The 57,671-nt window shown below is 35.7% G+C and carries 56 protein-coding genes and 1 pseudogene (1 of these 57 cut by a window edge); 16 read left to right on the top strand and 41 right to left on the bottom strand.

Features of this window, described 5'->3' with window-relative positions; genetic code table 11:
* Nucleotides 1–78: 78 nt before the first annotated feature.
* Both yidC and ACIQ4I_RS17455 read right to left on the bottom strand, forming a co-directional pair.
* Nucleotides 79–930, bottom strand: coding sequence for a membrane protein insertase YidC (gene yidC, locus ACIQ4I_RS17460; protein ID WP_403098309.1), 852 nt, complete (start codon nucleotides 928–930; stop codon nucleotides 79–81).
* Between the two features lie 105 nt (nucleotides 931–1,035).
* Nucleotides 1,036–1,821, bottom strand: coding sequence for an AraC family transcriptional regulator (locus ACIQ4I_RS17455; RefSeq protein WP_397536382.1), 786 nt, complete (start codon nucleotides 1,819–1,821; stop codon nucleotides 1,036–1,038).
* Nucleotides 1,822–2,224: 403 nt separating this feature from the next.
* Between ACIQ4I_RS17455 and ACIQ4I_RS17450 the strand changes: the two genes are divergently transcribed.
* Complete coding sequence (locus ACIQ4I_RS17450) at nucleotides 2,225–2,875, top strand: LytTR family DNA-binding domain-containing protein (RefSeq protein WP_397536383.1); 651 nt, start codon at nucleotides 2,225–2,227, stop codon at nucleotides 2,873–2,875.
* Between the two features lie 249 nt (nucleotides 2,876–3,124).
* Nucleotides 3,125–4,633, top strand: coding sequence for a succinyl-CoA:acetate CoA-transferase ScpC (gene scpC / locus ACIQ4I_RS17445; RefSeq protein ID WP_403098306.1), 1,509 nt, complete (start codon nucleotides 3,125–3,127; stop codon nucleotides 4,631–4,633).
* An 82-nt stretch (nucleotides 4,634–4,715) separates the two neighbouring features.
* On the opposite strand, the gene ACIQ4I_RS17440 is transcribed toward scpC, so the two are convergent.
* A complete protein-coding gene (locus ACIQ4I_RS17440; protein WP_397536384.1) occupies nucleotides 4,716–5,051 on the bottom strand; it encodes a hypothetical protein in 336 nt (111 codons plus the stop codon).
* Between the two features lie 84 nt (nucleotides 5,052–5,135).
* Complete coding sequence (locus tag ACIQ4I_RS17435; RefSeq protein WP_403098304.1) at nucleotides 5,136–5,588, bottom strand: GNAT family N-acetyltransferase; 453 nt, start codon at nucleotides 5,586–5,588, stop codon at nucleotides 5,136–5,138.
* Between the two features lie 205 nt (nucleotides 5,589–5,793).
* Between ACIQ4I_RS17435 and ACIQ4I_RS17430 the strand changes: the two genes are divergently transcribed.
* On the top strand, nucleotides 5,794–6,396 hold the full coding sequence (locus ACIQ4I_RS17430) for a TetR/AcrR family transcriptional regulator (protein ID WP_403098302.1): 603 nt from the start codon (nucleotides 5,794–5,796) through the stop codon (nucleotides 6,394–6,396).
* Between the two features lie 289 nt (nucleotides 6,397–6,685).
* Here ACIQ4I_RS17430 and ACIQ4I_RS17425 read toward each other — a convergent pair whose 3' ends face one another.
* The 8 genes from ACIQ4I_RS17425 to ACIQ4I_RS17390 all read right to left on the bottom strand — a co-directional run bounded on the left by ACIQ4I_RS17425 (nucleotide 6,686) and on the right by ACIQ4I_RS17390 (nucleotide 14,023).
* The gene (locus ACIQ4I_RS17425; RefSeq protein WP_403098300.1) at nucleotides 6,686–7,171 is read right to left on the bottom strand and encodes a DUF4064 domain-containing protein; all 486 of its coding nucleotides are present in this window, start codon (nucleotides 7,169–7,171) and stop codon (nucleotides 6,686–6,688) included.
* 179 nt (nucleotides 7,172–7,350) lie between these two features.
* The gene (locus tag ACIQ4I_RS17420) at nucleotides 7,351–7,632 is read right to left on the bottom strand and encodes a GNAT family N-acetyltransferase (RefSeq protein ID WP_403098298.1); all 282 of its coding nucleotides are present in this window, start codon (nucleotides 7,630–7,632) and stop codon (nucleotides 7,351–7,353) included.
* A gap of 225 nt (nucleotides 7,633–7,857) precedes the next feature.
* On the bottom strand, nucleotides 7,858–8,793 hold the full coding sequence (locus ACIQ4I_RS17415; RefSeq protein ID WP_403098296.1) for a DUF1002 domain-containing protein: 936 nt from the start codon (nucleotides 8,791–8,793) through the stop codon (nucleotides 7,858–7,860).
* A 168-nt stretch (nucleotides 8,794–8,961) separates the two neighbouring features.
* On the bottom strand, nucleotides 8,962–9,819 hold the full coding sequence (locus tag ACIQ4I_RS17410) for a CvfB family protein (RefSeq protein WP_403098295.1): 858 nt from the start codon (nucleotides 9,817–9,819) through the stop codon (nucleotides 8,962–8,964).
* A 28-nt stretch (nucleotides 9,820–9,847) separates the two neighbouring features.
* Entirely contained in the window at nucleotides 9,848–10,267 is a 420-nt protein-coding gene (gene mntR / locus ACIQ4I_RS17405; RefSeq protein ID WP_403098293.1) for a transcriptional regulator MntR, read from the bottom strand.
* Between the two features lie 161 nt (nucleotides 10,268–10,428).
* Entirely contained in the window at nucleotides 10,429–11,538 is a 1,110-nt protein-coding gene (locus ACIQ4I_RS17400; protein WP_403098292.1) for a GNAT family N-acetyltransferase, read from the bottom strand.
* Between the two features lie 27 nt (nucleotides 11,539–11,565).
* Complete coding sequence (locus tag ACIQ4I_RS17395) at nucleotides 11,566–13,671, bottom strand: heavy metal translocating P-type ATPase (protein ID WP_403098290.1); 2,106 nt, start codon at nucleotides 13,669–13,671, stop codon at nucleotides 11,566–11,568.
* A complete protein-coding gene (locus tag ACIQ4I_RS17390; protein ID WP_403098288.1) occupies nucleotides 13,658–14,023 on the bottom strand; it encodes an ArsR/SmtB family transcription factor in 366 nt (121 codons plus the stop codon). Before ACIQ4I_RS17390 ends, ACIQ4I_RS17395 begins: the two co-directional genes overlap by 14 nt.
* Before the next feature lie 162 nt (nucleotides 14,024–14,185).
* Here ACIQ4I_RS17390 and ACIQ4I_RS17385 point away from each other — a divergent pair, with 162 nt between their 5' ends.
* Nucleotides 14,186–15,193: a P1 family peptidase gene (locus ACIQ4I_RS17385; RefSeq protein WP_403098286.1), complete on the top strand. Its 1,008-nt coding sequence runs from the start codon at nucleotides 14,186–14,188 to the stop codon at nucleotides 15,191–15,193.
* Between the two features lie 11 nt (nucleotides 15,194–15,204).
* On the opposite strand, the gene ACIQ4I_RS17380 is transcribed toward ACIQ4I_RS17385, so the two are convergent.
* The 6 genes from ACIQ4I_RS17380 to ACIQ4I_RS17355 all read right to left on the bottom strand — a co-directional run bounded on the left by ACIQ4I_RS17380 (nucleotide 15,205) and on the right by ACIQ4I_RS17355 (nucleotide 20,729).
* Complete coding sequence (locus ACIQ4I_RS17380) at nucleotides 15,205–15,552, bottom strand: fluoride efflux transporter FluC (RefSeq protein ID WP_403098284.1); 348 nt, start codon at nucleotides 15,550–15,552, stop codon at nucleotides 15,205–15,207.
* On the bottom strand, nucleotides 15,552–15,923 hold the full coding sequence (locus ACIQ4I_RS17375) for a fluoride efflux transporter FluC (protein ID WP_403098282.1): 372 nt from the start codon (nucleotides 15,921–15,923) through the stop codon (nucleotides 15,552–15,554). The genes ACIQ4I_RS17380 and ACIQ4I_RS17375 overlap by 1 nt, the downstream gene beginning before the upstream one ends.
* A 171-nt stretch (nucleotides 15,924–16,094) precedes the next feature.
* Nucleotides 16,095–18,461, bottom strand: a complete 2,367-nt coding sequence (locus tag ACIQ4I_RS17370; protein WP_403098280.1) for a penicillin acylase family protein — start codon at nucleotides 18,459–18,461, stop codon at nucleotides 16,095–16,097.
* A gap of 112 nt (nucleotides 18,462–18,573) precedes the next feature.
* Nucleotides 18,574–19,326, bottom strand: coding sequence for an exodeoxyribonuclease III (locus ACIQ4I_RS17365; protein WP_403098278.1), 753 nt, complete (start codon nucleotides 19,324–19,326; stop codon nucleotides 18,574–18,576).
* An 88-nt stretch (nucleotides 19,327–19,414) separates the two neighbouring features.
* On the bottom strand, nucleotides 19,415–20,344 hold the full coding sequence (murB, locus tag ACIQ4I_RS17360; protein ID WP_403098370.1) for a UDP-N-acetylmuramate dehydrogenase: 930 nt from the start codon (nucleotides 20,342–20,344) through the stop codon (nucleotides 19,415–19,417).
* 79 nt (nucleotides 20,345–20,423) lie between these two features.
* The gene (locus tag ACIQ4I_RS17355; protein WP_397536400.1) at nucleotides 20,424–20,729 is read right to left on the bottom strand and encodes a winged helix-turn-helix transcriptional regulator; all 306 of its coding nucleotides are present in this window, start codon (nucleotides 20,727–20,729) and stop codon (nucleotides 20,424–20,426) included.
* Between the two features lie 144 nt (nucleotides 20,730–20,873).
* On the opposite strand from ACIQ4I_RS17355, the gene ACIQ4I_RS17350 reads away from it, so the two are divergent.
* Both ACIQ4I_RS17350 and ACIQ4I_RS17345 read left to right on the top strand, forming a co-directional pair.
* The gene (locus tag ACIQ4I_RS17350; RefSeq protein ID WP_403098276.1) at nucleotides 20,874–21,740 is read left to right on the top strand and encodes a VOC family protein; all 867 of its coding nucleotides are present in this window, start codon (nucleotides 20,874–20,876) and stop codon (nucleotides 21,738–21,740) included.
* A 103-nt stretch (nucleotides 21,741–21,843) separates the two neighbouring features.
* Entirely contained in the window at nucleotides 21,844–22,368 is a 525-nt protein-coding gene (locus ACIQ4I_RS17345; RefSeq protein WP_403098274.1) for a YceI family protein, read from the top strand.
* Between the two features lie 262 nt (nucleotides 22,369–22,630).
* Here the strand turns inward: ACIQ4I_RS17345 and ACIQ4I_RS17340 are convergent, their stop codons facing one another.
* Together ACIQ4I_RS17340 and ACIQ4I_RS17335 are read right to left on the bottom strand one after the other, a co-directional pair.
* Nucleotides 22,631–23,278, bottom strand: a complete 648-nt coding sequence (locus ACIQ4I_RS17340; protein WP_403098272.1) for an FMN-dependent NADH-azoreductase — start codon at nucleotides 23,276–23,278, stop codon at nucleotides 22,631–22,633.
* 262 nt (nucleotides 23,279–23,540) lie between these two features.
* Nucleotides 23,541–24,248: a DsbA family oxidoreductase gene (locus ACIQ4I_RS17335; protein ID WP_403098270.1), complete on the bottom strand. Its 708-nt coding sequence runs from the start codon at nucleotides 24,246–24,248 to the stop codon at nucleotides 23,541–23,543.
* A 187-nt stretch (nucleotides 24,249–24,435) separates the two neighbouring features.
* On the opposite strand from ACIQ4I_RS17335, the gene ACIQ4I_RS17330 reads away from it, so the two are divergent.
* A complete protein-coding gene (locus ACIQ4I_RS17330; RefSeq protein WP_403098268.1) occupies nucleotides 24,436–25,812 on the top strand; it encodes an FAD-dependent oxidoreductase in 1,377 nt (458 codons plus the stop codon).
* A gap of 54 nt (nucleotides 25,813–25,866) precedes the next feature.
* On the opposite strand, the gene ACIQ4I_RS17325 is transcribed toward ACIQ4I_RS17330, so the two are convergent.
* Nucleotides 25,867–26,793: a manganese-dependent inorganic pyrophosphatase gene (locus ACIQ4I_RS17325; RefSeq protein WP_403098267.1), complete on the bottom strand. Its 927-nt coding sequence runs from the start codon at nucleotides 26,791–26,793 to the stop codon at nucleotides 25,867–25,869.
* Nucleotides 26,794–27,031: 238 nt separating this feature from the next.
* Here ACIQ4I_RS17325 and ACIQ4I_RS17320 point away from each other — a divergent pair, with 238 nt between their 5' ends.
* A complete protein-coding gene (locus ACIQ4I_RS17320) occupies nucleotides 27,032–27,838 on the top strand; it encodes a GNAT family N-acetyltransferase (RefSeq protein ID WP_403098266.1) in 807 nt (268 codons plus the stop codon).
* A gap of 54 nt (nucleotides 27,839–27,892) precedes the next feature.
* Here the strand turns inward: ACIQ4I_RS17320 and menC are convergent, their stop codons facing one another.
* The gene (gene menC, locus ACIQ4I_RS17315) at nucleotides 27,893–28,999 is read right to left on the bottom strand and encodes an o-succinylbenzoate synthase (protein WP_403098264.1); all 1,107 of its coding nucleotides are present in this window, start codon (nucleotides 28,997–28,999) and stop codon (nucleotides 27,893–27,895) included.
* Between the two features lie 20 nt (nucleotides 29,000–29,019).
* Nucleotides 29,020–30,168: a M20 peptidase aminoacylase family protein gene (locus tag ACIQ4I_RS17310; RefSeq protein WP_403098262.1), complete on the bottom strand. Its 1,149-nt coding sequence runs from the start codon at nucleotides 30,166–30,168 to the stop codon at nucleotides 29,020–29,022.
* 100 nt (nucleotides 30,169–30,268) lie between these two features.
* Here ACIQ4I_RS17310 and ACIQ4I_RS17305 point away from each other — a divergent pair, with 100 nt between their 5' ends.
* Entirely contained in the window at nucleotides 30,269–30,577 is a 309-nt protein-coding gene (locus tag ACIQ4I_RS17305; RefSeq protein WP_403098260.1) for a nucleotide pyrophosphohydrolase, read from the top strand.
* Between the two features lie 80 nt (nucleotides 30,578–30,657).
* Here ACIQ4I_RS17305 and glpK read toward each other — a convergent pair whose 3' ends face one another.
* From glpK to ACIQ4I_RS17275, 6 genes are all read right to left on the bottom strand, one after another.
* On the bottom strand, nucleotides 30,658–32,151 hold the full coding sequence (gene glpK, locus ACIQ4I_RS17300; protein WP_403098258.1) for a glycerol kinase GlpK: 1,494 nt from the start codon (nucleotides 32,149–32,151) through the stop codon (nucleotides 30,658–30,660).
* A 285-nt stretch (nucleotides 32,152–32,436) separates the two neighbouring features.
* The gene (gene tatC / locus ACIQ4I_RS17295; protein WP_403098256.1) at nucleotides 32,437–33,339 is read right to left on the bottom strand and encodes a twin-arginine translocase subunit TatC; all 903 of its coding nucleotides are present in this window, start codon (nucleotides 33,337–33,339) and stop codon (nucleotides 32,437–32,439) included.
* Between the two features lie 15 nt (nucleotides 33,340–33,354).
* Complete coding sequence (gene tatA / locus ACIQ4I_RS17290) at nucleotides 33,355–33,558, bottom strand: twin-arginine translocase TatA/TatE family subunit (protein WP_403098254.1); 204 nt, start codon at nucleotides 33,556–33,558, stop codon at nucleotides 33,355–33,357.
* 48 nt (nucleotides 33,559–33,606) lie between these two features.
* Complete coding sequence (locus ACIQ4I_RS17285; protein WP_403098252.1) at nucleotides 33,607–35,316, bottom strand: GMC family oxidoreductase; 1,710 nt, start codon at nucleotides 35,314–35,316, stop codon at nucleotides 33,607–33,609.
* Between the two features lie 17 nt (nucleotides 35,317–35,333).
* Entirely contained in the window at nucleotides 35,334–36,092 is a 759-nt protein-coding gene (locus ACIQ4I_RS17280) for a gluconate 2-dehydrogenase subunit 3 family protein (RefSeq protein WP_403098250.1), read from the bottom strand.
* Between the two features lie 327 nt (nucleotides 36,093–36,419).
* Nucleotides 36,420–37,631: an MFS transporter gene (locus tag ACIQ4I_RS17275; RefSeq protein WP_403098248.1), complete on the bottom strand. Its 1,212-nt coding sequence runs from the start codon at nucleotides 37,629–37,631 to the stop codon at nucleotides 36,420–36,422.
* A gap of 230 nt (nucleotides 37,632–37,861) precedes the next feature.
* Here ACIQ4I_RS17275 and thrC point away from each other — a divergent pair, with 230 nt between their 5' ends.
* The 4 genes from thrC (at nucleotide 37,862) to ACIQ4I_RS17255 (ending at nucleotide 41,143) form a co-directional block, all read left to right on the top strand.
* The gene (gene thrC, locus ACIQ4I_RS17270) at nucleotides 37,862–38,914 is read left to right on the top strand and encodes a threonine synthase (RefSeq protein WP_403098246.1); all 1,053 of its coding nucleotides are present in this window, start codon (nucleotides 37,862–37,864) and stop codon (nucleotides 38,912–38,914) included.
* A complete protein-coding gene (gene thrB, locus ACIQ4I_RS17265; protein WP_403098244.1) occupies nucleotides 38,911–39,822 on the top strand; it encodes a homoserine kinase in 912 nt (303 codons plus the stop codon). Before thrC ends, thrB begins: the two co-directional genes overlap by 4 nt.
* A gap of 193 nt (nucleotides 39,823–40,015) precedes the next feature.
* Complete coding sequence (locus tag ACIQ4I_RS17260) at nucleotides 40,016–40,429, top strand: Rrf2 family transcriptional regulator (protein ID WP_403098242.1); 414 nt, start codon at nucleotides 40,016–40,018, stop codon at nucleotides 40,427–40,429.
* A 78-nt stretch (nucleotides 40,430–40,507) separates the two neighbouring features.
* A complete protein-coding gene (locus ACIQ4I_RS17255) occupies nucleotides 40,508–41,143 on the top strand; it encodes an NAD(P)-dependent oxidoreductase (protein ID WP_403098240.1) in 636 nt (211 codons plus the stop codon).
* A 63-nt stretch (nucleotides 41,144–41,206) separates the two neighbouring features.
* Here the strand turns inward: ACIQ4I_RS17255 and zupT are convergent, their stop codons facing one another.
* Nucleotides 41,207–42,016, bottom strand: coding sequence for a zinc transporter ZupT (gene zupT, locus ACIQ4I_RS17250; RefSeq protein WP_403098238.1), 810 nt, complete (start codon nucleotides 42,014–42,016; stop codon nucleotides 41,207–41,209).
* Between the two features lie 99 nt (nucleotides 42,017–42,115).
* Complete coding sequence (locus tag ACIQ4I_RS17245; RefSeq protein WP_403098236.1) at nucleotides 42,116–42,997, bottom strand: LysR family transcriptional regulator; 882 nt, start codon at nucleotides 42,995–42,997, stop codon at nucleotides 42,116–42,118.
* Between the two features lie 145 nt (nucleotides 42,998–43,142).
* Between ACIQ4I_RS17245 and ACIQ4I_RS17240 the strand changes: the two genes are divergently transcribed.
* A complete protein-coding gene (locus ACIQ4I_RS17240) occupies nucleotides 43,143–44,345 on the top strand; it encodes an MFS transporter (RefSeq protein WP_403098234.1) in 1,203 nt (400 codons plus the stop codon).
* 57 nt (nucleotides 44,346–44,402) lie between these two features.
* Here ACIQ4I_RS17240 and ACIQ4I_RS17235 read toward each other — a convergent pair whose 3' ends face one another.
* From ACIQ4I_RS17235 to ACIQ4I_RS17190, 10 genes and pseudogenes are all read right to left on the bottom strand, one after another.
* On the bottom strand, nucleotides 44,403–44,996 hold the full coding sequence (locus ACIQ4I_RS17235; RefSeq protein WP_403098232.1) for a phosphatase PAP2 family protein: 594 nt from the start codon (nucleotides 44,994–44,996) through the stop codon (nucleotides 44,403–44,405).
* A gap of 148 nt (nucleotides 44,997–45,144) precedes the next feature.
* The gene (locus ACIQ4I_RS17230) at nucleotides 45,145–46,125 is read right to left on the bottom strand and encodes a siderophore ABC transporter substrate-binding protein (RefSeq protein WP_403098230.1); all 981 of its coding nucleotides are present in this window, start codon (nucleotides 46,123–46,125) and stop codon (nucleotides 45,145–45,147) included.
* A 16-nt stretch (nucleotides 46,126–46,141) separates the two neighbouring features.
* Nucleotides 46,142–46,903 (bottom strand): iron ABC transporter ATP-binding protein, encoded by a 762-nt coding sequence (locus tag ACIQ4I_RS17225; RefSeq protein ID WP_403098228.1) that lies wholly within the window; start codon nucleotides 46,901–46,903, stop codon nucleotides 46,142–46,144.
* A complete protein-coding gene (locus ACIQ4I_RS17220) occupies nucleotides 46,900–47,850 on the bottom strand; it encodes an iron chelate uptake ABC transporter family permease subunit (RefSeq protein ID WP_403098226.1) in 951 nt (316 codons plus the stop codon). Before ACIQ4I_RS17220 ends, ACIQ4I_RS17225 begins: the two co-directional genes overlap by 4 nt.
* On the bottom strand, nucleotides 47,843–48,793 hold the full coding sequence (locus ACIQ4I_RS17215; RefSeq protein ID WP_403098224.1) for an ABC transporter permease: 951 nt from the start codon (nucleotides 48,791–48,793) through the stop codon (nucleotides 47,843–47,845). The genes ACIQ4I_RS17220 and ACIQ4I_RS17215 overlap by 8 nt, the downstream gene beginning before the upstream one ends.
* Before the next feature lie 375 nt (nucleotides 48,794–49,168).
* A complete protein-coding gene (locus tag ACIQ4I_RS17210) occupies nucleotides 49,169–50,656 on the bottom strand; it encodes a peptide MFS transporter (protein ID WP_403098222.1) in 1,488 nt (495 codons plus the stop codon).
* A gap of 459 nt (nucleotides 50,657–51,115) precedes the next feature.
* Nucleotides 51,116–52,384, bottom strand: a complete 1,269-nt coding sequence (gene hflX / locus ACIQ4I_RS17205) for a GTPase HflX (RefSeq protein WP_403098220.1) — start codon at nucleotides 52,382–52,384, stop codon at nucleotides 51,116–51,118.
* Between the two features lie 126 nt (nucleotides 52,385–52,510).
* Nucleotides 52,511–53,203, bottom strand: coding sequence for a VOC family protein (locus ACIQ4I_RS17200; RefSeq protein ID WP_403098219.1), 693 nt, complete (start codon nucleotides 53,201–53,203; stop codon nucleotides 52,511–52,513).
* A 68-nt stretch (nucleotides 53,204–53,271) separates the two neighbouring features.
* Complete coding sequence (gene putP / locus ACIQ4I_RS17195; protein WP_403098217.1) at nucleotides 53,272–54,759, bottom strand: sodium/proline symporter PutP; 1,488 nt, start codon at nucleotides 54,757–54,759, stop codon at nucleotides 53,272–53,274.
* Between the two features lie 382 nt (nucleotides 54,760–55,141).
* A pseudogene (locus ACIQ4I_RS17190) lies at nucleotides 55,142–55,234 on the bottom strand (L-lactate permease); the annotation flags it as partial.
* A 95-nt stretch (nucleotides 55,235–55,329) separates the two neighbouring features.
* Here ACIQ4I_RS17190 and ACIQ4I_RS17185 point away from each other — a divergent pair.
* Both ACIQ4I_RS17185 and nhaC read left to right on the top strand, forming a co-directional pair.
* Nucleotides 55,330–56,061 (top strand): FadR/GntR family transcriptional regulator, encoded by a 732-nt coding sequence (locus ACIQ4I_RS17185; RefSeq protein ID WP_403098216.1) that lies wholly within the window; start codon nucleotides 55,330–55,332, stop codon nucleotides 56,059–56,061.
* Nucleotides 56,062–56,569: 508 nt separating this feature from the next.
* On the top strand, nucleotides 56,570–57,671 hold the 5' portion of the coding sequence (gene nhaC / locus ACIQ4I_RS17180; protein WP_403098214.1) for a Na+/H+ antiporter NhaC. The gene runs 284 nt beyond the window's last position; only the first 1,102 of its 1,386 coding nucleotides appear in the window; its start codon is at nucleotides 56,570–56,572; the stop codon falls past the right edge of the window.

Below are 57,671 nucleotides of genomic sequence, written 5' to 3'. Positions count from 1 at the left end.
AGGCTTTTTTCCCTTATTAGGGCTTGTAATCTTTAAAATAAAAAATCGAGACAAAGTTTGCCCCGATTTAGTTTAAACCTATTTTTTTGGTTTATTCTTCGTTGATTTTGCAGCTTGTTTTTCTGCTGGCGTTAGTTTTCTATTCTCTACTGGTGCATTTGCAGCTTCTTTTACTGCTTTTTCAGGGTGTTTTGAATAGAATTTACGGCCTAGGTATGTTTGGAAAATTAAAAGGGCACCACTGACTGACCAGTATAGTGGTAATGCCGCCATACTAGAGTACGAGATGAACATAATCATAATTGGTGAAATGTACATCATCATCTTCATTTGACCTTTTTGTTGCTCCGGTACCGTCCATAATGATACTTGTGCTTGGACAAAATAAACTATACCAGCAATTATCGTCATCACAACATCTGGTTGACCTAGTTTAAACCATAAGAAGTGATGCGCTTGAACTTCACTAGAATACAAAATCGAATAATACAAGCCCATGATAATCGGCATTTGAATAAGAACAGGAAGACAGCCCATATTCATAGGGTTGACATTATGCTTTTTATACAAGCCCATCATTTCTTGTTGCAATGCCATTTGTTCTTCTTTTGTTTTTGCTGCTTTTAATTTCTTTTGGATTTCGTCCATTTCTGGCTTCAATTTATCCATTTTTTCTTTCATGCCTTGTTGATTCTTATAGTTTTTAAGCATGAATGGCATCAATATTAAACGAACAAGAACAGTTATTGTGATAATAGCTGCACCGTAATTACCGGCAAATACATCATTACCGATGAAATCTAACAGGAACTCCATTGGTTTTACAAAAGTACTATAAAAAAAGCCTTCTTGGTTCTTCACTGAATCACAGCCAGCTAGCACAAATGGCACTAAACCAAGCATCGAGATTAACCCAAGTTTCTTCTTCAATATTTTCACCTACAATTTCTCAAGCTATATTGAAGTATACATTATTTAAAGGATACTAATCAAATCAAAGTCATGCAAAGCATAAATTATATGTAATTATTTTCATTATAAAAGTCTTTCAGGTAATTGGAAGCGAAAATATTCGTAATCTGGACGATCTCTAAAGTGCTTTGGTGTGATGCCAACGTATTTTTTAAAGATGCGAGTATAGTAGCTTTGGTTGCAGAAATGAAACTGTTCCGAAATATCAGAAATACTTTTATTAGTATGTCGCAAATAATATTGAGATTCTTCTACTCTACGAACATTTAAGTACTCTACTAATGTAATACCTACATGTTCTTTAAAAATACGAGATAAGTGACTTGTACTAATAGAAAAGTACAGTGCAATATCTTCTACTGATAGATCTGTTTCAACCTCATCATCGATGTACATAATAACTTTATTGACTGTTTGGTGCTTATATGAAGGTTGTTTTCTTTCTGAGATGACATAAATGTAGAATTCAATTAATTCATCTGCAAATTGTAAATATTCTGCATCATTTAAGCGATCGTCAATCATCTCTACGCATGCAACATTAAAAGCAAAAACTTTCTTAGATGGCGCTTGATTCTCAATCAATTTTCTTGTAACAACGGATGATAAGATAACAAAATAATGTCTGATTGCTCTAAAAAACTGTTTTCCCGAACGCACTGATAATATATCAAGTAATTCGCGCAACGAATCTTTCGCAGCTTTTGCTTCCAATTGATATACTTCTCGCAATAATTGAGCCTCAATATCGAAGAATCTCTCTATGCCCTCGTAGTGATTCATCGTCTCAATTTCTTGGAAATACCTTTTAGAAATAGCCTCTGAAATGGAATATTGTTGTTGTAGCATAAACTCCCCATCTTTCTATAAAGTCACATACTTTTTTATTACATTATTCTTACTATATAACGAAAATGGTAATATGAAAATAGTTTTATTACCCAGATATAAATAAATTTTACGTATTTTTGTAATGGGACCTTATTCTCAATAAATATACAATTGGAAAATGGATTTTATGCAAAAAAAGTATTATTTTTATCAAATAAATGAAAAATTAAAAATATGTTCTTTATGAAATATTTATCTTTATTTTTGGAATGTATCAAACTATAGTATTAATATGGACAAATTCTGTCACATTTTATGTATGAACCTATACAATTATTAGCTATACTTAATTTAATAATTAATCTATAGTAATATGTTGTGAAAGAACTTTTAAGAATGGAAAGAAACGAGGTAGGAATTAATGGATCCACGATCTATCGAGGAATTGATACAAGTTATAAAGGAATTCTTCCCTGATAACACTTCAATCGTTATTTCAGATACAAAAAAATATTTATATTATCAACCAAGTAAGAAAATTGACTTGAAGATAAAACCCGGTGACGAAATACCAGAAGGTTCTGCAACTCAAAAAGCAATTGACTATGGACAAAAAATAAATTCTTTCATTGAGCCTGAAGTATTCGGTATTCCTTATTATGGAATGAGTATTCCATTAATGGAAGAAGGGGAAACAAAGGGTGCCATCACAGCAATATTCCCACAAAAACCATCTCCTTTCTTAACAAATTACATCACGATTAAAATTGACGACTGTTGGTACCCAGTAAAACATAATGAAGTCATTTATTTAGAAACTCAACTTCGTAAAACATTCGTCAAAACTATGCAAAAAGAAGGTTACCATCGTTTAAATTTAAGTGATCTTGAGTTATTCTTATCTCCTGATACTTTTATTCGATGCCACCGTTCATATATCGTGAACATTGACTTTATCGAAGAAATTCAACCAGATTCACATTCTACATTCCTACTAATTATGAAGGACGGCACACGAATTCCTGTTAGCCAACGCTATGCAAGTTATTTCCGCCGCTCTTTAGGATTCTAGGAATAATTTCTGCTGATATTATAAAGGAGTTGACCAAAACTATTTTGGTACAACTCCTTTTCTCTTTTACTCGACAAATTTCTACCTGATTCGTTTTTTAAACCCTTTCATGCGCTTATAAACAAAATGTGACAATTCGGTGATAATATTAAAATTGGTTATATAATTATTCTAATAACTTATACTCCAAGTAGAATCTTTTTACAGAATTGATATAAAATTTTCCGTTAAATAGAAGGAGAGATTTCCGTGACAGTAAAAATAGAAGAAAGACTTCGTAATTCCGAACTTGCAAAAAAAGTAATGTCAGCTGATGAAGCTGCCCTAATCATTAAAGATGGAATGACACTTGGCCTAAGTGGATTCACTCGCGCTGGTGATGCGAAAGCTATCCCTATGGCACTAGTAGAACGTGCAAAATCAGAAGACTTTAAAGTAAATGTATTCACAGGTGCTTCTTTAGGTTCAGACATTGATGCTTTAATGTCTGATGCCGGTATCGTTAACAAACGCTTACCATTCCAACTAGATCGTACAATGCGTGGTCATATTAACAAAGCAGATATGCTATTTGTTGACCAACATTTATCAGTAACTGCTGAATATTTACGTCAAAATGCTATTAATAAAATTGACGTTGCTGTTGTTGAAGCAGTAGCTGTAACAGAAGATGGTATGTTAATCCCAACAACTTCTGTTGGTAACTCACCTATTTACATTCAAAATGCTGATAAAGTTATTATCGAATTAAACTTAGCTTCTTATCCGCAACTAGAAGGTATGCACGATATCTATGTACCAGAAGCACAAGGTGAACGTGGTCCAATTCCATTAATCCATGCTTCAGATCGTATCGGTACAATCGGTATTCCTTTAGATTTAGATAAAGTGGCTGCAGTTGTAATTACAGATCAACCAGATTCACCAACTACAATCACACCAATTGACCCAGAAACCCAACAAATCGCAGACAACATTCTTGATTTCTTCCGTAATGAGATTAAAGAAGAACGTTTAACTGAAACATTAGCTCCACTTCAATCAGGTGTTGGTTCTGTTGCCAATGCTGTACTTGGTGGTATGGCAAACTCTGAATTCAAAGATTTAGAAGTATATTCTGAAGTACTTCAAGATGCAGTATTCGACTTAATCGATGCTGGCAAAGTTAAATTTGCTTCAGGTTGTGCAACTTCATTGACAGCTGAAAAAATGGAATCTGTATACGGTAACTTAGACAAATACAAAGACAAACTTGTATTACGTCCTCAAGAAATTTCGAACCACCCAGAATTAGTTCGTCGTATGGGCTTAATCGCGATGAATACAGCTCTTGAGTTCGATATTTACGGAAACGTAAACTCTACTCACGTATCAGGCACAAAAATGATGAACGGTATTGGTGGTTCAGGTGACTTCGCTCGTGCTGCTCGTATTTCCATCTTCATTACAAAATCATATGCAAAAGATGGTAAAATCTCATCAGTCGTTCCATTCGCATCACACGTTGATCACTCAGAACATGATGTTGACGTTGTTGTAACAGAACAAGGTCTTGCAGACTTACGTGGTTTAGCTCCTCGTGAACGTGCAGAACTTATCATTGAAAACTGTGTACACCCTAAATTCAAACCTGTTCTTCGTGCATATTTCGAAGAAGCAAAAGAACGTGGTGGACAAACTCCTCACGTTTTAGAAAAAGCATTATTATTCCACACAAACTTAGCAAAATACGGAACAATGCTTCCTGAAGAAAACTAAGAGTAACTATCAATCGTTAAAGAACGATATAATGTAAAAAGACTCAGCAATTATGCTGAGTCTTTTTTTGAATTTAATGTTCTTAGTTTTGATCATTTGGTGGTTTTACACCATTCAAATGTTCATGTTGTTCTTCGTTTTCATAATGAATTGCAGTTGCAGAACCTTCATAAATCATTTTGGTATCATCATCATTATAAGTATGATGTGCATTTGCATAGCCATCCGCTGTTGTTGTATTAATTGCATCTCCAGCTACTTCAACAGATGAATCAGAGAGTTTGTCTATAAACTCATTTAGTTTGTTCTTTGTGCAACTAAATGCTTCTACTGCCTTATCACGATTTTCCTTTTTACGAAAATACGCATATGCACCTGCTGCAAGTCCTGCTATTAATAAAGATTTGCCTTTTGCCATCTTCATCATTCCCTCCCATTTTACCGTTCTAAAATAACTATACCCCATTTTTTAGAAAATACACATTTTCATGCGATATTATAATTATTTGTCACATTTACACACCATATTAATATGTGGTAAGCATTCAAACTCATATGGTTCAGAAATTGCTTCAAAGCCAAAGTTACCATAAAAGTTTTGAAGATACGCCTGTGCTTGTATAAACAAATCATATTCAGACCATTCTCTATCAGTTACCGCAATGACTCTTTTTAATAGTTCTTGTGCTAGACCTGTACCACGAGCTTCTGGTAGAACAATTGCACGACCAAATGATGCCATGTTTTCATATTTTTCATTTGGAGGAACGGCTCTTGCATATGCAATAAGTTTACCGTCTTCTTCATATGTAATATGAATACTATTTTGGTCATGATTATCTAAATCTTCATAATAAGCTTCTTGTTCAACAACAAAGACATTAATCCGTAATTGAATAATTTTGTATAATTCTTCAGTCGATAGTTCTTCAAAGCGTTGTTCTTTCCATGCCACTTTGCATCACTCTCTAGCACCATTATTCCACAAATACTATTTCTTTTCGAATAAAATACGTTACATCAATCGTTTAACTAAAAAACTGCTTACGACACTAAATACATGCTAATGCTAAGTAGTTCTATGACTATTGCCAATGTTATTTATCTGCTATCATTAAAAGAAACGATGTATGTATTTAATGGAAGTGTGGTTATGCTCAATGAATGAGGCACATCATTCAAATAAACAAACAAAAGGAACTTTAACAAGAGAGAAGATTGTCCAAACTGCCCGCAACCTTTTTTATAAAAAAGGCTACCATGCTACTTCTACCTCAATCATCGCAAAAGAGGTTGGGGTATCTGAAGCAGCTTTGTATAAATACTTTAAAGGAAAGATGGAGCTATTATTAGCAACTGTCGAACCAAAGTGGTTAGATTTCCAAGAAGAAAACCATTACCATGATTTATCTGATCATGAACTTTTGCATGTATGGACTGAAGAGCTTTTAGACAACGTTTTTTACAATCGTCCACAATATACAATACTATTCAATGAATCCGCTATACACCCAGAACTTTCAGAACAATATATTGCCAACATTCATAGAATGTCCTTTGCAGATCAGGAACTTATAAAACGAATGGATGAAGAAAGTTTACCTAAACTCGATTTAATACTATTTCAAGTAGGTATTATCGGCGCATTGCTCGCAATGATCACGCATAAGCGTATTTATGATCATACTCTCCATTTAGATGAATTCCCTGCAGATATTCGACATACCATTATCGGTATTGTTGAAGGAAAGTTATTCAAATAAGTGAAACTTCCATCAGTGGGGTTTTCTTCATCCCCCACAAAAAAAGAACTCAGTTTAATTTCGCCACGTCCTGTGGCAACAACTGAGTGTCCAACATCCTGTTTGACCGAACCAATCGGGCTTTTACGGGCATTATCCCCCACCTATCATCTTTGCTTTTCTCTCAATCTTGAGGTGGGGGTATTACTGCCCGTTAATGCGGGATAAAATCTTTCGAAGTTATTACCTTTGCTGGATAAAAAAAAAGGAGTTCTCCTTAGCAACAGCTTTAGCGAGAACTCCTTTCGTATTATATTACAGATTGTTCACTATAAGATGAGTCAGATTCTTCTACCTTCGGCTTACGTACGAAACAAATAATTGCAGCAATGTAATAGATGAGAGAGGTAGGTGAAAGAATACCCGCAAAAACAGCGGCAATAATAAACATAGCTCCTGCCAAATTTGCCGTTTTATCTTTTGCCCTCGCGACTTGCACCATAGCTATAATCCCCACTATAAAGCTTATGATAAAGCATATAATAATAAACCATGCAGTAGGTCCAAAAAAGTTTATTATTGACAGCATGCTATCAGAAAAACTTTGCATGTCTACATCTTGAAATTGTGGATCTTCTGATAATTGCTTTTCGAATTCTGCAATGAATTCATCTTGCGCTTGGGTATTATTTTGGAATTCATTAACAAAAATCAGCATAATGCCCATAAATCCAATTGCAATTATATTGAAAAATGAGCCAATAACTCCAGATACGATTTCAATTGTTCTTTTCACTCAATCACCTCTATTTTATTGTTATAGCTTACTATACGTGACTCACTCTGAAAAGTTTCAAAATTTTTCATTTCCCCAAAAAGGCCGTCTTATAAGTGATTTTCTATACTTAAAAGACAGCCATTTTAGATTCTTCTATTCTATCTGGACACAGTAGCTAACCACCACTGCTTTTAAACCTAAGCTTTTACATCATCATATTCGTGTGATGTTTCAAAAGCTTTTACAACATATGAACATACCGCATCAATTTTATATTCATTTTCACGAGCATAAGCTGCAGCTCGGTCTAGTAATTGCTTAGCAATGCCTTGACCACGTAATGAACCATCAACATAAGTGTGGTCTACTACCATGACATCCCCTAACTGTGTCCAAATAATTTCTGCTACTACTTGCCCATCTTTTTTATTTTCGAAAGCATATTCTTCATGACCTCTATTACTTAATTGAAATTCCATTTAATAACACCCCCATATTTTAAAATATAGTTTAGCACATTTTATTCTTGTAATGATAGTAGACGTAATTTTACTTCAAGTATTTTACGCCGTGATTTCAATTGCAATATAACTCATTCGATTCAGAATTACGGATGCGTTATATAAAAGCGAAACGAGCATTTCCACTTTTAAATTTAAAATCCTTACATAGCATAAGCTACATAAGGATTTATTAAACCAGTATTAGCCAAAAATGCTACTAATACCATCAATTATTTTTTGGAAGAAGTTTTTCACACTCGCCCAGAAGCCTGAATCACTTTTTATATCTTCATTTATCTTGCCTAATTGGTCTTTGATATGCCCACTTAAATCATCCAATTGTGTAGACCATTTACTAAAGTCAATATCAAGTTTACTAATTTTATCCATAAGATCGATTAACAGTTGACGGTCTTTATCGCTTAAATTGATTTCTAATTTTTTTAGTTGTTCATCGACGATTTTTTCAACGTCTGCTTTTGTAGCAGGGTTTTGTTCTGCGATTTGCTTTTTAATATCTGTTAATAGTTGACTAACTTTTTCGTTATCGACCCCAGAATTTTGGGCAATGTCAGTAGCAACTGATAATTCTTGGTTTGCTACATCTGTACGATCTTTGTCTAATTTTTTTCCTGTTGTTACTTCGTATGCTTTGTAGATACCAGCTAACGCTGAATGACCCGTTACTTTTTTAGGCGCTGCAACTTCAACAGTTGCATCTTCAATGCCCGCTGTTAACATCGCGTTAGAGTACATATCTGCTGTTACTTCAGTAATGTTCTCGGGTGTCACGATATTAATGACTAAACCCGAACCAGCATCTTTCGGTGTAATTTTAGCTGATGAATAAAGGCGTGCACTAGAATTTCCATTTTCAATATATTTGGCAATGTCTGCACCAGTAATTGTGATTTCTTGAATATCAGAATTATTTGTAACACCTAAACTATTTTTTACGCTTGCTTTTTCGCTTTCTGATAGACTTCCACCGTAGACTACGATTGGAACACCTAATTTTTCATTAACGACTTCATCTGACGATTGCGATGAATTAGTACTCGCATAGCTTGTTGTTGGCGCAACTACTGCTGTTGTTAAACACATAGCTGCTACCACAGCAAAGATTTGTTTTTTCATTAATTCATTTCCTCCTTAAACCCTTTGTTACTTATTTGTATACAGTTTATGCTGACTATTTGCTATTAATTTTGAATATACGTATAAGACCCTCAATAATAATACGTCAAAAAGAGCAAAAAGTTTCTGAAAGTAGCTAAAACTTTCTCCTTTTGCTCTTTAGTTCACTTATTTAATTACAGTCCAGCCGTCTTCTTGTTCGATACGATCGGCTTTCATCAAAGTACCCAATGCACGTTTAAATGCACCTTTACTCATATGGAACATTTCTTTAATTTCATCAGGTGAAGATTTATCACCAAATGGCATTTTACCGCCAACTTCTTGAAGATACTTAAAGATTTGCTCGGCATCATCCGATAATCGTTCGTATTTACGTGGAAGCATAGAAGCATTAATAGTACCATCTTCTTTTACTTCAATAACACGTACATTAACATCTGAGCCTAGACGAGGTTCTGCTTCACGTTCAGATTCATGAACGAAAATACGATATGGTTTATCTACACCGAGTAAGAATGTTCCAACTGGCAATACACGATAAGGGCGAGCCAAAACATTCTTATTAAATAGTTCTGGTTCTGCATCTTCATACATTTCTAATACTTTTTCTTCCGTAATAAGACGACCAAATAGTCCGCCTTCACGGTCTGTACGTAATGTGATATAAAGGTGTTGTCCAGGTTCTGGCCAAAGCGGTTTTAATTTTGGTAAATCTTCAGCAGGGACTAGTACTTCTCTTGAAGTACCGATATCCATATAAGCACCTTCACGATCTTTTACATGTAGTACACGTGCCCATCCATATTCGTCTTTACGAATATGCGGAATAGCTGTTGTTGCAGATAGATTTCCTCTACGATCTGCATACAAAAACACTTCTATTTTGTCATTAACCTTTAACGGCTCTGTTACTTCAGAAGCATTTAACGGAATATTTAATTCATCGTTTGTTAAAATATACTTAGATTCTTGTTGTTCTTTTACTACTAATTTTACTACGTCACCTGATTGTAATTCTGCCATATTTCTTGCTCCTTTCATATGACATGTATTATTCACCTGTATGAGCTTTTAGCTCTTCCAATTTGTGAATAAAATCGGGGTTCTCTTCTAAAACTTGTATGAGATCAGCAATGCATTCAATGGAATTCCAGCTCAAATGATGCTCGATTCCTTCTACATCATTGTATATTAGTTCTTCATCCACACCAATAAGTCTTAAAAACTGCTCCAATAAGCTATGTCTCTCTACTAATCGTTTTCCTAACTTTAAGCCTTTTGCGGTTAAAGTTAAGCCTCTATAGCGTTCGTATATTAAATAACCATCTTTATCAAGTTTCTGAACCATTTTGGTAACAGAGGAAGGAAGAACTGACAATGCTTCTGCGATGTCCGATACACGTGCATAACCTTTCTGGTCAATTAGTAAATAGATTTGTTCGATGTGATCTTCCATACTCGGTGTCGGCATCTCAATTCCCTCTCTTTCGATATCCTATCTCTCTAGTTTACTACATGAAACTACAAAACGTAACAATAAGCACAAAACAGTTGAATTTTATTCATAAATAAATGAGATGGGTTCTCGCTGAAAACAAGTTTTGCATCAATAATTTTCCATTTTAAACAGTGTTATTGAATCTTAGCATAAATACAGGTATCACGAAGCGTTATTCCATCAGCTGATCTACTATCTTGTTTTAATATACCTTCTAATTCAAATTGTGCACGACTTGCTACAGCCCGACTTCTAATATTATCACTATCACAGCGAATTTCCAGACGTTTAGCTCTTAATTCTTCAAAGGCAAATTGAGAAATTCTTTGAACAGCTTCCGTCATATAGCCTTTTCCTTCAAATCGTGCGTCTAACCAATAACCAATTTCAAATTTTGGAATTGTCCAATCGATATTATGTAATCCTGTAGAACCGACAAATTCTCCACTATCCTTCAGAAATACATGTAATCTTAAATCTTTTCTTGTGACAAAATCACCAATTGCCTGACGAATTTTTTCTCTCGTTGCTTCTTTTTCAGGCAATGTCTGTGCCCATTTCATAAAAGGCTTTAATGTTTTGGCAGAATGTACGATTGCTTCCCAAACAGTATCTACATCTTCCATAATAGGTATTCTAATGATTAACCTTTCTGACTCAAAGCTACTTGGAAAATCCCAATTCTCTTTATAATTGATCGTATCAATTTTGACCTCGTCATCCCAGCTAACCGGTGTTGTTTTTCCTTCTAAATAGTCTTGGCGTGTAATACCATAAGTAATGGCATCGTAATATGCATTTTCCTTAGGGACATACCAAGCTTGTCGTAAATGCGCTTCTTTTACAAAACCAGCATTTTCAAATGTCTTACGCATGGCAATATTATCTTGTCTAGTATGACCTTCTAAGCGTATTTTATTGTTCGGCAATGAAAAAACATATTCACTTACTAATTTTAAAGCTTTGGTACCATAACCTACTCCTCGCCATTTTCCGGCTATACGTAAGTCAAATAGAGGAATGTCATCTTGCAGGTCATATATTTTCACCATTCCCACTTGTAGGTCGTCATCGTTAACAAGCCAAAATGTTTTAGATTCATCTGATTCATAGCCACCTTCATCAATTGCCTTTTCAATAATATCTCGAACAGGATGGGAATTTTCATGGTATGGCCATACGTTTGTTGTCATAAACTCAATAAGTTGCTCTTGTTCTTCCATTGTCCATTCGATTAATTTCACAATTGTTAACCCCCGATTGCATTGGTATTATTTTTGAATGCGAATTAAGCGTAGTGAATTTAGCACGACTAACAATGTTGCACCCATATCTGCAAAAATCGCAATCCATAATGTTAACCACCCTGGAATGATTAGTAGTAATGCTAAAATTTTCAACCCTAATGCAAACATAATATTTTCTTTAATAATTCGCAACGTTTTTCGACTAAGTCTTATTGTATAAGGCAACTTTCCAAGGTCATCAGCCATTAAAGCGACATCTGCTGTTTCAAGTGCTGTATCTGTCCCAGCTCCCCCCATAGCAATACCTACAGACGCTGCCGCCAATGCTGGAGCATCATTCACTCCATCTCCAACCATTGCTACAAAACCATATTGCTCTTGTAATTCTTTCATTGCTTCTAATTTATCTTCTGGTAATAAGTCTGCTTTAATATCTGTTAAATGCAATTGTTTTGCAATGGTTTCTGCTGTTGGTTTTGCGTCACCTGTTAACATGACTGTATTCTTGATTCCAATTGATTGTAAATCCTGCAATACATATCTACTGTTTGAGCGAACCTGATCAGCAATTGCAATGATTCCGAATAAAGTGGTTTTAGAAGCTGCTACAACAACTGATTTCCCTTCATATTGTAGTGATTCAACCTCTTTTAGAATATCTTTTGGTATGTCAGTTAATTCTTGAATCCATTGCACGCTTCCAACAAAAATTTGTTGATGATTTACTGTTGCGTACGCACCTTTACCAGTTACAGATTGAAAATCTATGCCTTTTTCTATGATAATCGAAGCATTTTCTGCATAATTTAAAATCGCTTTTGCTAAAGGGTGCTGCGAGCTATGTTCAACGCCTGCCACTAATCGAATCAAAAGCTCTTCTGAAGTGCCTTGTAAGGCTAATATGTTTGTCACTTCTGGTACACCCTTTGTTAGAGTGCCTGTTTTATCAAATGCGATGGCTTGGATATGTCCAAGCTGTTCAAGATGTATGCCACCTTTAATCAGCACCCCTTGTCTTGCTGCATTGCCAATCGCAGTAACAATAGCTACAGGTGTAGAAATGACTAAAGCACACGGACAGCCAACAACTAGTACTGCTAGCCCTTGATAAATCCAGTGATGCCAATCACCGTCAATCAGTGGAGGTACAATTGCTACAATTATTGCAATAAGAATAATTACAGGAGTGTAATATTTCGCAAATTTATCTACAAATTTTTGAGAAGGTGCTTTTTCTGCTTGGGCTTCTTCTACTAAAGTAATGATTTTCGCAATTGTTGTATCTTTCACGTGTTTTGTGACGTTAACTTCAAGAACGCCTTCTTCATTTAATGTACCTGCGAAAACTTCATCTCCAACCGCTTTTTTGACTGGAATAGATTCGCCCGTAATAGGTGCTTGGTTCACTGTTGACATTCCACCAACGATTTCGCCATCCATAGCAATTTTTTGTCCTGGCTTCACGATAAGGACATCTCCAATTTGTACATCTTCTGTAGCTAATTCGACCAGTTCACCATTGCGACGAACAAGCGCTGTAGCTGGTGCAATATTTATTAACTGCCGAATGGACTGTCTTGCCTTATTCATAGAATAGCCCTCAAGTGCCTCACTAACTGCAAAGAGAAAAACGACAACGGCTCCCTCTTTCCATTCACCAATAACGACCGCACCGATTACCGCAATGGTCATTAATGTTTTCATATCAAATTCAAAATGGAATAAGTTTTTAAACCCATCTTTGAAAATAGTAAAGCCACCTATCACAATGGCGATAAAGAATAGACCAATTGTTGCTATGTGATCCTCACCTTGCAATACACTCATCAAGTAACCTGCAATTACAAATAATAACGAAATACCAGCTAGGATATTTTCTTTTTTCATATAAAACGGAATATGCACTTCTTCTCTGGATGAAGCGGGCACTACTTTTATGCCATCAAATGCTCCCGCTTCACATAGTTGTTCAATTGAAGCATCACCCTTCACAGTCAGCTTAGCTGCTCCAAAATTTAATTGTACCTCTTCTACTGTAGGAATACTTTGTACATTTTTTTCGAATTTCATTGCACAATTAGCACAGGACAAATTTTGTAATCGATATTCTTGAGTGTTAGTTTTTTTCATTGCATGCGCCTTCTTTCGAATGTTCATAAGCAATTTCAACTAGCTGTTTAACATGGGAATCCGCTAATGCGTAATATACCATCTTACCTTTCCGATGTGAATTTGCTAAACCATGGTCCTTTAAGTACCTTAAATGATGTGATGCTGTTGCATTTGATGATCTAATAACGTTTGCTACATCACAGACACAAAGTGAATCCTCAATAGTTAGAGCATAAGTTATTTTGAGTCTTGTTTCATCTGCTAATGCTTTAAAAAATTGAGCTAAATCTGTTAACTCAGGCATTTGATTTTGAACTCTTTCAACTGCTTCTTCATTTACTTTTGTAATTTCACACATTTCTTTATCCATATTTCTTCACTTCCTTCATTCAAATGTATGTTTGAGTGTTTTTGATAGTCTTAGTATAATTGTTTTCCAAATGTTATTCAAATATCCGTTTGATTGTTAAAAAGAATTGAGAAAGAGTAACTAATTAGGTATATTGGTAAAAATAGCAAAAGGGGTGGTTCTATGAAAAAGGGGCACTGGAATTTGATTACAGATGTTCCGAATGTTCATGTTGGACATGTTACGTTATACGAAAAAATAAACGAAGAGGATACGATTTGCACAGGGGTAACGGCCATTTTGCCACATGATGGCAATCTATTTGAACAAAAGGTTCCTGCAGCAAGCTTTGTGCTAAATGGTTTTGGCAAAACTGTTGGACTTGTTCAAGTGGAAGAATTGGGTGTTGTGGAGTCTCCTATTATGCTTACCAATACATTTAGTGTGGCAGCTGTTTTAGAGGGCACTTTAGATTATATGCTCGAGCAAAATCCGAGCATTGGTGATTCAACTAGTTCTCTTAATATTATTATTGGTGAATGTAACGATAGTCATTTAAATAGCATGCGACTTCGTGCAGTGAAGCCTCAACACGCTATATCTGCTATACATAATGCGAAACAGGCACCATTCAAACAAGGGGCTGTTGGGGCTGGAAAAGGGATGATTTGTTACGAACAAAAAGGTGGTATCGGGTCATCTTCAAGAATTGCCGAGCGAGACGGTGAACGTTTTACAGTAGGAGTGTTGTCACTCACGAATTTTGGCAATGCTGGTGAATGTCGTTTTGCAAACTGGCAGCAAGATTCTCCTATCGAAAAACCTGATGGCTCTGTTATCATTGTCGTTGCAACTGATGCACTAGTTAGCGATCGCCAATTAAAACGTCTTGCAAAAAGAGCTGCTATTGGACTTGGACGCACAGGCACACACATTCATAATGGCAGTGGCGATATTATTATCGCTTTTTCAACGGCTTATACAATCCCACATCAATCAGCTTCATCGATTGGCGAACCTGTAGCATTTGTACGAGATGATTCAAAATTAATGAATGATCTTTTCCAAGCAACCATTGAAGCCACTGAAGAATCTATTTACCAATCTTTATTGCATGCTGAAACGACTGTTGGACGAAAAAATCGTGTTGTAAAGAAAGCTGAATTTGATAAAAAAAAGATTGGCTCATAGCCAATCTTTTTTCATATTATTTGCCATCCCAGTGTTACCAGGATAATCCCTGCAAATAGTGTTAAAACCGGATACAAGAATACACCACGGCCATCTTTTTCTTGTATCAATTTAACCGTATCAAATGCAAATGTGGAAAACGTCGTAAATGCTCCTAAAAAGCCAGTAGCAAAGAAAGCTGTGGATAACTGTTGGTCTACTGCGATATGAAGTGATAACCCTATTAACAATGAACCAACACTATTCACGATAAATGTCGCTACGTAATATGGCTGTTCTTTATGCTCCATCCATAAAACTACGCCATAACGTGCCGCAGCACCTATTCCACCACCTATAGCAAGTACAAGCCAAATCATCACCGCTCACCTGCTTTCTTTTTAGGCGCAGCTAGTAAAAAGCCAAACGATGCTAATACAATACATACTACAGTCATCATGATGGCATAAACAATCGCCATTACTACATTTTCTTGCATTAATTTAAACCAGCTTGCTGAAAATGTGGAAAACGTTGTGAATGCACCGAGCATTCCAGTCGTCAAAAATAGCTTCCAACCTGCATACTGTGGAAAACGTGTGAATAAACCATTAAACACACCCATAACGAAACTACCTAAACCATTTGCTATCCACAGCATCCATTCAGTTGGCACGTTAAGAATGACACCATAACGCATCAAGGTGCCCAACATTCCACCTAGTACTACTGCTATCATATTTTTTAACACTTAATGCACCTTCAATTTAACCTGATTTAACGAGCAGTAAAAACTCCACTATCCATGACTTACTCCAAGGTTATGTTGATAAACAGTAGATCAACTACCCGTAAAAGCCCGCTTGGTTTAACTAACACACAAGATGGTGAGGAGTGTACCCGTTTCAAGTTAATTTTCTTATTACTTTGCTTTCAATATTAGTATATAACCGTTTGATATCTTACCATTGATCACAGTTTCATGATATGTTCCTTTCACCCAATCGTCAACTTGATCATGATACCACTTGGATCTTAAATGCCCGCTTTGCCCTGGTCCAACGATATGATAGGCCTTCGATAAGTCACTTAAATCGGCTACAAATCGCCAGGATGCACCATGATTAACGATACCCGATTTATCTGGGGCAGCTGCCCGAACAGTCACCTTTGAACCCGATACTGGTTTTTTCTCTGAATCTAGTAGATAAGCTAAAATTGGAGAAGCAGAGGATAAAGGATGTTTGAATACAACTTGATGATAATCTCCCCACCGCCATTTTGTTAGATCATCTCCATAGGATTCTTTTATTTCATTTACTGTTTCTTGCAAAGCTTTCGTTACAAGTTCATCGATGCCGCCAGCCTTATCAACAAATTCCCCTGGTTTTCCTTTATATGCTTGGCGTAACAATTCATCTGCAATATTATATTTTCCAGGCATCATATCATAAACATCCGCAGGCATGGATTTCTTAAAGAGTTGCTTTTGAATATTAAGCATCCATAGATGGTAAACAAGTGGTGCACCTTCGGAAATAGAATCTTGGTAATCCCATTCTTTCATTAATTTCATAACATCCTTTAACTTTCCTTGCTTTTCAACAGAGTGAATCATATTAGGCAAAAATTCTTCCGCATATAAATTCTCCGTATCTAACTGCATTTTCTCCATATCTTCTACAGTGAAATCGTCTTTTTCCTCTAACATCCTTACGATTCGCTCAAAGCGATATGGCTGCGCCCAAAAATCCGTAATATGATATGGATATCCACTACCTACTACCTTATTATTAGCTGTAGCGATATAACCGTTATCTGGATTAATGACTGTCGGTAATTTATCAAAATCAATATACCCTTTCCAACCATAATCAGCTGAATAACCTGGTACAGGGAATTGACCATCTCCTCTTTTGCGAATCGGAATAAGCCCATTTGCTTTATAAGCAATTATTCCATCTTTTGCTGAAGCAAACACAAAGTTTTGAGCAGGTGCCTTGAAATCTTGTAGAGCTTTTTCAAATTCAGTCCAATTTGTAGCCCGGTCCATATTCAAAATTGCTTGTAATTCCTGGGTTGACTGTAAAGCCGTCCACTGCATCGAAAAGACAGCTGTTGGCTTTTCCTTTTTGAATGCCAGATTTGAAATAACAGGTCCATGTCTCGTAACAATGACTTTATAATCTACAGGCTTCTGACCCTTTACTTTAATCTTTTCTTTCCGTACTTTTGCTTGCTCCCATTTGTTTTCATATTTGAATTGAGTCGGATTATCGGGATTTGGCATTTCAATATATAAATCCTGAACATCCGGACCTACATTTGTAACGCCCCAAGCAATATCTTCATTATGTCCTAATATAATCCCTGGAATGCCTGCGAAAATAACTCCGCTTACATTTTGCGTTGGAGAAGTAAGATGCATTTGATACCACACGGAAGGTGTGCTTAATCCTAAATGTGGGTCATCTGCTAGTAATGGCTTGCCACTTTTTGTTTTGTCACCAGATATAACCCAGTTATTACTACCATTAAATTCATTTGGAATAAGTGACGAATCAAATTGACCAGATACTTTGACTGTATGTGCAAGGTTCTCTTCAATAATAGGCTTGGCATTATCAGGATAATGTATCATTATCTCTTGCACCTCGTCTGGAGTTAAATTTGTTAACGCCCAATGTCTAAAGGCGAGCATATCCCAATTCCCACCTAAATCATACGCCATGTATTTTCCAATAGTTAAGGAATCAATTTCTGTCCATGGCTCAGGTTCATACCCTAATAATTTAAACTCAAATGGCAAGGTGCCTTCTTTTTTAGCTTGTTTGATAAAATCATTAACCCCTTCTGCATACCAAGCAAGCACTTGTTTTGCTTCCTTTGAATAGCCATCGTAAGACTTTTTGGCAGCATCTCTAAGACTGAAGGTTCTAAAAAATTTATCAGTCTTAAGTGTAGATTTACCAACTACCTCTGATAGCATGCCGCTTGCTTTTCTTCTAGATAAATCCATTTGGAATAAACGATCTTGCGCTTGTACATAGCCTTGTGCACGGTAAAGGTCTGCATCTGTTTTTGCATCTATATGAGGTACGCCTTTTTCATCTCTCGTCACTTTAACATCTTGATCAATTCCTTCTAGAATAACTTCTCCTACAATTTGAGGTTTAGATTTATCGATATAATAATTGACATACCACGTTGCTCCAACTATGACAACAATCAGCGGACCAAGTATATACAAAAGCCATTTCCATAATGGGCGTTTCCTTTTTTTCTCCATACGTATCCCTCCTAACTTCTCTATATTCGGAAAAGCATCACTTTATCCCATAAAGCAAAATAAAAAACACCCGCTTTTATTAAAACGAGTGTTCAATATCTAATCTGTTGTTTTATTGTATTTCCAACATAATTGGGCAGTGGTCACTACCTAAAATGTTGTCATGTATCTCAGCTTTCCTAATCTTTTCCTGTAAACGATTAGAAAGAATAAAGTAATCGATACGCCATCCAATATTTCGTTCGCGTACTTTATTCATATAAGACCACCAAGTGTAGTGATCCGTTAAATCTGGATATAAATAGCGGAATGAATCCGTAAAACCAGAATTCAATAATCTGGTCATTCGACCTCTTTCTTCATCTGTAAAACCAGAATTACCTATATTAGCTTTAGGATTTTTCAAATCAATTTCTTCATGTGCCACATTTAAATCGCCGCAGTAAATAACCGGTTTTACGTCATCTAATGATTTTAAATAGGCACGTAATTCATCTTCCCAAACTACACGATATTCTAAACGTGCTAAATCTCGTTTTGAATTTGGGGTGTAGACATTAACTAAATAGAAATTTTCATATTCTAACGTAATAATTCGGCCTTCTTCTTGTGCATCCTCTTCACCTACACCATATCTCACAGATAGTGGCTCATGCTTTGTGAAGATAGCTGTTCCAGAATAGCCCTTTCGCTGTGCATAGTTCCAAAATTGATAATAACCAGGTAACTCAATTTCTACTTGTCCCTCTTGGCATTTTGTTTCTTGAATACTGAAGAAATCTGCATCCATGTCATTGAAATAATCTATAAACCCTTTTTTCAAACAAGCACGAATTCCGTTTACATTCCATGATATAAATTTCATTGCTAAAATCTCCCTATGTAAAAAAATACGCCTTCCGTATATATTAACGAAAGGCGCTATCTTTGAAACGCTTCTATATTATAGTGTCTTAATTTTTGTTAGTTGGCAAATCTTCCCCAACGATTTTAACTTCTGTTTCAAGATCTATATCAAATGTTTCTTTTACAACTCTTTGAACCATATGAATTGTATCAATGTAATCACTTGCGGTTGCATTGCCTTTATTAATGATAAAGCCCGCATGCTTCGTAGAAACTTCCGCATCGCCTACACCTTTACCTTGCATTCCGCTATCTTGGATTAACTTACCAGCAAAATTACCTGGAGGTCGTTTGAATACGCTTCCTGCAGAAGGATATTCAAGCGGTTGTTTTGATTGGCGTTTAAAAGTTAAATCAGCAATCGTTGCATCAATTGTTTCTTGGTCACCTTTTTGTAATTCGAAGACAGAAGATAAAACATAGTAACCATTCTTAGCAATTATACTTTTGCGATAGCCTAGTTCTAATTGTTCTTTTAAAAGTTCTAATACATCGCCAGTCGGTGTTAATACTTTACAACTTACGATGACATCTTTAATTTCACCACCGTATGCTCCAGCATTCATCGCCATTGCTCCACCGATAGAACCCGGAATACCGCAAGAAAATTCAAGACCAGTTAAAGATTTGGCAGCGGCTGCCTTTGAAACGTCTATAATAAGCGCTCCTGATTGTGCATAGACAGTTGTTCCGTCAATACAAATTTGATCTAGTTTTGAAAGATTTAAAACAATACCTCGAATACCACCGTCTCTAATGACCATATTCGAGCCATTCCCTAATAAAAAGATTGGTATTTTGTGAAGATGTGCATATCTCACAACTTCAGCTGCTGCTTCTTCTGTAGAGGGCATTACAAATACATCTGCATTGCCTCCAAGTTTTGTCATTGTATAGTTTTTTAGTGGTTCATCTATTTTAACATCTTGAGGATTTACAATCGTAGATAAATCTTTGACCCATTGTTCTTTCATAATGGAAAGTCCATTCCTTTCATACTTTCTTTTCCTTCATTAAGTATGAATATACAACGCCTTTTTTACAAGCAAAATTCACTTAAAGCCATCTTTTGGACCAAATTTCAATAGCATCTATCGCATCTTTTAAGCTTAATCCCATTTCTGTAAGACTATATTCAACACGAACTGGTACTTCTGTATAAACTTGGCGCTCTACAAGCCCTTCTTTTTCCAATTCCTTTAAACGTTCTGACAGTAAACGACCACTAATAGGAAGTGCTGTTTCAATTTCGTTAAAGCGCTTTGGCCCTTCTAGTAATTCATATAAAATTAGACCAACCCACCGTTTGCCGATCAAATCCATCGCTTTTGATAATCGTGGACATAGTGCTGTTTCCTTCATATTTTTCACCTCTAATAACTATATTGTACCGACAATCAAAAAAAAAGTAAACTTTTCGTAACTTAATTACTTGACGTAATTAATTTACTGTTTTATAGTAGGTTACGAAAAGTAAGTTAAAAGAATTCGAGAGGAGGAACTACTTTGACATTCAAATTAGATCCTAATATGCAATTAGGTTATGTACAATTGCGTGTTCAATCAATTGAAACTCAAAAGAAATTTTATCAAGCATTGGGTTTCAATTTATTAAACGAATCACATACCGAAGTCATCTTTGGTGCAGGAAGTTCTGAACCTATTCTTATATTAACAGCTAGTGAAGATGTGGTACCTAAACCACCACGAACTACAGGCCTTTATCATTTCGCTATTTTAGTACCCAGTCGCGAAGATCTTGCATATATGGTGGGCAATCTTATGGAAATGAAAGCTCCATTTAGCGGTGCAGGTGATCACTTGTACTCTGAAGCATTCTATTTAACAGATCCTGAAGGTAATGGGATTGAGATTTACCGTGACAGACCACGAATTGAATGGGCAATTAATGATGACGGTGGAATTGATACAGATACATTACCTGTCGATTTTAATGGCATTATGGCATTATTTGATCCTGAACGTGAATGGACAGGTTTTCCACGAGGCACTATTTTAGGACATATGCACTTAACTGTTTCTGAACTAAACGGCAATTTAAGCCGCTTCTATTTAGAAGCACTTGGTTTGGAATTAAAAACAAACTTTATGAACTCTGCTTTCTTCATGTCAGCGGGCGGCTATCACCACCATATAGCAGCAAACGTATGGAATGGTGTTGGTGCACCATTATCGCCAAGTATTGCAAGTGGCTTAATTAACTATTCATTAATTCTTTCTTCAATCGATGAATTAAACAAATTGAAACAAAACTTAAATGAATGCCAAGTTTCATTTGAAGAGGTTGAAGGAAATATAATTGTTAAAGATCCAAATCATAACGGTATGATTTTTACTGTTAAAAATGCGTGACTCACACCCTATTATTATCTTTAATTAATACATCTTGATTTCAAGATAATAATGTATTATGATAAATATAACAAAACAAACATTGTTTAGGAGGAATTTTAAAATGACAAAATTTAATGTTGATGCAGCACACTCTAACTTAGGTTTCGAAGTAAAACACATGATGATTTCAAAAGTAAAAGGTGGATTCGATTCATTTACAGCTGATATCGATGCAAATCCAGAAGATTTAACTGGTGCATCTATCAAATTTGAAATCGATGTAAACAGCGTAAATACAAACAACGAAGATCGTGATAACCACTTAAAATCTGCAGACTTCTTTGATGCAGAACAATTCCCTAAAATGACTTTCGTTGCAACTGACATCAAATCTGAAGGCGCAGGCGAATACAAATTAACTGGTGATTTCACTGTCAAAGACGTTACTAAACCTGTTACTTTTGAAGTTGAATACGGCGGTAAAGGTACTAACCCATGGGGCGTTGAAGTTGTAGCATTTGAAGCTACAGGTAAAATCAACCGTAAAGAATTCGGCCTAACTTGGAACGCAGCACTTGAAACAGGTGGCGTACTAGTTGGTGAAGATATCAAAATCAAAATCGAATTAGAAGCTAACCCAGCGTAAGTAATTCTAACCGATTAGCCCACTCACTACGAGTGGGCTTTTTTCTTTGCATTAAATTGCAATCTAGCTTTTTATTGGCTATTTGGGTTGAGTTATTCGCTCTCTGGGCCGAGTTATTCGCTCTTTTTTAATTGTATTCGCCCTTACAATAATTTACGTTAAAACTCCGCTTCTTCCATTAAATAGTGCTAACTGATAGTTAACATGGACAAAAAATCCCGACGCACTAATTTGCGACGGGATTCATATTATTTCTTAATTATTAAGCTATAACAGTAAGTTCTTTTAAACCTTTTGCTGCTGCTTTAACTTCTTCTAAACCATTAGCAATGATTTCTTGTGCTTTATCAGACATTGCATTGTGACCTTCGATGATTACTTCATCGATGATTTGCATACCGAACATACCACCAAATACGTTACGCATGTAGTTTACACCCATATCCATTGGCGCTGCTTCTGGAGTTGAGTAAACACCACCACGTGCGTTTAAGAAGATTGCTTTTTTCTCTGGCATTAAACCTACTAAGTTACCATTTTCATTATATTTGAATGCGAATCCAGCAGCAAATACATAATCGATAAATGTATGTAATTTAGCTGGGATTGTTAAGTTCCATAGTGGGAATGCAAATACTACTACATCTGCTGCTGAGATAGCATCCATTGCTTTTTGTTTTGCCGCAAGTGTGCGTTTTTGTAGATCCGATAATTCTTCACCACTTTGTAATTTACCAAATGCTTCAAGAAGGTCTTGTCCGAAGTATGGTGTATCTTCTTCATACACATCATATACAGAAATGTTAAGATCTGAACCTTTTAGTTCTTCCATAAATGTTTCATACATTTTACTTGAAACTGCTTGGTCAGCAGGACGGTTATTTGCTTTTACTACTAATACGTTTGTCATAATATATCTCTCACTCTCTTTTTAATAATCTAATTTCATTTATCTTTAATTCAAGATAATTTGATTTTAAAAGAAAACACATCCTAAGTCAACGAATGTGCTTTCATACTTTTGGCTGATTTTTATCTGTTTAACTTTATCCCACAATACCAGACTGTAAGGCTATTACTTCAAGACTCGAGCAGGAGACATGAAGATAACTAGATGAGCAACTGCCCGTAATTGCCCGATTGGTTCAACTAACATTGAGTGAAGTTTCACTTTATAGTTCACATTTACCGTCTGTGCAAATTTCTGAACCCTCTTGCCCCATCATTTTTAAGCTAGGTCGCAAGCCATCTTCTTCAGCAACTTGGCGAACTGCATTTTCAAAGACTTCCCCAGGTTGTGCACCAGAAATTGCATATTTATCGTTGATTACAAAGAATGGTACTCCTCGAACACCTATTTGTGACGCTTTCTGAATATCAGTTAGTACATCTGTTGCAAAAGTATCGTCATTTAGGACATCTTCTACAGCTTGTCGATCTAAACCAACTTCTTCTGCTAAATCTACTAATGTATCTGTTAATCCGATTTCTTGCGTTTCGATAAAGTATGCTCGCATTAATCGTTCACTTATTTCAGCACCTTTACCTACAGATTCAGCATATTTTGTAAGGCGATGTGCTTTAAAAGTATTGGCTGGTTTCATGCGATCAAAATCATACGCTAATCCAACTCCTTGTGCACGTGCCTTAACACCTTCCGTTTGTACTTTCGCTTGTTCAAGTGATATACCATATTTTTCTGCTAGCTCTTCATAAATACTTTGTTCTGAAGTAGCTGGCGAATCTGGACTAAGTTGATAACTTTTAAATTCTACCTCTACTTGATCTTTAAAGCCTGTTTTTTCAAGTGCATTTTCTAATTCTCTTTTACCGATATAACAAAATGGACATACATAATCTGACCATACTTCAATTTTCAATTTATATCTCTCGCTTTCTAATTTTAGAATCTATTTATCTTTAATTCGAGGTAAATTGATTCTAAAAGAAAGCATAGTCTAAGTCAACGAATGTGCTTTCTTTTAGTTTAATCCTTATGCATTTTTGCTACTTTGTATAATTTTGTTCTTATTGCACATGCTACTCAAAAAAGTAGGAGATTCGTCAATGAACTCATCTATCTGGTTGCAAAATATAAGAACCAATTCTAAACCATCTCTCGAGGAATCCATACAGACAGATGTTTGTATCATCGGTGGTGGCCTTAGCGGAATAATGACTGCTTATCATTTAGCCAAAGCAGGTAAAGAAGTCATTTTACTTGAAGGCAATTCATTGCTTCACGGTGCGACAGGACATTCCACAGGAAAATTGACGGCACAACATGGTCCTGTTTATCAATCAATAATTGAGAAATTTGGATTAGATTCTGCCTTACTTTATTATGAACTAAATCAAAAAGCAATTTCTTCTGCTATTGATCTTGTAGATTCTTCTATCATACAGCCTGCAACATCCTATTTATATACCTTAGAAGGACAAAATATAAAGAAGCTAGAGGATGAATGGGCTGCTTATAAACAATTGCATATACCCGGTACTTTTGGTGAAAAGGGAGAAATACCATATGGAATAAAGGCATCCGTTGCAATGCTAGATCAAGCTCAAATCCATCCAGTACTGTTTGGGCAAAGCATTATAGATATGGCTGTAAAGGCAGGCGCTAAGTTTTATGAAAATTCTCGGGTTCAGCACATTAATCTATCAAAACCCTATGTTGAACTTGAAAATAAGCAAACCGTTTACTGTAAAGATTTAGTTATTTGCTCTCATTATCCGTTAGAGGCTATCATCGGTTTGCAATTAGTAAAACTCAAAATTAATCGTTCATACATTGTAGCTTTCAAAAGTTCTGAACCATATACAGGGCAATATCTTTCAATTGATCAGCCTGGTAGATCAATACGTACAGTCCAAATAGATGGTGACAACTACACATTACTGGTTGGTTCATCACATCGCGCAGGTGCCTTATCAAATACAAATATTTTCTATGACGCTATAGAAAAAGAAGCTTACGAAAATTTTGCAGCTACTGATATTCCATTCAAATGGGCTGCACAAGATCCCGAAACGCCAGATTTGCTTCCTTATGTAGGGCAAATCAGTTCAAGTCATCCAAATATTTGGCTTTCAACTGGCTTTAGAAAATGGGGTATATCAAATTCACTGGTTGCAGGTCAAATTGTAAGCGATGGTATTTTAGGACGCCCTAATGCCGGGATTGAACTATATTCTCCAAAACATACGACAATTGGTGATGCTTTGTGGCAAGCGTTAAAGGTAGGCGGTCAAACGGCTGTAGATTTAATAGGAGGATATGTTACTAGGAGCTCTATGCCTAGATGCACACATTTGGGGTGTAAAACAAGATGGAATGAAGCAGATGAAACGTGGGATTGTTCATGCCATGGCTCTAGATTTGCAAAAGACGGCTCTGTATTAGAAGGGCCAGCTGTAAAACCATTAAATTTAAAAAAATGAAAAAGGCTGTCCAACTCGAATGATGAATTGGACAGCCTTTTCGATTTCAAATCATTATTTTAAAGCATCAGTTAATGCAGGAACGATTTGTTTTTTACGAGATACAACGCCTTTTAGTACAACACGGTTGTTTTCTAGAGAAGCGCCAAATGCTGGAGCTGCTTTTTCTGCTACTTTACCTACTGGTACAGCTACTGAATCATTATTTAGAATATCCGTTACAACGAAGAAGAATAAATCCAAACCTTTTTCTTCAACTTCTTTATTAAGTAATGTTTCAAGCTCAGCTTGACGATTAAGAACATCGTTTACGTCAACAGCATTTACTTGTGCGATGATTACTTTATTATCACCCATTGAGAATTCTTTTGCGTCAAGAGAAAGTAAATCTTCTAGAGATTTATCACTTAAATCAGCACCAGCTTTTAACATAGCAAGACCGTATTCTTCTGCATTAACACCAGCTTTTTCAGCAAGTTCTTTTGCAGCTTTTACGTCTTGTTCTGTGCAAGTTGGCGATTTGAATAATAATGTATCAGAAATGATAGCTGAAAGCATTAAACCAGCATAATTTGCAGGGATATCAACATCATTTTCTTTGAACATTTTATTTAGAATTGTCGCTGTACAACCTACTGGTTCTGCACGATAGTACAATGGATCCGCAGTTTCAAAGTTAGCAATACGGTGATGATCGATTACTTCTGTGATTTGTACTTCTGCGATATCATCTGCAGATTGTTGACGTTCGTTGTGATCAACTAGGATTACTTGAGCCGCTTCAGTAGCAACTTTTTCAACCAAGCGAGGTGCTTCGAATCCAAATTTTTCTAACGCATAAGCTGTTTCATTGTTTAGTTCACCTAAGCGAACAGCTTCAGCTTCGACTCCAATTTGTTGTTTTAAGTATGCATATACTAACGCAGATGTAATTGTATCTGTATCAGGGTTTTTATGTCCGAAAACAAGGACTTTACTCATAATAATTCCTCCTAAAATTTATCTACAATTTTCGATTTTATTTTATCACAACTAGTAATGAAAAAGAATGAAAGTTCCTTTTAGGACAGAGCATATCCATAAAGGAAACTTACTAGTCTAAAAAACAATGAAATGAAATTTCTGTCAAGTGAATACTACGTGAAAAAACCGTACAATTCATTTTCATCCTATGTTAATATTTCTATATATTATTTATCAAAAATAAAGAGGGGTTTAAATGGAAAAAAAGATCGAAAAAAAATACATACCACTAGCTGCTTACTTTGAAGCAACCACAGAAGATAAACTTACCTTAACCTTCTCTGAAATTGAAACCATTATGGGCCAACCGCTACCTAACGCCTCTTTTCTAAATAAAAGCTGGTGGAAGAAAACTAAGCCTCCATTAAAGCATTTTATTGCTTGGACTGATTACGGATACAATGTTTCAGATATTCAATTAGGCTATTATGTCACTTTCGAAAAACCAACAACAAATCTTGTAAATTCTGAATCATATCCACAATCTAGCAATCAAGCTACATATATCATTCGTCCGATTGAATTAGATGATTCACGTGAAGTAATTGGTTTATATCAACAATTGTTTACAGAATCTGACTACATGTTATACGGAAAAAATGATAATACGATTTCTGTACAGAGTTTCCGCAAACTTATTACGAAATGGAAGACTACCAATTCTGGAACCATTTTAATAGCAATTATTAATGGTGAAATCGGTGGTGTCATTTCTATTTTAGGAAATAATGCACCACGTTCAAAACATTGTGCTTCAATAATAATCGGCGTACTTGAAAAGTTTGCTAACCAAGGTGTAGGTACGGCACTAATGGGCGAGGCTGAAAAATGGGCGCAAGCAAAGAACATTACCCGTTTAGAACTATCCGTTATTAAAACAAACAAAAAAGCCATTTCATTATACGAAAAATTTGGATTCTCGATTGATGGACAAAGAAATAAATCTGTCAAAATTAATTCAGATTATGTAGATGAGCTTTATATGAGTAAAATATTTATCTAATTAATAAAAGCTAATTATTCATTTGCACTTAATGAATAATCAGCTTTTTTAATTTCAACTATATTGAGACTGCTTCACCGTATAACGATCTAATGCAGAAAAATTGATACGATAACCAATGCCTGGTTCGTGTGGGATATTGATAAGTCCTTCTTTTACTTCGACTTCAGGCTCTATAATATCTTCCTCCCAATAATGGCTAGACCCTGCAGTATCTCCTGGCAATACAAAATTTGATAATGTTGTTAATGCTACCGCATGCGCTCGACCTACACCGGCCTCCAGCATCCCGCCACACCAAACTTTTATATTATTTTCTTCGCATAAATTATGAATTCTCTTTGCTTCCGTTAAACCACCCACACGAGCATATTTTATATTGATTACCCCACAACTCCCTAGTTCAATGGCTGTTTTAGCATCATCGTATGAACAAATACTCTCGTCCAAACAAATGGGGGTGTTAATTTGTTTCTGCAATTTTGCATGTTCTAAAATATCATCTGCAGCAAGAGGTTGCTCTATCATTAATAAATTATATTGATCTAATGCTTTTAATAATGGAAGGTCCTCTAATGTATAGCACGAATTTGCATCCGCCATTAAAGGAACCTCAGGATATCGTTCACGTATTGCATGGATAAGAGAAATATCTAATCCTGGTTTTATTTTTACCTTAATGCGTTTATAGCCTTCTTTTAATGCATGATCAATTTTTTCGTAAAGTTCGGCAGTTGTTGATTGAATACCGATACTGACTCCTACTTCTACGGCCTTTCTCGTTCCGCCTAAAGCTGTTGCTAGAGGTATTTTATTTTGTTTTGCATATAAATCCCACATGGCTGTCTCAATAGCAGCCTTTGCCATATTATTTCGGCGAATCGAATGAAATATTGTACTTACTTCAGATGGATGTCCTATTTCCTTATGCAATACCATTGGTATAAGAAAATCCTCTAATAGATGCCAGCTTGTTTTCATCGTTTCTTCTGTATACCAAGGTACCTCAAAAGCTACCCCTTCTCCATAACCAGTTAAACCGTTTGCATCTTTTACTTCTACAATTAGAAATTGTTTATCCTGTACGGACCCAAAGCTCGTTACAAACGGCGATTTCATACGCATTTTTAGTTGTCGAATGGTCACATGATCAATCTTCAACGTCACCACTCTCCTAATCTTTAGTGTGTTATTTCTTGCTTCAATTTGGCATATTCAAATGCACATAAAACAGTTCGTGTTAAAATCTCTACTCCTGTAATTAATTGCTCTCTATTAAATGTCATTTTAGGATGATGCAACCCAGGTTTTAGGTTACAACCAACACCTAACATCGTAGCTTTAACATTGGGGCGTTCTAACGTATAAAAGTGGAAGTCCTCTCCGCCTGGTGAGAAAAGAGGTGGTCTTATTTTTTCATGCCCAACAGATTGAATAATTGCATGTTCTAAAATTTCTTGTGCTTCCTCATTCACTTTTGCTGCTACAATATCCGTCAAAACCTTTAATACAATACTTGCATCATACAATTTACTAATTGCTTCTACTATCCGATGAATATCATCTACAAGTTCCTTCATACCTTCGTTCGTTTGTGCTCTTACATCTAAATTAATAAAAGCTTTCCCCGGAATAATATTCCCAGATTCTCCACCTGAATGAAATCTTGTAACCTTTACAGAATAAGGAATCATCGTATCAATATGAATCGATTTTAATGCTTCAACTAAGCTGCTACCAATTTCAATCGCATTTTTCCCTAGATGCGGTCTAGCAGCATGTGCCTCTACTCCATAAATTTCTGCAGCAATCATCATCGATGCACCATGGTGTATGGCTGGTGAAAAAGTTCCATCTTCCAACTCTTGAATCGGCCTTAAATGAACACCAAACAAATAATCGATATCATCTATAAGACCTCTTTCTACAAAAGAAAGGGCACCCTCACCTTTTTCCTCAGCAGGTTGGAATAATACTCGTAAAGTACCTTTAAATTGTGTTTTAAGTTTTTTAATCATTAAGAGCACACCTATAATCATCGTCATGTGCCCATCATGTCCACAAGAATGGTGCGCTCGCATTTCCCCATCCACTTCTTGCAATAATGCATCCAAATCTGTACGTAAACCAATAACTGGCTTACCATGACCAATTTCCACATATAATCCTGTGCTATTTGAAAAGGTATGCACCTCATAGCCTTCTTGCTTTAAAAGATTGGTGATATAAGTTGTCGTATTATATTCTTGCCAAGCAATCTCCGGATTAGCATGTAAATAGTCGAATATCTCATTTAGCCTCGGCTCTATATCCTTCAATTGTGTTTTCATCTATAATCCCGTCCTTTTAAACATTTAGTAGCAACTTTCTATTTCGACAAATTTCTATATAATGAACTTATTATATTCTTTATCGAAAGTGGGTTACAATATGCAAGAAATAACGAAAGAAGTATTAAAGTTCCGTAATGATCGTGGCTGGACTGACAACCATGATGTAAAAAATTTAGCCATTTCCATCTCACTTGAAGCAAATGAACTTCTGGAATGTTTTCAATGGACAAACGCTGAAGAATCCATTGGGAAAGATAAACAAGCGATTGTCGATGAAATGGCAGATGTCTTAATATATCTTATTCAGATGGCTGATTGTATGCACGTGGATTTAGAAAAAGCAGTGAAAGATAAATTGGTGAAAAACGCAATTAAATATCCACTACCTGAAAAAACGGTGAAATAAGGAAATAGCTTGCTACATTCAAGTGGCAAGCTCAAGCTATTATTTTTATTTGTATTCAGGACGAGCCACTTACGCTTTTACTATTTAAATACTTGTACAGCACGAATAGCTTTTTGCCAACCTGTGTATAATTTTTCACGTTTGACTGCAGTCATTTCTGGAATGAATTGTTTATTTAAATGCCAGTGTTTTGATATTGCATCTGTACTTTTCCAAAACCCAACAGCAAGCCCTGCAAGATAGGCAGCACCTAGAGCTGTTGTTTCGTTAATAGAAGGACGTTCTACAGGTACATTTAGTACATCAGATTGGAATTGCATTAAGAAATTGTTTGCTACTGCTCCTCCATCTACTCGTAATGTTTTCAGGGAGATCCCTGAATCAGCTTCCATTGCATCTAATACGTCTTTTGTTTGATAGGCAAGGGATTCTAATGTCGCACGAATGAAGTGTTCTTTTTGCGTTCCACGAGTTAAACCAAATACTGCTCCTCTCACATCACTATCCCAATATGGAGTTCCTAAACCTACAAATGCAGGAACTACATATACACCTTCAGTAGAATCTACTTTTTCAGCGTAGCGTTCACTTTCATCAGCAGTACGGAACATACGTAAACCATCTCGTAACCATTGAATAGCTGATCCAGCAATGAAAATACTACCTTCTAATGCATAGTTTACTTTGCCGTCAACTCCCCATGCAATTGTTGTTAATAGCCCATGTTCAGATTTAACTGCTGTTTCACCAGTATTCATTAACATGAAGCATCCCGTACCATAAGTATTTTTTACCATACCCTTTTCAAAGCATGCCTGACCAAATAATGCTGCTTGTTGATCCCCTGCCACTCCTGCTATTGGAACTTGCTGACCAAAGAAATGCGTTGTACTTGTTGTTCCATAAATTTCTGAAGAAGGACGAACTTTGGGAAGCATTAAAGCTGGAATACCGAGAATTTCTAGTAATTCTTCATCCCATTTCAACTCATGGATATTGTACATTAATGTACGAGAAGCATTGGTATAGTCTGTAACATGTACGTTCCCACCTGATAACTTCCAGATTAACCAAGTATCGATTGTGCCAAATAACAGATCCCCGTTTTCAGCTTTCTCGCGAGCTCCTTCAACATGATCTAATATCCATTTTACTTTTGTTCCTGAAAAGTAAGCGTCGATTAATAAACCTGTCTTGTCTCGGAATAAATCGTTATAGCCCTGTTTTTTTAACTCATCACAGATGCCTGCTGTTTGACGAGATTGCCAAACAATCGCGTTGTAAATAGGTTCACCAGTGTTTTTATCCCAAACAACAGTTGTTTCACGTTGGTTTGTAATACCAATACCTACAACTTGGTCAGCGCTTACATTCTTCTCTGAAAGCACACCAGCAATAACTGATAAAATGGAACTCCAGATTTCTTCCGGATTATGTTCTACCCATCCTGATTGTGGAAAGTATTGCGGAAATTCTTGTTGTGCTGTATGGAAGATGCTACCTGATTGATCAAATAAAATTGCACGTGAACTAGTTGTTCCTTGATCTAAAGCCATAATGTATTTCTCAGACATGATATTACCCCCTGTTTATTTTCTACTTTTTTACTGTTGATTGATTGCTGGTATATAATACTCAACATAACAATTTTGAATTCCAGTTCACCCATTGCATCCCAATGAGGTAAGTATACAAAATAAACAATTACTGTACCAAGAAAAGTACTAAGCATTTGAGCTAAGAATAGCTTATATGTACATGAACTTCTTGAATCTTATCTTGAATCACAAAAGGCTCATTCATCTGCTAATTTCAAATGAATGAGCCTTTTCTCAAACGAACAAACTGGTATAAAAAAACTAAACATGAACGTTAGCGCTTTCTCCCGTTTTTGCAGCTTGTTTGCGTTCAATTCTTTTCACTAACAATATACTAATTTCATACAATAATATCATGGGGAAAAGCACAATTAACTGACTCATAAAGTCCGGCGGTGTTATTAAAGCAGATAAAACAGCCATAATAACATAAGACCACTTTCTAATACTCTTCATGGTACCAGCAGTCAACACACCAATTGTTGATAGGAAAAGCGCTACTATTGGTAGTTCAAACAATAAACCGATAGGAACTGTTGTCATAATAAGATAGCTCATATATTGGCTAGCAGAAATCATCACGTCAAAGTTTGATTCTCCTATACCTACAAGAAAGCCGTAACTTAATGGGTTTAGTACAAAATATCCAAACGCAACACCAATCACAAATAATATAAGCATTACTGGAGAATATAATCCAAGAAAACCCTTTTCATTTTCTTTCAATCCCGGTTTAATAAATGTCCACACAAAATGTACTAAAAACGGCAAAGAAAGACCTAGGGCTAGTGTGGTAGAGATCGACATATAAAATTTAATCACTTCAAGTGGCCCTAAAATAACTAATTTATGTCCTCTTGTTACATACGGAAACCATTTATTCACGGTTGAAAATACAATAATGAAAAAGATAACAAAAACAACAATACCTTTAATCAGTTGTTTTCTTAGGTCAGCTAAATGTTCAACAAAAGCTTCACTTATTTCAACTAAAGAATTCTCTTCCCTCGCATCTTCTTGTTCATCTTTAGTAAGAGAGAAGGAGTTAATTTCAATGTCACCTGATTTACGAGACTCTTCTCCCACCGTTCCCTCAATATTATCTTCGCTATTCATATCCAAAGGGCTGAGTACTTTTTTGGCATTTTCTTCATAAGGATCCATATGAACACCCTCTAGTTAAATTTCCTTTTTATCAGAAGTTGATTTTTCTTTTTTTATTTCGTCATCGTCGTCTATTAAACCCTGAGTTGACTTCTTGAATTCTGAGAAAGTTTTACCCACTGCGGATCCGATTTCAGGCAACTTCTTTGGCCCAAAAACAATTAAAACGATAACCAAAATAATGATTAATCCTGGAATGCCAATTGAACTAAAGCCCATGACAAGTTCCTCCTTTTTCAGCGAATTAGTTTAATAACAAAACCGCTATTAAACTAATGAACCACCTTTTTTAGAATATTTAATAATACCTTCCGCACAACGGAAAGATAAAGCACCTACTGTATCTGTCGGATTAAAACCTGAGTTATTAGAAAATGCACCAGCACCTACTGCAAATAAATTTTCACAATCCCAGTGTTGTAAGTAGTTATTTACTACTCCTTCATCTGGTGTTTTACTCATAACTGTACCACCTGTATTGTGAGTAGATTGGTAAGGTACGATGTTATAGTTTGTAAGATCAGCACGAACTTCAACTTTTTTAGCACCCATTCCTTTTAGGATATCTCCACATTTAGCAGAAATGAATTTGTGTAGTTTTTTATCTTGATCAGTGAAATCATAGTTTATTTGTAATAATGGAACACCGTAAACATCTTTATATTTAGTATCTAGAGTCAAGAAATTTTCTTTGTGAGGAATAGAAGCACCTTGCCCCGCAACACTTAATGAACGTGTATAGTTCATAATAGAATCTTTTTTGAATTCTGCCCCCCATGTTGGCGTATCAACATGCGTTGGGTTATTACCAATAGGACGAAGACCTAATTGTGTTAAAGCAATATTAGCACCATGGATAAATCCAAGTTTTGAGTGATCGAAATTATCGCCATTAAAGTCGTCTAAACACTCTCCTAATGAGCCTGCTCCCATAAATACGTTGAATTGTTCATCAAAGAAGCCTGATGCTCCCGGCATTATTTGGTAGCAATAATTGCGTCCTAGTGTGCCTCTACCAGTAGCTGGATCATACATCGTACCGATTTTAGATACCATTAATAATTTAGCGTTGTTCATCATATACGAAGTTAGTACAACAACATCTGCAGGTTGGATATATTCTTCGCCTGTAACAGTGTCGATATATCTAACCCCTGTTGCTTTACCACCTTTAGTTAGAACTTCAACAACATTCGAGTCGAAACGAATTTCATATTTACCAGTTTTCAAAGCAGCTGGAATAACTGCTACTTCTGGGGAAGCTTTTGCACCATATTCACACCCGAATCGTTCACAGAAACCACAATATTGACAAGCGTTAATCGTTTCACCATATGGATTTTTATATGGAGCAGACAAGTTTGCTGAAGGCATCATGTATGGGTGATAGCCTAAATTTTTCGATGCTTTTTCGAATTTTTGGAGTAGTGGGGTTTTCTTCATCGGTTTGTTAGGATATTTATCCGAACGTTTTGGACCTAGAGGGTTCTCTTCACCACTAACCCCAGAAGTTTTTTCGAATTTATCGAAGTATGGTTCCATTTGATCATAATTTAAGCCCCAGTCTTGGTATTGATAACCTGCTCCCAAAAAATTCTTTCCATATTTTTTATCAGTCATTGTTTTGATCTCAAAGTCATATGGCAAGAAACGGAATACTTGTCCATTCCAGTGAGTACCAGAACCCCCAAGGCCTTCTCCAAGTAAAAAAGAACCTAATTGGCGCATTGGTAACGCTTGTTGTTTACGATTGTTACGGAAGGTAACCGTTTCTTTCGATAAGTCTTGCATTAAATCATAACGAATTGCATAACGATATTCATCATGCACATTAGCAAAATTTACAGTACCCCGTGATTTACCTCTTTCAAGTCCTACAACTTTTAAACCAGCTTTGGTACATTCTGCAGCAACGATACCACCTGTCCACCCAACACCGACAGTTACTACATCAACTTTTGGCATAGTTTTAGCCATTTTTACAACCTCCTAAATTAATGCATACCTAGTGATCTAGGTGCAATTTTTTGGAATCCCGTTTTTTCAATCACGTTAATATAAGACATCTGGTGGCCTGGGAAACCTTTCATTTTCCAACCTTCCATATTTCTGTTACCTCCATAAAGTGGATCAGAATATGCACCTTCTAACGTTGCTGAGCGAAGTAAATTGAAGAAGAAGCTTGCAGTAACACCTTGCATTTTAACTTCATCTTTTTGGAAAGCAGTAAGGATTACATCTCGTTCTTTGTCTGAAATATCTGTAAAGCTTTTTTTATAACGTTTTTGGGCCTCAGCATCTAATTTTTCAATACCTTGTCTGAAAATCTCTGCACGGGTTAGACGAGATTGGTAACCTTGTGTAGGTAGACCTGAAGCAAAAGGTCCTAGCATATATTCTTTTGAGTTACTACCGTATTGCCCTGCTAATTGTCGGTCGATAAAATATGGTACACCTAGATCAATTGCACCTGGTCCTAAATCGTCTTTAGGAAAAATGCGTTCAGTTGCAGTAGCAATAATGTTAAAGTCTTTATCTGTAGTAAAGAACATTTTACCTTCGCTGGTTTGAGCTGTTTTGTTTGTTGTATTATTTGTAGTGGTATTTGGTGATTTTGTTGGCATGGCTGTTTTATTGGTGTTATAGCCAATCAATCCACCGATTAAACCTCCACCGATTAATGTTCCTGTAGCAATACCTGTTGTTTTCAGGAAGTCACGTCTTGAAATATCTTTATTGTCTTTGTTGCTCATTTTGAGAACCCTCCCTTATATAATAAAAATAATCATTTCTACTCGAGTTATTTAGAAAACATTTACTCTTAAGCATAATTATTTCCCGATTTCCCATTATTCTAATCTTGTCTATTCATAAAACTTTTAAAAAACTTCACATTCTTTTTTGTGATAAGGATTCACAATAGATATGAGTATATTTTGGACGCTAATTATGTATTCAACATAAAAAGGATTAGCAACCAGTAATTGCTAATCCTTTTATTCTATATATTATTATTTTCTGTTTAGAGACTGTATATGCCCAATATTATTGTTTCTAAGATCAAAATAATAATTTGAGCATTATTGTAAGACTGTTTGCTTGGTTTCGTTTCCTAAGAAAAGAATTGCAAAGATACCAATTAATATTGCGCAACAGAAAATAGCAAAAATCCAACCAATTGAAATTCCATTTGCCATTAATGTTCCAACTAGTAATGGTCCAAAAATCCCTCCTAGTCGACCAACCGAAGCTGCCATCCCTACTCCAGTACCTCTTATGACAGTTGGATATTGTTCAGGCGTATATGCATAAAGTGCACCCCATGCTCCTAAGTTAAAGAATGATAATAACATTCCAGAAACAATTAGCATCCATGTTACATCTGTTAAACCAAATATAAGTGCGCTAATTGCCGTACCTAATAAATAGGTAGCTAACACAAATTTCCGTCCTGCCTTTTCAATCAGCCAAGCTGCAGTGAAATACCCTGGTAATTGTGCTAACGTCATCAATAGAACATATTCAAAACTTTTGATTAAACTAAACCCTTTCAAAACCATTACGCTTGGTAACCATAAGAACATTCCATAATAAGAAAATACAACTGTAAACCAAACAATCCATAACATAAATGTTGGTTTGATATAAGGTTTTGACCAAACATCTTTAAGATTTTGTAATACACTTCGTGATGGATTCTTTTTTGCTGTAAACTGTTGTGAATCCGGCAAATGTAATCGTAAGTAAACTGCGTAAATTGCCGGAATAGCGGTTAGTATTAACGCTACACGCCAACCGTATTGTGGAATCACAAAGTATGAAATAAGTGCCGCTAATAACCAGCCTACAGCCCAGAAGCTCTCTAACAATACAACAACTCTTCCTCTTTCATTGGCTGCTACATTTTCAGAAACTAATGTAGAAGCAACCGGTAGTTCACCACCAAGACCCATTCCGATGAAAAATCGTAATACGATGAAAATCGTTAAAGTAGAAGCAAAAGCTGACAATCCACTCGCTAATGAAAAAATAACTAATGTCCAAATAAAAACAGATTTTCGACCAATTCGGTCTGCAAAAATACCAAATACAAAGGCACCTACGGCCATACCAATTGAATTCACACTACCGATCCATCCCATCTGCGTAGTTGTTAAATTCCAATCCTTTGCAAGTGCAGCAATAACAAATGATAGAATCCCAACATCAAGTGCATCGAATAGCCAGCCGATACCTGCTACACCTAATAATTTATTACGTGAAACCGATTGTACATTTACTACTTGTCTCATATATACACGCCTCCATGTGTCTTTACACCTGTAAACTATATTGTAAATATAACTATACACAGAAATATATTTTGTGACAAGATATAAAATAAATTCAAATAGTTTCGAAAATTAATATAGAAGCTATTGAAAACAGGACCTAAAATGCGTTAAAATGTCTTTTATAGAAGAACAGTTGTACTCTTAGAATGAACATCAAAAGATTTTATATATAAAGGAGAATGTTACATATGTGGAATGGCCTTTTAGATCACTATAAAGAATTTTTACCTGTAACTGACAAAACACCTGCTTTAACATTACATGAAGGTAATACACCTCTTATTCATTTAGATACATTATCAAAAGAGCTAGGAATTGATTTGCATGTGAAATTTGAAGGATTAAATCCAACTGGCTCTTTTAAAGACCGTGGAATGGTAATGGCTGTAGCAAAGGCAATCGAGGAAGGTAGTAAATGTGTCATTTGCGCTTCAACTGGTAACACTTCTGCCGCTGCTGCTGCATATGCTGCTCGCGCAGGTATCCAAGCAATTATCGTTATTCCAAAAGGGAAAGTAGCCGCTGGTAAACTTGCTCAAGCTTACATGTACGGTGCGAAAATTATTGAAATCGACGGTAACTTTGACGAAGCATTACAAGTTGTCCGTGATATTAGTGAAACAACTGCAGTTACATTGGTTAACTCTGTAAACCCATATCGATTAGAAGGGCAAAAAACAGCTGCATTTGAAGTTTGCGATCAGTTAGGTGATGCACCTGATATTCTAGCAATCCCTGTTGGTAATGCCGGTAACATTAGCGCTTACTGGAAAGGTTTTAAAGAATACCATGAGAAAAAAGGAACAAAATTACCAAAAATGTTTGGCTTCGAAGCTGAAGGTGCTGCGGCAATCGTAAAAGGTGAACCAATCGCACATCCTGAAACAATTGCAACTGCTATTCGAATTGGCAATCCGGCAAGTTGGGAACTAGCAGAAGCTGCACGTGATGAATCAGAAGGTAGAATTGGTTCGGTTACAGATGAGGAGATTTTAAATGCTTATCGCCAAATTGCATCCAAAGAAGGCGTCTTTGCTGAACCAGGATCTGCAGCTTCAGTTGCAGGAGTCTTTCAATCAGTTGCAAATGGTTCTATTCCAAAAGGTAGTCGTGTAGTCGCTGTATTAACGGGTAATGGATTAAAAGATCCAGATACAGCTGTTAATGCATCTAAAGTAGACATGGTATCCCTACCAAATGACGAAGAAGAAATTCGAAAATATATTGAGGGATTAGTATGAGTAAAAAATGGTCAATTTCTGTCCCAGGCAGCACAGCTAACCTCGGGCCAGGATTCGATTCTATCGGTTTAGCTTTAGGAATATATCTTGATTTAGATGTTACACATAGTTACCAATGGGAATTTGAACATCATTCAATACATCTTCCAGAAAAATTTACCGTTGAAGATCATCTAATTTACAAAGTTGCAACTGAAACAGCTGAACGCTATAACGTCAGTTTACCTCCTTGTAAGGTTATTATGAGGAGTGAATTACCTTTAGCACGTGGACTTGGTAGTAGTGCAGCTGCAATTGTTGCAGGTATTGAAATTACAAACCAAGTATGCGATTTAAACCTTTCCATTGATGAACGTTGTCGTTTAGCTTCTAAAATAGAAGGCCATCCAGATAATGCAGCTGCTTCTGTATGTGGTGGTTTGACAATTGGTGCTACATTACCAAATGGTCAACTTGAATTAATAAACGTCCAAGATGTTGAAGCAGCGTTTGCTGTTTTTATTCCAAATGTAGAATTGAAAACAGAAGAAGCTCGTAAAGTATTACCTTCAAATTATGATAAGGCATATGCTGTTCATGCCAGTGCAAATGCCAATATGTTAACTGCCGCTTTATTATTAAAAGATTACAAACGAGCTGGTGAATTTATGGAGCATGATTTGTTTCATGAACCATTTCGTGCAAACTTAATTCCTAACTATCATGAAATTAGACAAACAGCAAAAGACGCAGGAGCATATGGTACAGCTATTAGTGGGGCAGGACCTACTGTCATCTCTCTTATTGCCGAAGATCGTGTACATCACTTTGTTGAAAAGATGAAACCACTCTTCCCTAGCTATGATATTAAAGCTGTTCACGTTGATACAAAAGGTGTACAAGTAACAATTGCAGAATATGTTGAATAACTAATGGACCGAGCGCCATAATAAAGTGGACCCTCTAGCAGTGAGGGTCCATCATTCCCTCTTCTTTGCTTCTCTCTCAATCTTGAATTGGGAGTTTGCTACCGATTAATGTGGGATAATTGGTGCTTCGGTTATTTTTTATTGACATTCTGTTTGATTGTAACTATTATAGTTACAAACAGGTGGTGAGCCTATGATAAACAGTCGGTTCTCTGTAGCTATTCATATACTTTCATTAATTGCTTCAACAAGAGATACACATACATTAACATCTGATTATATTGCTAGTAGTGTTAATACAAATCCGGTTGTTATTCGACGTATTAGTGGCCAGTTGAAAAAAGCTGGTTTAATTGCTTCACATGCAGGTGTATCTGGATATAAACTTGTAGTATCTCCTAAGGATACAACCTTATTAGATATCTATCGTGCTGTACAAGCACCCGAAGATCTATTTGCCATTCATGACAACCCAAACCCAAATTGTACAGTTGGCAAACAAATACAATCAACATTAGATGATGTATTCTGTTCAGTACAGCAAGCAATGGAAAGTAAATTAGAAGAAGAGACATTACAAGACATATTAGATCATCTCTTTCCATAAGGGACGATCTATTTTATCGCCTAACCTGTAACTAAAATTGTTACATTTAACAAATACCCACTTTAGGAGGAACTAATCATGAAAATTGGAATTATCGGTGCAACAGGTAAAGCAGGAAATAAAATTTTAGAGGAGGCTGTAACTCGTGGTCTTGAAGTGACTGCAATCGTTCGTAATGCTGCAAAATTACAAAATCAATCAGTAGCTATAATTGAAAAAGATGTGTTCGACTTAACAACAGCAGATATTAATGCATTCGATGTTGTGGTAAATGCTTTTGGAGCACCAATAGGACAAGAAACACTTCATGTAGAAGCTGGTCGTCACCTAATCGATATCTTCAAAGATGCAAAAGATACAAAATTATTTGTAGTTGGTGGCGCAGGAAGTCTATTCGTAGATCCTGAAAAAACTGTACGTGTTGTTGAAACACCTGATTTCCCTGATATGTTTAAAGCAACTGCATCTAACCAAGCTCAAAACTTAGCAGATATACAAGCATCTTCAATTACTTGGACATTCTTAAGCCCATCAGCATTCTTCGATCCAGAAGGTCCACGTACGGGCAAATATATTGAAGGACAAGATCACTTATTAGTTAACGAACAAGGTGAAAGCTATGTATCATATGCTGACTTCGCAATTGCAGCACTGGATGAAATTGAAAACCCTAAACACGTAAACGAACGCTTTACAGTAGCTTCTAATAAATAATAAATTCAAACAAAAGAGCCAGTTTATAATTAAAATGGATTGCAAAATGATGCAATCCATTTTTTATGCCAACAAAACTAAACTAACAGCCATCACAATCATTCCTAATACAACACCATAAATAGATGAATGTGCTTCATCGTATTTTCGTGCAGCTGGTAATAATTCATCCAATGAAATAAAGACCATAATTCCGGCAACTCCAGCGAATATCATCCCGAACATAACATCATTCAAAAATGGCATTAAAAGTAGATATGCTACAAAAGCTCCAACAGGTTCTGCTAAACCGGATAAGAATGATAACTTAAATGCCCTCTTACGATTACCTGTTGCAAAGAAAATCGGTACAGATACAGCAATCCCTTCTGGAATATTATGAATTGCTACAGCAATAGCAATAGCCAAACCAAGATTTGGATCGTTTAAAGCTGAAACAAATGTCGCAATCCCCTCTGGAAAATTGTGAATACCAATTGCTAATGCTGTGAAGATACCCATTTTCATCAGCTTAGCATAATCATCATTTGATGGACCCTTTTGCAAATCTTCTACCATCTTCACTTCATGAGGATTTCCTTGCTTAGGAATGAGTTTATCAATCAATGCAATTAGCAGCATCCCACTGAAGAACCCTATAACTGTTAACAAATAACCTTGTCTAGCACCTAATTCATTTACAAGTGCAATTTTTGCCTTTACGAAAATTTCAACGAGTGACACATAAATCATTACACCTGCTGAAAACCCCAGTGCAAATGATAAAAACTTTGTATTGGTCCTTGAAGTAAAGAATGCAATTAAGCTTCCAACACCTGTTGCTAACCCAGCGAATAAAGTTAACCCCAATGCATATAAAACACTTCCATCCATACGCATACCTCTCTCTTTATTTGAACATTTTGTTCATTGTATGCGTATCCTATGGGCATCATTATCTCATAAAGGAAAATCCCCTTTTCTAGAAAAAGTCTACTTTCCTCTAAATTTCCCAACGACAAAATCCTGAAATGTTTGAGCTGCATGAGACATGTATCTTTTCTTCATATAGCCGATCCCCAATTTACGTTGACATATTGGCTCACTAACACGAATTGTAGATACATGATACTCATTTAATCCCCTTATATTCGGAAGTAAAGCGACACCTAACCCTGCTTCAACAAACCCTGCAAGTGTATGGAATTCTTCTCCTTCAAAAACTACCTCTGGAGAAATATTCGCAAGTTCTAATAATTGATCATTAATTTGCCGAAGAGAGTTTCCTTCTTTTAATGAAACAAATGGATCATCACCTATTTCTGATAAGTGAATTTGCTCACGATCTGCTAATCGATGGTCTTTTGGTACAATGACAAATAATTCTTCACTCCAAAGTTCAACCCATTCGAATGAAATATCTGTTTCGACATACGGTACCAGACAAAGATCAAACTCCCCTGCCTCTAATTGTTGAAGTAAATGTAAGGAATTGTTTTGTGTGAATTCAAATTGTACGTTTGGATATTTTCTGCGAAACATGCGTACCAAACGAGGAATAAGTTGCATTCCAACTGTATGCGTAAAGCCAACCGTTATCACCCCATAATCTGGTGTGACTATATCTGCAATCTCTTGTTTAACATCCTCATACATTTTATTAATCGGCATTGTTCTTTTTAAAAATAGCTCACCAAAGCGATTTAATTTGATAGAACGCCCTTTCCGATCAAATAATGGGACACCTACCTCCTCTTCTAACTGCGCAATTGACTTACTGAGTGCTGGTTGAGAGAGATTCAATTTTTCAGCAGCATGTGTCATGTGCTCTATTCTTGCTACGGTTTGAAAATACTTTAATTGCTGTAAATCCATCACTACCCCCTAATAACCAAATGGAATTAAATTGATGAAAATAATAGATTGTACTTATCAATAGAATGAATCTATAATAAACCGTAACAAAAAAAATGACAATTCAATTTACTATTTGCCATTACTTTATGGAGTGATATTTTCAATGGATGATTATATAAAGAAAGGAACAATGGATTTTCGCAAAGCAAACTTAGCACTGTTTGCGGGTGCTTTTAGTACATTTGCGAATTTATATATGACCCAACCAGTGTTACCAACACTATCAAAGGTTTTTCATATTTCACCGACTACTGCTAGTCTATCCCTGTCTTTAACAACTATTTCATTAGCTATCAGTATGTTAATCGTTGGATCTCTATCTGAAGCTTGGGGTCGTAAACCAATTATGACTTTTTCGATGATAGCTGTAGCAATTTTAACGTTATTGATTGCCTTTGTACCAAGCTATCATATGTTACTTGTTTTGCGAGTAATTCAAGGAATTGTCTTTGCAGGACTTCCTGCAATCGCAATGGCCTATCTTGGGGAGGAAATTGAACCTTCCAGTTTAGGTGCTGCAATGGGACTTTATATTAGTGGGAACTCTATTGGTGGTCTTGCTGGACGTATTATTATGGGTACTGTTAGTGATTACTTTAACTGGCGAATAGGTATGGTGACAATCGGTATCATCAGTTTACTTGTAGCTATCGCCTTTTACTTTTTACTACCTGCATCAAAGCATTTTAAACCTGAAAAGTTAGCCTTTAAGTCTTTATTCAAATCTATGTTGATGCACCTAAAAGACCCTGCATTACTTAGTCTATTTGGGATTGGTTTTTTACTAATGGGTTCATTTGTAACAATGTATAACTATATTGGATTCCAACTATTAGAACCTCCTTATTCTTTAAGTCAAACAATCGTTGGTTGGATATTCTTAATCTACTTAGTCGGTACGTTTAGTTCTGCTTGGATGGGGGGATTGGCCGATCATCATGGCCGTTATAAAATATTATTAAGTGGCATCGGTTTAATGTTTGGAGGTGCTGCCCTTTCTTTAGTAGGCAACCTATTTATTAAGGTTCTTGGCATTGCCATTTTCACCTTTGGATTCTTTGGCGGACATGCAATTGCTAGCGGTTGGATTGGAAGACGAGCAACTCATGATAAAGCGCAAGCCTCTTCACTTTACTTATTCTTCTACTATGCAGGATCAAGTATTGGTGGTACGACCGGTGGTATATTCTGGTCTAATTTCGGTTGGGGCGGTGTTATTAGTATCATCTTAATATTCCTGTTAATAGCAGCTATTTTAGCGTTTATTATTCATAAAATCACAACGAAACAGTTAACACAAGTATAGGAAAAGGCACTGATGATTGGTCAGTGCCTTTTCTTTATACCTATCATCTATGTCTCTCTACAGTTTTTTCCGGCGTTCGTACCAAATGACACTCAAAATGAACCATGTATAACCAATCGCCCATCCTGCAATAACATCTGATGCAAAATGACGGCTCCCTGCAATTCGAGATAATCCTATTAGAGCAGCCAGAATTATCGCAAATGACCATACGAATATTTTCTTTTTCTCCGATGCTTCGTGTTCAGTTGCAAAATAAGCTATTGTAAATAGATAAAGAATACCTACCATCGCATGACCAGAAGGAAAACTAAAACTCTTCAATTGATGTGGAATAACTGGACGAGATCTATGAACCCATTCCTTCAATATATGATTTAATACATTGCCTCCAGCAATCGTTAAAAGTGCTAACGTCATACCTCGATAATTGTGGTTTCGAATCCATAACCAAATTAATAGTAGAACAGCTACGATCATAATAAACTTTGTTTTTCCAAAGTAATGGAAGAATTCAATGAAATAATTACCTTTCAAAAGAGTTGAAACACTTGTATCTAAACTAGTTACCCAAGCACTATTTAAACTGATATAGAGAAGAAAAAAGATAATAGCAGTGATAATTGCTAAGAAGTAGAAAAATTTCGTCATCAAGATCCCCCTCTTCCGAATATTCTTTTCTTCTTACTATATCTTTTTATCATTCTATGAAATAATACAAAAAAATATCATGTCATTTTTTCAACAAACAAAACACCTAGCAGAAATTTGCTAGGTGTTTTGTTATAATTTATAAAATTTATAGAGCGGCCTCTACTTCCTTAGCCATTTCAGTTACAGACTGTAATCCGCCACCTGATAAGTACCAAACTTCTGGGTTAAGATAAATCATTTTGCCATCTTTATAAGCATTTGTTTTCTTCACGATATCATTTTCAATATCCTTTTTCGCAGATGCTCCCTCAGTAACAACAGAATCACGGTCTACTACGAAGATGATGTCTGGATTTTTTTCTAAAACATATTCATAAGAAACATTTTGTCCATGAGTAGAAACTTCAATCCCTTTATCAACAGCTTTGAAGCCAAATACATCATGAATAAGACCAAAACGTGACGCAGGACCGTAAGCACTGATTTTACCTTCAGAGCCTAGGATGATTAAAGCTTTTTTATCTAAATCTTTTGTTTCACCTTGCACTTTTGCGATTGTATCATCAACTTTTGCTAATTCATCTTTTACTTGATCTTCTTTTCCAAAGATTTGACCAGCTAGTTCCGTATTCTTTTTAAATGAATCCATGTAATGTGTAGTATCTAAACCTACATAAACCGTTGGCGCAATTTTACTTAGCTCTTCATAAAGGCTTGCTTGACGACCAGAGATGAAAATAACATCCGGAGCCATTGTTGCAAGTTTTTCAAAATCAGGTTCTTTTAAGGCACCAACGTTTTCATAATCTGAACTTGCGTATTTTTCAAGATATTTTGGGATAGTATCTTGTGGAACACCTGCAATTTTAACACCAAGTGTATCAAGTGTGTCTAGAAAGCCCATATCAAAAGAAACGACTTTTTTAGGGTTTTTAGGTACTTTTACTTCGTCTTTTACAGCATCAGATGAGCCATCTTCATTTTGAATACCAAAATCATTTGTTACTGTAATTGTTTCTTCTTTTGACCCGGCATTTGAATCCTCTTTACTTGAATCTTTAGAGCCACATGCCCCTAATACAAGAAGCATTGCGAATACTAATGTGAATAACGACCATTTTTTCATTTTTTTATCTCCTTTATTATGAATTAAAATATACACAGATACGGCAACTATTCATCTCTTGAATAGGAATGTCCATATCATAAATTTCCTTTAATGATTCAGAGTTAATAATTTCATTGGTTGGGCCATCTTTGATGACCTTTCCATCTTTTAAAGCAACGATATAGTCCGAATAAACAGATGCAAAGTTGATATCATGCAAGACAATAACAACCGTTTTGTCTAATTCATCCACAAGCTTACGTAAGATTTTCATAATCTGAACAGAATGCTTCATATCTAAGTTATTTAATGGTTCATCCAACAATATATATTCGGTATCTTGAGCGATTACCATTGCAATAAAAGCTCGTTGGCGTTGACCACCTGATAACTCGTCTAGATAATCATGCTGAATAGCTTCTAAATTCATATAGTGAATAGCTTCATCGACTTTCTGATTATCTTCATCTGTTAAATGCCCCTGTGAATATGGAAAGCGACCAAAAGAAACAAGTTCGCGGATTGTTAAGCGTACATTCATGAAGTTTGATTGTTTTAAAATCGATACACGTTTTGCAAAGTCATTGGATTTTACTTTCTTTACATCTTTTTGATCAAGTAACACTTCACCAGTGTCTGCATCTAACAAGCGGCTTACCATCGATAATAATGTAGATTTACCAGCACCATTTGGACCGATAAAGGAAGTAATCTTTCCACGTTTGATATCAACGCTTACTTTATCAACGACGACTTTCTTCCCAAAGAATTTGGATATTTCTTTTACTTGAATCATGCAGATCGACTCTCCCTTAATAATAAGTAAATAAAGTAGATACCACCGATGAAATTGACGATAACACTTAATGTTGTTGAAAAAGTAAAGACTCGTTCAACTATCCATTGACCACCGATTAATGCAACTAGACTTATAAGAGCTGCACCCGTAATGAGCACGGAATGCTTGTATGTTTTGAAAAATTGATAAGACAGGTTTGCTACAATTAATCCAAAGAATGTAATCGGCCCAACTAATGCTGTTGATACTGCGATTAACACTGCAGATATGATAAGCATGCGCTTTACTACCTTATCGTACGGAACACCTAAGTTAATAGCTGTTTCACGACCAAGTGATAAGACATCTAATTGATTTACCATACGCCAGCCAAATACCATAACAATGATGACGATTACTAATGCAAACCATACTAAATCGCCATTCACATTATTAAAACTTGCGAACATCTTATCTTGCACTCGAGCAAACTCATTAGGATCGATTAACACTTGCATGAAAGTTGTAACACTTCCTAAAAAAGTCCCCACAATAATGCCGACTAAAAGTAAAAAGTAAATCGGACGGCCCCCTGAGCGAAATAAAAACTGATAGAGCAATAAAGCAAAGCCAATCATTACAACTACGGAAATAATGAAATTCACTTGTGCATTCATAATCGCCACATGACTAGATCCGAGGAAGAAGATGATGACTGTTTGCAATAACAAATACAACGAATCTAATCCCATAATACTTGGGGTTAAAATGCGATTATGTGTGATTGTTTGGAATATTACAGTTGAATAAGCAATTGAAACACCGGTTAACACCATCGCTATCACTTTGATTGTACGGCGAGGCAATATGTAATCATAATTACCACTTAAGCCTTGAAATAGATATAAGCAACAAAACATAGCAGCAAGAATCACTAATATAATCATTTTCATACTGTTACGCATATGCTCTCCCCCTAAACAACAAGAATAGGAAGACTGCACTGCCGATGACGCCTACCATTAAGCTAATCGAAATCTCATATGGATAAATCAACACACGACCCAAAATATCGCATATCAATAGGAAGATTGCTCCTAGCAAAGCGGTATGTGGCAAAGTCTTTTGTAAATGATCTCCTTTAAAAATGGAAACGATGTTCGGGATGATCAAACCTAAAAATGGAATCATACCTACTGTAAGCACAACCGTAGTAGTCACCAAAGCTACAAGGATCAAACCAAAATTGACGATACGCTTATAGGCTAGCCCTAAGTTCTTTGCAAAATCTTCCCCCATTCCCGCAACTGTAAAACGATTTGCATACAAATAGGCAATGATTAATATCGGAACACTAATATAGAGCAATTCATAGCGCCCCTTCATAATCATCGAAAAATCCCCCTGCAGCCAAGTCGAAATATTCTGAATCACATTCGACTTATAAGCGAAGAATGTTGTAATAGAAGATAAAATATTCCCAAACATTAACCCAACTAGTGGAATAAAGATTGCGTCCTTAAATTTAATACGGTTCAAAATTTGCATAAATAATAGTGTGCCGGCTAATGCAAATACAAATGATACGGCCATTTTTTCTAACATCGAAGCGTTTGCAAATAACAGCATCGATACGAGAATTCCTAAACGTGTTGCATCTAATGTCCCCGCCGTTGTAGGTGACACGAACTTATTGCGGCTTAAACTTTGCATAATTAACCCTGCAATACTCATACCAACCCCTGCTAATATAATCGCGATTAACCTAGGGACACGACTAATAAGAAAAATTTGCGTTTTCTCTGAATGAATATTGAGCAAATCCTTTGGTGATATATTCGTTACCCCTACGAAAAGAGATACGATCGATAAGACAACCAGCGCTAAAAATAAATATCGTTTCTTCATAACAATCCCCGACTTTTTCCATTTTGTAAGTCAATAACCTGAAAATGAAAATCATTATCATTTAACTCACAATATTTATTATATCATCTTGATAATCATTTTCAACGATTAATTGAAAATGATTATCAAATAAAAGGAGAATTAACGGAAAACGCCGATAATTACTCACTTTTTTCGTTTTCCTATTCTCATTTATCTTTTTTAATAGGCACTGTTAAATAGGATTGCTACTATTTGTAGAGAATCTATATTGTGCTGGAACTATGGATACGAAATCAACAGGATCCATTAACATAGTCTTTGAAATAAAAAAGGCCTGTCCTACAAAATCGGAATAACCGACTTTGATAGGACAGGTCCTGTATAAAACTAATTTTATTTAATGGTTCCCATTTTCTTAGAAATCCATGGAGTTAAGAGTAGCATAATAATACAAAGTGCAATTGCTAGTCCACCAAGATAACTAAAGTATTGAACTTCTGTCACTTTAGCAAAGACTTTTGCAAGTTGTGCATTTATTGCTTGAGCTGCAGTACTAGCTAAGAACCAAAGTGACATGGTTTGTGCAGCAAATGCAGCTGGAGCTAATTTCGTTGTTGCTGATAAGCCCACTGGTGACATCAGTAATTCACCGACTACTACTAGGAAGAATGAAAGAACAATCCACAATGGGTTTATTAATTCTTTACCACCAGAAGATATTGCAGGGATAATCATGATTATGAATGATAAACCAGCAAATAATAGTGATAATGAAAATTTAATTGGTGTAGATGGTTGACGATTGCCCAATTTAACCCAAATCCAAGCAAAGATTGGAGCCATTGTAATGATAAATAATGGGTTTAATGATTGGAACCAAGAAGGTGGAATTTTATATGATCCAACTGTTAAATCAGTACGTTCAGCTACATAAGTAGCAAGAATAGTTGAACCTTGTTCTTGAATAATCCAGAACATAGTCCCCGTAATAAATAATGGAATATATGCTAGAAGATGTGACTTCTCTTCTTTTTTTGTTTTTTTACTAGAGAACATCCAAGTAAATATTGCGATTGGTGCTAATAAACCGATTACTGTGAAGAAGTTAACAGCTCCATCGATTGATAAGTTACCACTCATTGCTGCAATTAAAACTAATACCGCTAGTACAATAACTACTACAATCGATTTTTTAAGAAGGCTACTACGCTCTTTGGCATTTAATGGATTTTTAGGTTCTACACCCGCAAGACCCAATTTTTGTTTTTGGTTAAGTGTGAACATGAATAACCCAATAGCCATACCAATTCCTGCAATACCAAAACCTATATGATAGTTATAATTTTCTTTTACGGCACCTACAATTAGTGGAGAGATGAACGCACCTGCGTTGATACCCATATAGAAGATATTGAAGCCTGCATCACGACGGTTATCGTCAGCTGCGTAAATATCACCAACAACTGATGATACGTTTGGTTTTAATAAGCCAGTACCAATAATAATAAATACCATTGAAGTAAATAAGAATGGTAAGCCACCAGGAACTGCTAAGCAGATATGACCAACCATAATTAAAATACCGCCCCAGAAGATTGTTCTTCTAGTACCTAAAATACGGTCCGCAACCCATCCACCAATAATACCTGACATGTATACTAAAGAACCATAAATTGCCATAATTGAAGTAGCTGTAGTTTTATCTAACCCCAAGCCACCATTTTGTACTGTATCGTACATGAAATATATAAGAATTGCCTTCATACCATAGTATGAGAAGCGTTCCCAGAATTCTGTAAAGAACAAACTAAATAATCCCTTTGGATGTCCGAAGAATCCAGTTTGAGGAACGGACTTGACGATTTCCTCTTTAGTTGCCATAAGAAACTCTCCTTCTTTCAATATAAAAAATAGTCTCACAATTCAAACTATAAAGTTTATATCTTAGTAATTTAGTGAAGTATGTTGTCCATTATACACGCACAGTTGTATCATGTCAAAAAATAATCTGAAAAGGTAAAATGTTTATTATTTGATTTTCTTAATAAGAATAAATCCTTTAATATCAACATTTGAATATATTTTATAATCAGAAAATTATAACTATTTTATACATTGAAAAACGCTCCTAAAAAGGATGTGCTTTCCATAAATACATTTTGTTTCACTTACCCGTTATTAATAAAGGCATTGTTAATGACTACCTGTTGATATTTTTATCCAAAGTGCTAGTACACTAATCGTAATGTGGGCTATGTGCTGGCCCAAACTATTCTTTTCAAAAATCAATACTCAAATTTAACAGCTCATAATAAAAAAAGAGATGACTTTTGTCATCTCCTAGTTTACCCTAAACTCTCGATATTTTTGCGCAGTCGATTCATGTACTTCTACTTTTAAAACAGTGCCATTTTCATCATAAGCTGTTTCTAATATTTGAGCTGATTCATTCAGATAAGAAACAATGTCTCCTCGATCAAACGGTATACAAAATGTACACGTTACATAATCAGAGAAGATGTGTTGACGAATTAATTGTAGTAATTCATCAAGCCCTGCTCCCTCTTTTGCTGACATCCAAAGTTGAGTGTTATTTATATAAGGATAAGCAAGATTAGCTAAGTCTGCTTTGTTAAACACATAAATAGTTGGAATGTCTTCTACACCAACTGCATGCAATGTGTCGTTTGTAACTTCCATCATATATTGGTTTTCTGCATTGGATGCATCCACCACATGCAAAAGTAAATCTGCATCTCTTGCTTCTTCTAGTGTGGAACGGAAAGCTTTTACTAAATGGTGTGGAAGTTTACTTACAAAACCAACTGTATCTGTCAGTAGAAAGCTCTTTTTGTCAGGCAATGTAATTTGTCTTACTGATGTTTCAAGCGTTGCAAATAGCATATTTTTTTCAAAAACTTGTTTATGCTCTTCTTGATTAATTTTATTTAGTAGTTGATTCATAATAGTAGATTTCCCTGCATTTGTATAACCTACAATTGAGACAATTGGAATTTCACTTTTACGACGCTGTTTTCTTTGCGTTTCACGTTGTTCTTTTACAAGCTCTAACTCTTTATTGAGTTTTGCAATTTGTTCTTCAATTTTACGGCGATCGAGTTCGAGTTTTGTTTCACCTGCACCACGGTTTTTAAATCCACCGCCTGTACCACCACCTTGACGACTTAAGGAATCTCGAAGTCCAACTAAGCGCGGTAGCATGTATTGCAATTGCGCTAATTCCACTTGCATTTGTGCTTCCTTCGATTTAGCACGTCTAGCGAATATGTCAAGAATTAGCATTGTACGATCAATAACCTTACATTCCATATCTCTTTCCAAGTTTCGAATTTGTGATGGTGATAATTCATCATCGAATATCACTAAATTTGCTTCTGCTTCATCATAGAAATTTTTAATTTCCTCTATTTTACCTGTACCAACATAGTGCGAAGGATTTATACGTTCTAAATTTTGGGTTACAACACCAACCACTTCTACGTTTAGTGCTTCTGCCAAATTTCCTAGTTCTTCTATTGAGTAGTCGAAGTGCAAATCATTACGTAAATTGACTCCAACTAATATGGCTTTCTCGATAAATGGATCCAAAAAATATTCCTCCTTCACAAATCTCGCTTCTGTTCTTAATTAAAAAGAGAGTAGATTGCTTATTCTACTCTCTTAGCCCTCTGTATTATAAGTTATGTTCATCCTAACATAATAAATGTCAATAACTCAAACTTTCACAATATCGATTGTTTGAAGGCGTTCTTTTCCTTCTTGCAATTGTTGAAAAACAAAAGTCGTGTTAGCCAATTTCAATGTATTTCCTTTTACAGGTAATGATAATAAACGTGACCACTGTGTAAGTTTCCTATTTACATCTTTCACATTGAAAATACAACGTTCTATTTGTAATTCTTCATTTGCTTTACGAATTGTATCATCTGCTTTTAGCATGTCATACCTTTCTTGCAAAGGCTGTTCCCACTCGATAAAAAATGGATACGGCAGGGATTCATCTAGTTTTTGCTCAATAAATAACATATTCCATCTTATGACCTTGCCATCTGCTGTTTTTCTTTCGGCTGGCAAAACTCCACTCGTACGATAGCCAAGCTTTCTGAAATAGAGATTTTTCCTTTTTAAATCATCTGACCTTAAGCATAATGAGTAAAAACCTTCACCATCATTAATATCATAAAGTAACTGTTTTATAAGTGGTTGCTTTGCCGCTTTTGCAATATCAGCGTTTTCCACTGCCAACCATTCAATATAACTATTTCTAGTATATAACAACGCATTATACGTTCCCCATTGTAAATGTTGTCCACCTATAACTGGATGAATTCCTTCTATTGTAACTTCCTGCGCAATTTGAGCTGGACTTTTTGTTGTAAAATATACAACATGATCTAATTCGAACATTTATTACCACCCCTTAGAAAAAATTAGCCTGTAGCCGCATTTTTTTGCAAACTACAGGTGGGCCCCCTTTACCCTCTTTTTTCTTGTTCTAATAATTCTATTGTTCTATCAAATTCATCTTCGATTTCTTTATTTGGTCTATACGTAATTAAGCTAACAATTACTGCGACAATTAAACAAATGATAAAACCCGGTACAATCTCATACATGACCTTATGTAAATGCTCATTAGATCCCCAAATATAAGCAGTTGCAGCACCAGCTACCATCCCTGCTAGAGCACCCCAGTTCGTTATTTTTTTCCAGTAAAGTGTTAACAAGATAATTGGACCAAATGCTGCACCAAACCCAGCCCAAGCAAATGATACAAGGTCTAGAATTTTATTGCCTTGTTCCCAAGCCAAATACATTGCTAAAACAGAAACAAGTAATACGGCCATGCGACCCAAAAATACATATTGTTTATCAGAAGCGTTCGTTTTAAATACCGCTTTATAGATGTCTTCTACTAAAGCAGAAGATGTAACAATTAATTGTGAAGAAATCGTACTCATGATTGCAGCTAAAATAGCCGCTAACATAATACCTGCGATAAACGGATGGAATAGTATTTGACCAAGCGCTATAAATACAGTCTCAGGATTTTTCAAAGTTAGACCTTTTTGTTGGTAATACGCAATTCCCACTAACGCAGTAGCAACCGCACCAATTAAGCTTAATAACATCCACCCGATTCCTATACGTCGTGCTTGTTTTGTTTCTTTTACACTTTTAATAGCCATAAACCTAACAATGATATGGGGTTGTCCAAAATAGCCAAGCCCCCAAGCAACAGTTGAAATAACTCCGGTTACCGTAGCACCCGAAAATAAGCTTAATAATTTTGGATTCACTTCGTGTATTGAAGCTACTGTTCCTGAAAAACCACCTGTTAAAAACACCCCAAAAATTGGAACTATAATGAGCGCTAAAAACATAACAAGCCCTTGTATAAAGTCAGTATAGCTCACTGCTAAGAAACCGCCAAATAGCGTATATGCAATGACTACACCTGAAGTTAATAGTAAACCTGTATGGTAGTTATAACCAAATGAACTCTCAAAGAATACTCCACCAGCTACCATCCCTGAAGAGACATAGAAAGTGAAAAATACTAAAATGATGAGACCAGATGCAATTCTTAGTAATTTTGTTTTGTCTTTTAAACGATTATCTAAATAACTTGGAATAGTAATTGAATCATTAGATACTTGCGTATACATACGTAAGCGTGGTGCCACGAATAGCCAGTTTAAATATGCCCCTACAGTTAAACCAACGGCAATCCACGCCTCTATTAAACCACTTGCATAAATAGCCCCTGGTAAGCCCATTAATAACCAACCTGACATATCTGCTGCTCCAGCACTTAAAGCAGTTACTGCAGGCCCTAACGATCGTCCGCCTAACATATAGTCTGTTAAATTGGACGTCTTACGGAATGCATACCATCCAATGATCAACATTGCAACCATATAAATAAGAATGGCCAATAATTGGAACATATTGTCGGACATCTAGATTCCCCCTTCATATTATTCTGTTTGTATCCATCTTTACTTGTCATTAAAAAAAATACCCCTATTATAATTGCTAAATATAGTAGTTAAATTCAAAATGTTAAAGATGAATACTTTTAGCTCTTCACAAACTCTATAAAATAAAGTTCTTTATATTTTCTATACTATCATATAATTCAGTTATTAATAACCTTAAAAATAGTTGATTATTTATGTATTCTTGCGCTTATTTAATAAGGTTTAAAACCACCACATTGTATATTTATTATATTTTTCAAAAGTAATGTTCAAATTTAATCAATCAACAGTTCACTTCCTTATGGAAAAGAACTAACATATTATGTTGATTCGAAATATGGACAATATCTCATTTAATAGATTTTTGTGCTAGTCCTACAGCTGCTGTTGGAACAGCGATAGATTGTGGAGAGATCATTTTACCTGTCACCCCTCCGGATGAGTTACTTATTATCATTTTATTTTTAGAAAAGAAATACTAGGAAGAGAAATATTGTGTATAATGAAGCTACATCAGTGTATTTTTAGTGTTCATGAGGTGAAGCTATTTTGAAATACAAGAAGATAAAAGCAAAAAAATTATACGAAGAAGTGGCAGAAGCTTTACATGAAATGATACGAACAGGCTCACTACAGCCTGGAGATAGACTTGATTCAGTTCAACAACTTGCAGAAAATTTCCAAGTTAGCCGCTCCGCAATAAGAGAAGCGTTATCCGCTCTTAAAGCAATGGGGTTAGTTGATATAAAACAAGGAGAAGGAACATTTGTAAAATCATTTGATGCGAATCATATGGTCTTTCCTTTATCTACTGCTATTCTTATGAATAAAGAAGATATATCCGATCTTCTAGAAGTACGGAAAATTATCGAAGTTGGGACCGTTAGTTCTGCAGCCCGGAATAGAACAGATGTCGATTTAGCAGTCTTACAGAACATTTTAGATGAAATGGGCAAGTTACAGGATGATGGAGAATTAGGCGAAAAAGTAGACTTTGAGTTTCATACTGCAATTTCCAAAGCAACGCATAATCCCTTACTATCTATTTTTTTGGATCAAGTATCTGGTTTGATGTTCGAAACGATGAAAGAAACTAGAAGAATTTGGTTGTATTCTAAACAAACAACTCGCGAAAAATTATTTAAAGAACATATACAAATCTATGATGCAATTGTGAAACAGGACGAAGAAAAGGCTAAACAAGCAATGTTCTCACACCTTGAAAATGTTGAAAATATCCTTATGAAATATTTTAAGGAAACAGATATTATTCAAAAATAGCGACCATCAATACTATAAAAGGAGTTGCCCGGAATATAATTTCAGGCAACTCCTTTTTTTAATTCAAACTAAATCAGATTTACCTCTTAATATCCTAAGATGATCTGCCATATGTAGGCAGCTATTATTATATAAATTTACTATTAGTAATATATTAATTACGTCAAATGTATTGACTAGTTCTCAAAACATGTTAAAATTCTTTATAGCTTCAACGCGTTGAAGTGAAAAAGTATATTTCAAGAGATGGACCAACTGTAGTGTTGTAGATAACAGCAAATAGAGACTAGGCGGTTGCTGCAAGCCTAGGTTTTTACAATGATGAATTACACCATCAGTTAAACTTGAGACTAATGAAGTGGTCAAAGTAATTTTGACAATTAGGGTGGTATCGCGGAGTTCTCCTTCGTCCCTTTCGATGGGATTGAAGGATTTTTTATTTTAAAGCGGAACGCGCTCGTTTGCGCGTAGAGCTAGATAAATTGTAAACACTGAAGGAGGAATTACCATGTTTCGTATTCAAGCCAAGATGACCCCTTCCTTTTTAGAGGCACTCATCTTAATCATTTTAATTATTGCTACTATGACATTTTGTATAGCTGGTTTTAAATCAGTACCGCATATGCCTATTTTAATCGCTATTCTACTATTAATGGCATATGGTCTATATAAAAAAGTTCCCTACAAAGAGTTAGAAAATGGTCTTGTGGAAGGCGCCTCGGCAGGACTTGGTGCAATTTTCATTTTCTTCTTTATTGGCACATTAATCAGTAGCTGGATAATGAGCGGGACAATTCCTACACTAATCTACTTAGGATTTGAAACGATTACCCCACATTTCTTCTATGCAGTAGTATTTATCGTTACTTGTATTGTCGGGATTGCGATTGGTAGTTCTCTTACGACCACAGCAACTGTAGGAGTTGCCTTTATCGGGATGGCTAGCGCTATGGATATTTCACTTGCGATTACTGCAGGTGCCATTGTATCCGGAGCATTCTTCGGTGATAAAATGTCTCCATTATCTGATACTTGCAATTTATCTTCTACAATAATGGGCGTCGATTTATTTGAACATATTAAAAATATGTGCTGGACAACTATTCCTGCACTTATCCTTTCATTAATTGCATATGCAATTTTGTCACCATCAAAGGTATTACAAAACGCACATAAAATTACAACATTCAAAACCGGATTGCTTTCAACTGGCATGATTCACTGGTACACATTAATTCCTCTTGTTGTTCTTATTATAATGGCACTGAAAAAAGCACCGGCAGTTTTAACATTAGCTGCGAGCACTATTGTAGCTATTTTGGTTTCTTATTTCCATCATCACTATGGATTTGGTGATGTCTTGAACATTCTATTTAACGGGTATACTTCTCATACTGGTATTAAAGATATCGATTCCCTATTATCTCGCGGGGGCATTAATAGCATGATGTTTACTGTTGGCCTTGTAATTTTAGCTCTTAGTATGGGTGGTCTTTTGTTTACTTTAGGTATCATCCAAACACTACTATCCCGTATTGAAAAACTATTCAAAAGTGTCGGTTCTGTTATTACAGGTGCTGCATTAACAGCCATTGGTGTTAATACATTAA

It is taken from the genome of Rummeliibacillus sp. NPDC094406 (genome assembly GCF_044763875.1).
Taxonomy (GTDB): domain Bacteria; phylum Bacillota; class Bacilli; order Bacillales_A; family Planococcaceae; genus Rummeliibacillus.
Note: the sequence above shows the minus strand (reverse complement) of the source record. Positions and strands in the feature narration are given on the sequence as shown.

Excerpts from the sequence above, each read along its gene's own strand:
- ACIQ4I_RS17455 (WP_397536382.1), bottom strand. The coding sequence starts at position 1,821 with ATGCTACAACAACAATATTCCATTTCAGAGGCTATTTCTAAAAGGTAT.
- ACIQ4I_RS17450 (WP_397536383.1), top strand. The coding sequence starts at position 2,225 with ATGGATCCACGATCTATCGAGGAATTGATACAAGTTATAAAGGAATTC.
- ACIQ4I_RS17440 (WP_397536384.1), bottom strand. The coding sequence starts at position 5,051 with ATGGCAAAAGGCAAATCTTTATTAATAGCAGGACTTGCAGCAGGTGCA.
- ACIQ4I_RS17430 (WP_403098302.1), top strand. The coding sequence starts at position 5,794 with ATGAATGAGGCACATCATTCAAATAAACAAACAAAAGGAACTTTAACA.
- ACIQ4I_RS17420 (WP_403098298.1), bottom strand. The coding sequence starts at position 7,632 with ATGGAATTTCAATTAAGTAATAGAGGTCATGAAGAATATGCTTTCGAA.
- ACIQ4I_RS17415 (WP_403098296.1), bottom strand. The coding sequence starts at position 8,793 with ATGAAAAAACAAATCTTTGCTGTGGTAGCAGCTATGTGTTTAACAACA.
- ACIQ4I_RS17410 (WP_403098295.1), bottom strand. The coding sequence starts at position 9,819 with ATGGCAGAATTACAATCAGGTGACGTAGTAAAATTAGTAGTAAAAGAA.
- mntR (WP_403098293.1), bottom strand. The coding sequence starts at position 10,267 with ATGCCGACACCGAGTATGGAAGATCACATCGAACAAATCTATTTACTA.
- ACIQ4I_RS17395 (WP_403098290.1), bottom strand. The coding sequence starts at position 13,671 with ATGAAAAAAACTAACACTCAAGAATATCGATTACAAAATTTGTCCTGT.
- ACIQ4I_RS17390 (WP_403098288.1), bottom strand. The coding sequence starts at position 14,023 with ATGGATAAAGAAATGTGTGAAATTACAAAAGTAAATGAAGAAGCAGTT.
- ACIQ4I_RS17385 (WP_403098286.1), top strand. The coding sequence starts at position 14,186 with ATGAAAAAGGGGCACTGGAATTTGATTACAGATGTTCCGAATGTTCAT.
- ACIQ4I_RS17380 (WP_403098284.1), bottom strand. The coding sequence starts at position 15,552 with ATGATTTGGCTTGTACTTGCTATAGGTGGTGGAATAGGTGCTGCGGCA.
- ACIQ4I_RS17370 (WP_403098280.1), bottom strand. The coding sequence starts at position 18,461 with ATGGAGAAAAAAAGGAAACGCCCATTATGGAAATGGCTTTTGTATATA.
- ACIQ4I_RS17365 (WP_403098278.1), bottom strand. The coding sequence starts at position 19,326 with ATGAAATTTATATCATGGAATGTAAACGGAATTCGTGCTTGTTTGAAA.
- ACIQ4I_RS17355 (WP_397536400.1), bottom strand. The coding sequence starts at position 20,729 with ATGAAGGAAACAGCACTATGTCCACGATTATCAAAAGCGATGGATTTG.
- ACIQ4I_RS17345 (WP_403098274.1), top strand. The coding sequence starts at position 21,844 with ATGACAAAATTTAATGTTGATGCAGCACACTCTAACTTAGGTTTCGAA.
- ACIQ4I_RS17340 (WP_403098272.1), bottom strand. The coding sequence starts at position 23,278 with ATGACAAACGTATTAGTAGTAAAAGCAAATAACCGTCCTGCTGACCAA.
- ACIQ4I_RS17330 (WP_403098268.1), top strand. The coding sequence starts at position 24,436 with ATGAACTCATCTATCTGGTTGCAAAATATAAGAACCAATTCTAAACCA.
- ACIQ4I_RS17325 (WP_403098267.1), bottom strand. The coding sequence starts at position 26,793 with ATGAGTAAAGTCCTTGTTTTCGGACATAAAAACCCTGATACAGATACA.
- ACIQ4I_RS17320 (WP_403098266.1), top strand. The coding sequence starts at position 27,032 with ATGGAAAAAAAGATCGAAAAAAAATACATACCACTAGCTGCTTACTTT.
- ACIQ4I_RS17310 (WP_403098262.1), bottom strand. The coding sequence starts at position 30,168 with ATGAAAACACAATTGAAGGATATAGAGCCGAGGCTAAATGAGATATTC.
- ACIQ4I_RS17305 (WP_403098260.1), top strand. The coding sequence starts at position 30,269 with ATGCAAGAAATAACGAAAGAAGTATTAAAGTTCCGTAATGATCGTGGC.
- glpK (WP_403098258.1), bottom strand. The coding sequence starts at position 32,151 with ATGTCTGAGAAATACATTATGGCTTTAGATCAAGGAACAACTAGTTCA.
- tatC (WP_403098256.1), bottom strand. The coding sequence starts at position 33,339 with ATGGATCCTTATGAAGAAAATGCCAAAAAAGTACTCAGCCCTTTGGAT.
- tatA (WP_403098254.1), bottom strand. The coding sequence starts at position 33,558 with ATGGGCTTTAGTTCAATTGGCATTCCAGGATTAATCATTATTTTGGTT.
- ACIQ4I_RS17285 (WP_403098252.1), bottom strand. The coding sequence starts at position 35,316 with ATGGCTAAAACTATGCCAAAAGTTGATGTAGTAACTGTCGGTGTTGGG.
- ACIQ4I_RS17280 (WP_403098250.1), bottom strand. The coding sequence starts at position 36,092 with ATGAGCAACAAAGACAATAAAGATATTTCAAGACGTGACTTCCTGAAA.
- ACIQ4I_RS17275 (WP_403098248.1), bottom strand. The coding sequence starts at position 37,631 with ATGAGACAAGTAGTAAATGTACAATCGGTTTCACGTAATAAATTATTA.
- thrC (WP_403098246.1), top strand. The coding sequence starts at position 37,862 with ATGTGGAATGGCCTTTTAGATCACTATAAAGAATTTTTACCTGTAACT.
- thrB (WP_403098244.1), top strand. The coding sequence starts at position 38,911 with ATGAGTAAAAAATGGTCAATTTCTGTCCCAGGCAGCACAGCTAACCTC.
- ACIQ4I_RS17260 (WP_403098242.1), top strand. The coding sequence starts at position 40,016 with ATGATAAACAGTCGGTTCTCTGTAGCTATTCATATACTTTCATTAATT.
- ACIQ4I_RS17255 (WP_403098240.1), top strand. The coding sequence starts at position 40,508 with ATGAAAATTGGAATTATCGGTGCAACAGGTAAAGCAGGAAATAAAATT.
- zupT (WP_403098238.1), bottom strand. The coding sequence starts at position 42,016 with ATGGATGGAAGTGTTTTATATGCATTGGGGTTAACTTTATTCGCTGGG.
- ACIQ4I_RS17245 (WP_403098236.1), bottom strand. The coding sequence starts at position 42,997 with ATGGATTTACAGCAATTAAAGTATTTTCAAACCGTAGCAAGAATAGAG.
- ACIQ4I_RS17240 (WP_403098234.1), top strand. The coding sequence starts at position 43,143 with ATGGATGATTATATAAAGAAAGGAACAATGGATTTTCGCAAAGCAAAC.
- ACIQ4I_RS17235 (WP_403098232.1), bottom strand. The coding sequence starts at position 44,996 with ATGACGAAATTTTTCTACTTCTTAGCAATTATCACTGCTATTATCTTT.
- ACIQ4I_RS17230 (WP_403098230.1), bottom strand. The coding sequence starts at position 46,125 with ATGAAAAAATGGTCGTTATTCACATTAGTATTCGCAATGCTTCTTGTA.
- ACIQ4I_RS17225 (WP_403098228.1), bottom strand. The coding sequence starts at position 46,903 with ATGATTCAAGTAAAAGAAATATCCAAATTCTTTGGGAAGAAAGTCGTC.
- ACIQ4I_RS17220 (WP_403098226.1), bottom strand. The coding sequence starts at position 47,850 with ATGCGTAACAGTATGAAAATGATTATATTAGTGATTCTTGCTGCTATG.
- ACIQ4I_RS17215 (WP_403098224.1), bottom strand. The coding sequence starts at position 48,793 with ATGAAGAAACGATATTTATTTTTAGCGCTGGTTGTCTTATCGATCGTA.
- ACIQ4I_RS17210 (WP_403098222.1), bottom strand. The coding sequence starts at position 50,656 with ATGGCAACTAAAGAGGAAATCGTCAAGTCCGTTCCTCAAACTGGATTC.
- ACIQ4I_RS17200 (WP_403098219.1), bottom strand. The coding sequence starts at position 53,203 with ATGTTCGAATTAGATCATGTTGTATATTTTACAACAAAAAGTCCAGCT.
- putP (WP_403098217.1), bottom strand. The coding sequence starts at position 54,759 with ATGTCCGACAATATGTTCCAATTATTGGCCATTCTTATTTATATGGTT.